This is a genomic window from Serratia sp. JKS296 (genome assembly GCF_900215445.1).
GTDB classification, from domain to species: Bacteria; Pseudomonadota; Gammaproteobacteria; order Enterobacterales; family Enterobacteriaceae; genus Serratia; species Serratia marcescens.
Genome location: NZ_OCMX01000001.1, coordinates 4,781,347 through 4,839,017 on the forward strand (window position 1 = coordinate 4,781,347; position 57,671 = coordinate 4,839,017).

The following is a 57,671-nucleotide window of genomic DNA, read 5'->3' on the forward strand; positions in this document are numbered from 1 at the left end:
CCTTTTTACTACCCTGCCCCCAACAACACGGAGAAAACGGAATGCGGACTCAAGTCAAAGCCCTGCTGACAGGGATCATTCTCGCCACCTCAATGGTCAGCGCCGCGCAGGCGGCGGACAAAGTGGTGATCGCCCACCGCGGCGCCAGCGGCTACCTGCCGGAACACACTCTGCCGGCGAAGGCGATGGCCTACGCGCAAGGCGCCGATTACCTCGAACAAGATCTGGTGATGACCAAAGACAACGAGCTGGTGGTGCTGCACGACCATTACCTCGATCGCGTCACCGACGTCGCCGAACGCTTCCCGGACCGCGCGCGCAAAGACGGCCGTTATTACGCCATCGACTTTACGCTGGCGGAGATCAAATCGCTGAAGTTCACCGAAGGCTTTGAAATCGAAAACGGCAAGAAAGTGCAGGGCTACCCTGGCCGCTTCCCGATGGGCAAATCCGACTTCCGCGTGCACACCTTCCAGGAAGAGATCGAGTTCGTGCAGGGTCTGAACCATTCGACCGGCAAGAACATCGGCATCTACCCTGAAATCAAGGCGCCGTGGTTCCACAAACAGGAAGGCAAAGACATCTCCAGCAAAGTGCTGGCGGTGCTCAAGCAGTACGGCTACACCGGCAAGAACGACAACGTCTACCTGCAGTGCTTCGACGCCAACGAGCTCAAACGCATCAAGAACGAGCTGGAACCGAAGCTGGGCATGGATCTGAAGCTGGTGCAGCTGATCGCCTATAACGACTGGCAGGAAACCTACGAGCAGAAAGCCGACGGCAAGTGGGTGGAATACGACTACGACTGGATGTTCAAACCGGGCGCGATGAAGAAAATCGCTCAGTATGCCGACGGCATCGGGCCGGACTACCACATGCTGGTGGTGGCGGATCAATCCAAGCCGGGCCACATCGTGCTGACCGACATGGTGAAAGAAGCGCACGCCAGCAAGCTGGCGGTGCATCCGTTCACCATCCGCGCCGATGCGCTGCCGAAGTATGTGACCGACGTAAACCAGCTGTATGACGTGATTTACAACCAGGCCGGCGTCGACGGCGTGTTCACCGACTTCCCGGACAAGGGCGTGCAGTTCCTGCAGAAGCAGGGCCAGCACAAGTAATGCCAAGGGCGCCGCAAGGCGCCCTTATTATTTAAAGGTTATTTCAGAGGAACATCTTGCGCAGGTAGTGCGGCACCGCGTTATCGACGTTGGAACCGATCACTTCCAGCTCCGGCAGCATGTCCTTCAGGCGCTGATGCGCGTCGCGCATGATGCAGCCCTTGCCGGCCATCGACAACATCTCCAGATCGTTCATGCCGTCGCCGAAGGCGATGCACTCTTGCAGCGTATAGCCGATGATCTTGGCCACTTCTTCCAGCGCATGCCCTTTCGACACGCCGCCCGCCATGACTTCCAGGCAGGTCGGGAACGAGAAGCTGACGTTGACCCGATCGCCCCAGCGCGCGTTGATGGCGTCTTCCACCTGCAGCAACCGCTCGTGATCTTCACAGGTGAAGTAAACCTTGCAGACGCCGTCGGTTTCCAGCAGGCCCGGCTCAAACAGCTGATATTTGAACACCGACTCCTGGAAGAATTCTTCCTGCTCCGGGCTTTCGCGGTTGGTAAACCAATCGTCGTTACGGTAGACGTTGGTGGTGATATCCGGATCGTCGTGCAGCATGCCGTACAGATCGCGGGCGATATCTCCGTCCAGGTTGTGGCTGAAAATCAGTTCGCCGGCGGTGTTGTGCACCCGTGCGCCGTTGGAAGTGATCATAAAGGCGCTGATCTCCAGGCTGTCGCGGATCTGCGCCACGTCGATATGGTGGCGGCCGGTAGCGAACACGAAATGCACGCCGCGCTGAGTCAGCAACTTCAGCGTTTCTTTAGCGTACGGCGACAGGGTATGGTCGGGAGACAGCAGCGTGCCATCTAAATCGGAAGCGACGACGTGATACATAGCGTTATGTTCTAACCTCTGATGGAGTTGTCGGCGGCAGCGCGCCGCCTAAGTGTTGAGCAAAGAAGCGCAGAATTGCGTTCAGTGCTTCGGCGCGCAGCGCGTCCCGCTCGAACAGGATCTCATGGCGTGCGCCGTTGATAACCCACGGGAGCCCCCCTTCGCAAGGGCGCCCCGCGTCTGACAGAGCCTGACAAAAAGCCTGGTGCGAACGGTTGTCGACTACCCGTTCTTCACCGGCCTGCAAAAGCAACAGCGGCGTGGTGATCTCCCCGGCCTGCGCGATAATCTGCCGGCCGGCGCGGATGCTCTCCCGCACCCAATGGTAGGTCGGCCCGCCCACCTGCAGCTCGGGGTAATCGGCATAATAGCGCAGGCTGCGCCGGTAACGCTCGCGGCTATGGGTCAACACGTTGACCACATAGGGCAACGGACGCCACTGGCCGGTGCCCACCGCGTAATAATCGCGGATCGCCGGGCGGATCTCCGCCCAGTCGAGAATGCGATCGGCCAGCCAACCCGGCATCGGCAACCGGATGCCGAACATCGGCGCGCAAAACGCCGCCGCGTCGAACGCCTGCGGCCGGCGCTGCAGGAACTGCGCCAGGATCGCGCCGCCCATCGAATGCGCCAGCGCGAAGCGCTGCCGATAACCGCGCGATTCGACCTCGCGCAGCCACAGCTGCTCGAAATCGTCCACGTAGTCGGCGAAGTTTACCACATGACCGCGGTGCGTATCCGCCAGTAAACGCCCGGAACGCCCCTGGCCGCGATGATCGACGATCACCACGTCGTAGCCGCAGTGGAACAGATCGTAGGCCACCTCGGGGTATTTCACATAGCTTTCGATGCGGCCGGGGCTGACCACCACCACGCGCTGATGCCGCGCGGAACTGAAGCGCACAAAGCGGATCGGCACGCCGTCCACGCCGCTGAATTCGCCTTCTTCGCGCTGCCGCCAGAAATCCAGCAGCGGCCCGGTGGCGAAGGCAGCGAACTGCGTTTCACGCGTTAACCAGTCATCGGAGCTGAGAGTGAACGAGGTCATCGAGAGCGTTTTCCCTGTGGGGCCGGCGGAAAAATGTGACCGCTGGCACAAGAAATCATACTAGCGTATTGTGATTCAATTCTTACAAAAACGGCGCCGCCTCGGCGCATTGTGGCACAAAACGACACTTTCAGGGAGCCGAAGCACCATGACCTTGGACTGGTGGTTAACCTATCTGCTGACCACGCTTATCCTGAGCCTCTCCCCCGGTTCAGGCGCCATCAATACCATGAGCACCGGCATCAGCCACGGCTATCGCGGCGCCGCCGCGTCGATCGCCGGGCTGCAGGTCGGGTTGAGCGCGCACATCGTGCTGGTGGGCATCGGCCTCGGCGCGCTGATATCGCAATCGCTGCTGGCGTTCGAGCTGCTGAAATGGCTGGGCGCCGCCTACCTGGTGTGGCTCGGCATCCAGCAATGGCGCGCCGCCGGGGCGCTGGATCTGCATGCGCTGGCGGGCAGCATGCCGCGCCGCCGTCTGTTCCGCCGCGCGGTGCTGGTCAACCTGACCAACCCGAAAAGCATCGTGTTCCTCGCCGCGCTGTTCCCGCAGTTCATCTTGCCCAATCAGCCCCAGGCTGAGCAGTATCTGGTGCTCGGCGTCACCACCGTGGTGGTGGATATTCTGGTGATGATCGGTTACGCCACCCTGGCGACGCGCATCGCCGGCTGGCTGAGAACGCCGCGCCAGATGCAGCTGCTCAACCGACTGTTCGGTTCGCTGTTCATTCTGGTGGCGGGGCTGCTGGCGACCGCCCGCAAAGCCTGACAAAAAAGGCCGGGCATCGCTGCTCGGCCTTGGGCATTTCACTGCGGTTAGCGGGTAAATATCAGATGTAACCCGAAGCCGGTAAACAGCACGCCCGCCACACCGTCTATCCACTTGGCCAACCGCTGATAGCCGCGGCGCATCGCCGGCAGCGCAAACACCACCGCCACCAGGCTGAACCAGACGAAGGTCTCGGCGACGATCAGCAAGAACAGCCCCCAGCGCGCTCCGGCGCCGACGCTGTCGCCGACGAACAGCGAGAACACGCTGCCGAAATAGATCACCGCTTTCGGGTTGGACAAATTGGTCAGGAAGCCGCGAATAAAGCTGCGCCCGGCCTTCGGCAACGCCACCTGGGCCTCCGCCGCCGGCTGCGCTTGCTGCGCCCGCGCGGAACGCAGCAGTTGCCACCCCATCCAGCACAGGTAAATGCCGCCGCCAACCATGATGATCTGATGCAACCAGGCCATCTTCTGCAGGATCAGATGCAGCCCCATCAACGCCACGCCGGCCCATACCACGATGCCGAGCGAAATGCCGACCACGCCCATCATCGCCTCGCGGCGCGAGCGGCTGGCGGCGGTTTGCGACACGAAAAAGAAGTCCGGCCCCGGGCTCATCAGCGCAATCAGATGCACCAGCGCCACGGTGAGAAACAGCATCAGCATGATATATCGCCCTCAGTCTTCGTCATTGTCGAGATGGTCGCGGATCATCGCCATAAAGGGCGCGCCGAAACGCTCCAGTTTGCGCTGGCCGACGCCGTTGACGCTCAGCAGATCGCCGGCCTTGATCGGCATCTGTTCGGCCATTTCCAGCAGCGTGGCGTCGTTGAACACCACGTAAGGCGGAATGTTTTCTTCGTCGGCGATCGATTTGCGCAGTTTGCGCAGCTTGGCGAACAGCTTGCGATCGTAATTGCCGCCGTAGGATTTCTGGTTGGCGCTGCTGCGCGACTTCAGGCTCTGAATACGCGGCACCGCCAGCTGCAGCGCCACCTCGCCGCGCAACACCGGACGCGCCGCCTCGGTCAATTGCAGCGCTGAGTGCATGGCGATGTTCTGGGTGATAAAGCCCAGGTGGATCAGCTGACGCAGCACGCTGGTCCAGTGTTCGGTGGTCTGATCGCGGCCGATGCCGTACACCGGCAGCTTGTCGTGACCGTATTCGCGAATGCGCTGGTTGTTGGAGCCGCGCAGCACTTCCACGATGTACCCGAGGCCAAAGCGCTGGCCGACGCGGTACACGCAGGACAGCGCCTTGCGCGCGTCCTCCAGCCCGTCATAGCGCTTGGGCGGATCGAGGCAGATATCGCAGTTGCCGCAGTTCTCGTGTTTGCCTTCGCCGAAGTAGTTGAGCAACACCAGGCGGCGGCAGGTTTGCGCCTCGGCGAACGCCCCCATGGCGTTCAGCTTGTGGCGCTCGATGTCCAGCTGTTGCCCGGCGGGTTTTTCCTCCAGACAGCGGCGCAGCCAGGCCATGTCGGCCGGATCGTACAGCAGGATGGCTTCGGCCGGCAGGCCGTCGCGCCCGGCGCGGCCGGTCTCCTGATAATAGGATTCGATATTGCGCGGGATGTCGAAATGCACCACGAAGCGCACGTTGGGTTTGTTGATGCCCATGCCGAAGGCGACGGTGGCCACCACCACCTGCAGATCGTCACGCTGGAACGCTTCCTGCACCTGGGCGCGGCGCTCGTTGTCCAGCCCGGCGTGGTAGGCGCCGACGCTCAGCCCGCGGCTTTGCAGGCGCGCGGCGGTGTCTTCCACCTTGGCGCGGCTGTTGCAATAGATAATGCCGCTCTTGCCGCGCTGATCCTGCACGAAGCGCCACAGCTGATCGAGCGGTTTGAATTTTTCCACCAGCGTGTAGCGGATGTTCGGCCGGTCGAAGCTGCTGACCTGCACCAGCGGATCCTGCAGCGACAGCAGGCGCACGATATCGCCGCGCGTGGCTTCGTCGGCGGTGGCGGTCAACGCGATCACCGGCATCGCCGGGAAGCGCTGTTTCAGCTGGCCCAGCGCGCGATATTCCGGCCGGAAGTCATGGCCCCACTGCGAGATGCAGTGCGCCTCATCCACCGCCAGCATCGCCGGCGGGCAGTGATCGAGCAGGTTGAGGAAGCTTTCCATCATCAGCCGTTCCGGCGCGATGTACAGCATCTTGATGGTGCCGTTGCGGCAGCCGGCCATGACGTCCAACTGCTCCTCGCGGGTTTGCGTCGAGTTGTAGCAAGCGGCGGAAACGCCGTAGGCCAACAGTTGGTCGACCTGGTCCTTCATCAGCGAGATAAGCGGGGAAACCACCAGGGTCAGGCCGTCCATCACCAGCGCCGGGATTTGGTAGCACAACGACTTGCCGCCGCCGGTCGGCATCACCACCAGGCAATCCTGCCCGCCGATCGCGGCATTGATAATCGTTTGTTGGCCCGGACGGAATTGCTGGTAGCCGAAGGTATCGCGCAATACCTGCTCGGCCAGCAACTCTCTGTTAATCACTGCTGCGGTTGACACACACTTCCCCATTTTTTCATCGGTACACACCCACCGGGTATGATTACATAATATCGTTCAGCATGACACCAACGCCCACCCGTGTCTGCCGGAAGTTGTAGTCGATCAGCGATTCGCCGTAGCCGCTGAACACCTGGGTATAGAATCGCACGTTGCGGGTGATCGGGTAGCTCCAGCCCAGTTCCGCGCCGCCGTAGCCGCTGTTCCAGTTGTAGTGGCTGTCGACGCTGAACACGCTGTCGCCCCAGGCGTAACCGACCTTCAACCGGTAGTATCCCATGTATTTGGTGATGTCCGGGTTGTCGTCGTTGCTCGAGCTCTCCGAGAAACGGAACCAGGGCTTGAGATCCACCTGCCAATTGCCGTTTTGCGCCATCAGCCGCGCATAACCGCGATTCCAGCTGCGCGACGTCGGGTCCGAGCGGCCGTTAGACTGATGGTTAACGCCGATTTCAACATCGCGCAGCGTCCAACCGGCAAAGCGGTAATCGGTCGCCCACCCCACGAACAGTTGCGGCTCGTAGTTGGTCTCGCGGAACGGCGAAGACTCGCCGCGGTTGGACAATTGCCACCAGGAGCGCTGAGTATAAGACGCGCCGAGCACCGAATTGTCGCCGGCAATGCCCCGCCACAGCGGAAACGCCAGGCTAAGCTGGTATTTCACCTCGTCCTTGCGCGCCTTGTCGGCCCAGTTGTACGTCTTGATGGCTTCTTTGTTGATATCGCTGGTGTCGGTGTACAACAGGTAATTGGGATCGTAAGGATACAGCGTGAACGGATTATCGTGCTCCTGCAGCAGGTTGGCGATAATGCTGCCGCGCACCGCCGGCCTATCGTGAATCTGCTGCTCTTTGGCTTCCTCAGCCAATGCCAGCGCCGGCATCAGCAGCGTGGCGGAAACGATCCCTGACAAAATGCGCATAACCTCTCCTCACTCCAACGAAAAAGGGCAAGCCCGGAAAAAATCAGGCCATTTTACACACAAAGGAGGCTTTACCGCAGCGCGGTCCGGTTTTATTGGAATAGTCTGGAAAGCAACAAAGGTTAAGCATAAAATCAACATTCCATTAACCTGGACTGACCAGTTAGCTCCCTTAAAACGCAAAAGAAAAACGGAAACCCGCTATGTCGACCACACCACTGACCCTGGAAGCCGCCCGCCGCAAGATCGGCGAAATTTTTGTCTACCACATGCCGTTCAACCGCGAGCTTGGCCTGGAGCTGCGCCGCTTCGACGATGACTACGTCGAACTGAGCTTCACCAACCAGCGCAAGCTGGTGGGCAACGCCGCACAGGAAATTCTGCACGGCGGCGTGATCGCCGCGGTGCTGGATGTCGCCGCCGGGCTGGCTTGCGCCGGCGGCGTGCTGACGCGCCTGGAACCGCTGATCGAAGAAGAGATCGCCGCCAAACTGTCGCGCATGGGCACCATCGATCTGCGCGTCGACTATCTGCGCCCCGGCCGCGGCGAACACTTCGTCGCCTCCGCCAGCGTGCTGCGCAGCGGCAACAAGGTCGCCGTCGCGCGCGTAGAACTGCATAACCACGACGGCCTGCATATCGCGACCGCCACCGCCACCTATCTGGTCGGCTGATGATTGTGTGCGGTGAGCGACTTCAGTACACTCACCGCATCTTACGTTCCCCACCAGAGTGACGTCATGGACGCAAAGCAAACGCGTCAGGGCATTTTCTTCGCCCTGGCCGCCTATTTTATGTGGGGCATCGCCCCGGCCTATTTCAAACTGATCCAGCAAGTGTCCGCGGACGAGATCCTCACCCACCGGATCATCTGGTCGTTTTTCTTCATGCTGGCGCTGATCTCGCTGGGCCGCAACTGGCCGAAAGTGCGCGCCGCCTGCCAAAACCGCAAACGGCTGCTGTTGCTGGCGGTCACCGCGCTGTTGATCGGCGGCAACTGGCTGCTGTTCATCTGGGCAGTGAACAATCACCATATGCTGGAAGCCAGCCTGGGCTACTTCATCAACCCGCTGGTTAACGTGCTGCTGGGGATGCTGTTTCTCGGCGAACGTTTCCGCCGCATGCAGTGGGTGGCGGTGGCGCTGGCGTTCACCGGGGTGCTGGTGCAGCTCTGGCAGTTCGGTTCGTTGCCGATCATCGGTCTGGGGTTGGCGTTCAGCTTCGCCTTCTACGGCCTGCTGCGCAAAAAAATCGCCATCGACGCGCAGACCGGCATGCTGATTGAAACGCTGTGGCTGCTGCCGGTGGCGGCGGGCTACCTGTTCCTGTTCGCCGATAGCCCCACCAGCCACCTGAGCGCCAACCCGTGGTCGCTGAATCTGCTGCTGGTCGCCGCCGGCATCGTCACCACCGTGCCGCTGCTGTGCTTCACCGCGGCGGCTACCCGGCTGCGCCTGTCGACGCTCGGTTTCTTCCAGTATCTCGGCCCGACGCTGATGTTCCTGCTGGCGGTCACCTTCTACGGCGAGACCATCGGCCAGGACAAGCTGGTGACCTTCGGCTTTATCTGGGCGGCGCTGATCCTGTTCACCCTCGACGCGCTCTATACCCAGCGCAAGCTGCGCTGAGCCCGGCGCCGCCGGGTTACAGCCAGTTCTTGCGCTTGAAGTACAGGTAAGGGGCCAGGCCCGCCAGGATCATCAAGGTGATGGCGCCCGGGTAGCCGAACGACCATTTCAGTTCCGGCATGAATTCAAAGTTCATGCCGTAGCTGGAGGCCACCAGCGTAGGCGGCAGGAACACCACCGACACCACCGAGAAGATCTTGATGATGCGGTTCTGTTCGATATTGATGAAGCCCATCGCCGCCTGCATCAGGAAGTTCACCTTCTGGAACAGCGATTCGTTGTGCGGCAGCAGGGATTCGATGTCGCGCAGCACTTCACGCGCCTGCTCCAGTTGGCCGGTCGGCAAACGCGCCTTGCGCACCAGGAAGTTGAGCGCGCGCTGGGTATCCATCAGACACAAACGCACCTTCCAGCCGATATCTTCCAGCTCCGCCAGCGTCGACAGCGCGGCGTCGTATTCGTCGCCCTGATGCCCTTCCATGATCACCCGGCTGAGCTGTTCCAGATCGCTGTAGATGTTCTCTATCTCGTCCGCCAGCTGTTCAATCTTGGTTTCGAACAAATCCAGCAGCAGTTCGTAGGCGTTGCCTTCGAGCATGGTCTGGTTGCGGGCGCGCATGCGGTACAGGCGAAACGCCGGCAGTTCACGCTCACGCAGGGTATACAGGCGGCCGTCGCGGATGGTGAAGGCCACCGTGGAGTTGCCGGCGTGATCTTCCGCATCTTCGAAGTAGAAGAAGGAGTGGATATGCAGACCGTCTTCGTCTTCGAAGAAACGGGCGGAGGCTTCGATGTCGTCCAGTTCGGGACGCGTCGCCAGGCTTTGTCCCAGCTCATTCTGCACGCGCTCACGCTCGCCCTCTTCCGGCTCGACCAGATCAACCCACAGCGATGACGTGAGATCATCCGAGTCGTCCAGTTCCAGACGGGACAAGCGGCGGTTATCTAATTTAAAAGCGCTCAGCATGTGCCAAAACTCCGTGAAGGTAACGGGTGCGGACAACGCGTTGAAGCACAGAAACAGAGGGGATGCGTATCACCGATTGTTTCAGACCATGAAGAGATCTGACTCATAGCGACGCTTTGCGGGGTCGCCGACAACCACGAAGGCTATCAGCAAAAACGGAGAGCCTTAGAAGTTATACCTGCGGCGCAGGTCAGTGAGCCAGTATCTACTGGGTGTGTCCAAGGCGTCTGTCCTCAATGATAATAGTGCGCGCATGTTACGCCGAGAAGAAAAAGCCTGTCAACACGTTAGGCGGGATAATTGCGCAACAAATCATCACGATGATCAATGGCAGAAATGGCGCTTAAACCGTACTGAAAAAGTCGCGGCGATCGCTTACCGCCACCAAGAATGTTGCTAAGATGACATCACCCTAATGGTACGACAAGCATGCGGATTTAAACGATGAAACAGATTACCGCCCATGAACTGACCGCGATGAGCGAACAGGCCGCCAGCGTGCCCCGCCTGCGCGCGCACCGCACCTTACACGAAGAGCTGAGCGACCCGGTGCAACGCCTGGCGATCGCCATGGAACCCGGCACCTATATCCGCCCGCACCGCCACCCGCAAACCTGGGAGCTGCTGACGCCGCTGCGCGGCCGTTTTGTCGTGCTGCAGTTCAACGATGACGGCGTCGTGACGCAGCGCACCCTGCTCGGCGAAGAAACCAAAGTGCTGGAGATGCCGGCATTTACCTGGCATGCGGTGCTGTCGGTCGATGCCGGCGGCGTGGTGTTCGAAGTGAAGCGGGGTCCGTATCAGGCGCTGACCGAAGAAGACTGCATGCCGTGGGCGCCGCAGGAAGGCGGCGAAGGCACCGAAGCGGTGATGCGCTGGTATGCCACCGCGCAGGTCGGCGATCGCTACCCTCACTGATGATGAACGATTGCAGGGGCTGAAACTCCTGCAAATCGCCCCTCTCTTTATACCGTTTCCAGCCGAGCGTAGGCCGCCACCAGCCACTTGATGCCTTCGCCCGGGAAGGCGATCTGCAGCCGGCTGTGCTCGCCGCTGCCTTCCAGATTGACGATGGTGCCTTCGCCAAACTTGGGATGGCGCACGCGCTGACCCAGCTTGTATCCGGTGTCGTTCTCGCTGATCGGCGTGCCCATGCGGCGGTGATTGACCGGGCGCGATACGCTGGCGCGCAGGCGCACTTCTTCCACGCACTCCTCCGGCAGTTCGCCGATAAAGCGCGACGGCCGATGGTAAACCTCTTTGCCGTACAGACGGCGCGTTTCGGCGTAGGTCAGCGTCAGCTTCTGCATGGCGCGCGTTACGCCCACATAGGCCAGACGGCGCTCCTCCTCCAGACGGCCGCCTTCATCCAGCGACATCTGGCTCGGGAACATGCCTTCTTCCATGCCGACGATAAACACCAGCGGGAACTCCAGCCCTTTGGCCGAGTGCAGGGTCATCAGCTGCACCGCATCCTGATAGGCGTCGGCCTGGCCTTCGCCCGCTTCCAGTGCCGCATGCGACAGGAACGCCTGCAGCGGCATCAGATCCTGATCTTCTTCCTGATAGCTGAACTGGCGCGTCGCCGTCACCAGTTCCTCAAGGTTTTCGATACGCGCCTGCCCCTTTTCGCCCTTTTCCTGCTCATACATGATGAACAACCCGGAATCGCGGATCACCCGGTCGGTCTGCACGTGCAGCGGCATATCGGCGGTTTCATGAGCCAGCGACTCCACCAGCTCGATGAAGCGCTGCAGCGCCGACGCGGCGCGGCCGGCCAGAACCTTGTCCTGCATCAGTTCGCGCGTCGCCTGCCACAACGTCAGTTGGCGATCGCGCGCCGCCTGGCGCACCACGTCGAGGGTGCGGTCGCCGATGCCGCGCGTCGGGGTGTTGACCACGCGCTCGAAGGCCGCGTCGTCGTTGCGGTTGGAGATCAGGCGCAGGTAAGCCAGCGCATCCTTGATTTCCTGACGTTCGAAGAAGCGTTGGCCGCCGTAGATGCGGTACGGCATCGCCGTCTGCAGCAGCGCCTCTTCCAGCACGCGCGACTGGGCGTTGCTGCGGTACAAGATGGCGCAGTCGTTCAGCGCGCCGCCGTTGTCTTGCCAGGTCTTGATGCGGTTGACCACGAAGCGCGCTTCGTCGAGTTCGTTGAAGGCGCAGTAGAGGGAAATCGGCTCGCCTTCGCCGCCTTCGGTCCACAGGTTTTTGCCCATGCGCCCGTCGTTGTTGGCGATCAGGGTGTTGGCCGCTTTCAGGATGTTGCTGGTGGAACGGTAGTTCTGCTCCAGGCGGATGGTTTCCGCGCCGGGGAAATCCTTCAGGAAGCGCTGGATGTTTTCCACCTGCGCGCCGCGCCAGCCGTAGATCGACTGGTCATCGTCGCCGACGATCATCACGTTGCTGTTGCCGCCCGCCAGCAGACGGATCCAGGCGTACTGGATGCTGTTGGTATCCTGGAATTCGTCCACCAGCACGTTGGTGAAACGCTCGCGGTAGTGGTTGAGGATATGCGGCTTGTTCAGCCACAGCTCGTGCGCGCGCAGCAGCAGCTCGGCGAAATCCACCAGCCCCGCGCGATCGCAGGCTTCCTGATAGGCCTGGTAGATGCGCAGCCAGGTGGCCTCCACCGGGTTGTTGTAGGTTTCGACGTGCTGCGGGCGCAGGCCCTCATCTTTCTTGCCGTTGATGTACCACATCGCCTGACGCGGCGGCCACTGCTTCTCGTCGACGTTCAGCGCCTTGATGATGCGCTTGAGCAGCCGCAGCTGGTCGTCGCTGTCGAGGATCTGGAAATCCTGCGGCAGGTTGGCTTCCAGATGATGAGCGCGCAGCAGGCGGTGCGCCAGACCGTGGAAAGTGCCGATCCACATGCCGCCCTGGCTGGTGCCGATCAGATGTTCGATACGGTGACGCATTTCCGCCGCCGCCTTGTTGGTGAAGGTCACCGCCATGATCGAATACGGCGAGCAGTTCTCCACCGACAGCAGCCAGGCGATGCGATGCACCAGCACCCGCGTCTTGCCGCTGCCCGCTCCGGCCAGAACCAACAGGTTGCTGCGCGGCGCCGCCACGGCTTCACGTTGTTTTTCATTCAGGCTGTCGAGCAGATCGGAGACGTCCATAGGCACCACTAATGGTTAAGGGAAAACCCGCCGGTGACGGGTTTTTCACTGGAAATTTATACAGAGTTCTGGCAGGGATTATAACAATGCTGTCAGCGATGCCAACTGCGAAATCTCAATATGCGGCAGCAGGCGGCTGTCGGCGGCCTGCATCAGGCAGCGTTGCCGATCGTTGATCCAACAGGCCTGCAGCCCCGCGCGCAGCGCGCCGGCGACGTCGGTAGTCAGATCGTCGCCCACGTGCAGGATCTGCTCGGGCGCCACGCCCAGCCGTTCGACGGCCAGGTGATACATGTCTTGGTATGGCTTGGCGCGCCCGTCCGGCCCGGAACGCAACACGAACTGGAAGTAGCCGTCCAGGCCGCACTGCGCCGGATCGGCGTTGCCGTTGGTGATCGCCACCAGCGGGTAGCGCGCGGCCAGAGCCTTCAGCGTGGCGTGGGTCGCTTCCGGCACCTCGATGCGGCTGCGCCACAGCGCGAAGTTTTGCATCGCCGCATCGGCCCCGATCGCCGCTTCGGCGTCGCGCAGCCCCTGCCGGCTCAGCGCCAGATGAATGGCGCGCCAGCGCCACTGGGTGACGTCGTGGTAGATCTCCGGATCCTGCTCGCGCAGCTCCTGGCGCAAGCGGTGGAAATCCGCCGACTGGAAGCTGTTCAGGCCGGGATGGTAGCTCTGCAGGAAGGCCACCGACTGCTGCTCGGTTTGCCGGATCACCGGACGGTTGTCATACAGCGTGTCGTCCAGATCGAAAGTCAGCGCCGCCAGCGGGCGCAGCGGGCGATAAAAATGCATCAGGATTTCCCCCGTTTGGCGCGCGGATGCGCGGCATCGTACACGTTCGCCAGATGTTGAAAGTCGAGGTGGGTATAAATTTGCGTGGTGGTCAGGTTGGCGTGGCCGAGCAGCTCCTGCACCGCACGCAGATCGCCGCTCGACTCCAGCATGTGGGTCGCGAAGGAGTGACGCAGTTTGTGCGGGTGAATATGGCTGTTGACGCCCTGTTTCACGCCCCATTCGGCGAAGCGCTTTTGCACGTTGCGCGTCGAGATGCGCCGCCCCTGATTGGACAGGAACATCGCGTCATCTTCCGGCCCGAACAGATCGCGCATCGCCAGCCAGTGTTCCAGCCAGGTGACGGCGGTGCGCCCGATCGGCAGTTTACGCTCTTTGCTGCCTTTCCCCATCACCCACACCTCGCCGGCCGCCATATCGACATGGCGGCAATCCAGCCCCACCAGCTCGGAGAGACGCAGGCCGGCGCCGTACATCACCTCCAGCATGGCGCGATCCCGCACCGCCAGCGGATCGTTGAGATCGATCTCCAGCAGCTGGTTCATTTCATCGACGTCGATATTTTTCGGCAGATGGCGACCGCTGCGCGGCGTGCGGATGCCTTTGGCCGGGTTGGCGTGCAGCACGCCTTGGCTGACCAGCCAGTCGAGGAAACTGCGCAACGAAGAGAGCCGCAGCGCCAGGCTGGCGGACTGCAGGCCGGCGCGTTTGCTGCGCGCCGCCAGCATGCGCACCCGGGCGGCGTCCAGCGCCGCCCAGTCGGTGACGCCGATCTCCTGCGCCATGCGCATCAGCGCCGCCAGCTGGCGTGAATAGCTGAGCTGCGTCAGTGGGCTAAGTTGCCGTTCTACCTTGAGATAACGCAGAAAAGCGTCCACCGGCTGCTGCAGGCTGGGCGCAATCGGCGTCATGCGCGTTCGATCCAGCGTTCCAGCAGTTCCGGCAGCATGCGCGCCAGTTGATTGAGCATCACCGTGCCCATGCCCTGCTGATAGTGTTGCGTATCGCGGCTGCTGAAGATCACCATGCCCAGCTCGCCGTCGTCGCCAAGCATCGACAGCGCCACCGAACCAATCTGGCCGATCTGTTTGGCCTGCGGCAACAGCAGCAGCAGTTCGGGGCCGTTCAGGCCGCCGAGGTAGTGTTGTTCGCTGCCCAGCCGCTGGATGCGGAACGGCTCGAACGCCGAACGCGTCAGCGCCAGATGGGTGAAATCGGAAGGCGCGCCGATATTCCAGCGCTCGGCGAACAGGCGCACCGTGGCGCCGGCCAAACCGAAGCCGCGCGCCCAGCGCTGCAGCCGGTTGAGCATGTCCTGCAAGCTGTCGGCGGTGGCCAAATCGGCCTGCAGGTGCAGCAACCGGGCGAACAGCCCTTCGTTAGCGCTGGCCTGCTCCATCAGCAGCGTGATCTCTTCTTCCAGCCGTTCGATGTGATTGCGCTGGCGGGCCAGATGCCATTCCACCAGCGAAACGGTGCCGCGCACCGGGTGCGGCACGCGCATCTGCTCAACCTGGCGCGCGTTGCGAATAAAGAAATCCGGGTTCTGCAGCAGGTACTGCATCACGGTGTCGTCATCCAGCGCCAGGCCGGCGACGCTCTGTTCTTCTACGCTTTTCATAGATGAATAAATCCGTCATAGACATGGGTTGCCGGACCGGTCATAAACAGCGGGTTGCCCGGCCCTTTCCAGCGAATATGCAGGCTGCCGCCCGGCAGTTCTACATGCACTTCTTCTGACAGCAATTCCTGTTGGATCCCCACCGCCACCGCCGCACAGGCGCCGCTGCCGCAGGCCTGCGTTTCACCGGCGCCGCGCTCATAAACGCGCAGCTTGATGTGATCGCGGCTGACCACCTGCATAAAGCCGATGTTGGCCCGTTCCGGGAAGCGTTCATGCCCTTCCAGCACCGGCCCGAGCAGCTCCACCTTGGCGGTTTTTACGTCGTCCACCTGCAAAACACAATGCGGGTTGCCCATCGACACCACGCCGCACAACACGGTATGTTCCGCCGCGCGCATGATGTAGGTCTTTTCAGCCTTGGCGGCGCGGAACGGCACCGCCTGCGGGTCGAAATTCGGCTCACCCATGTTGACGCACACCAGATCGTCGTCGGTGACGCTGAGCACCATGCGCCCGGTTTGGGTGCTGACGCGGATGTCACGTTTGTTGGTCAGCCCTTTCAGCCGCACGAAACGCGCGAAGCAACGCGCGCCATTGCCGCACTGCGCCACTTCGCTGCCGTCGGCGTTAAAAATTCGGTAGTGAAAATCCAGTTCGGGATCGTAAGGCGGTTCTACCACCAGCATCTGGTCAAAGCCGACGCCCAGGTGCCGATCGGCCAGCCGGCGGATCAGCTCAGGTGAAAAATAGACATTCTGTGTAACGGCATCGACCACCATAAAGTCGTTGCCCAGACCGTGCATTTTGGAGAACTGCATATCATACTCCGCTATCTGGACGCGCTATCCGTCTTGATTTTACGGCGGCGCTCGCCACCGCAAACAGGGTGTTACTGGTCAACCATCGACGGTTTTTGCTGAGAGCCAGACTGCTCCTGCTGGTTCTTTTGCACCTGATCGCCCGTTTGCACCGGCGGCTTGGCCGGTTTCTGGCTGGCGGGATCGGCAGGCGGGAAGTAAAGCGGGCCTTTCAGACCACAGCCGGCGAGGCCGGTAACCAGAACTGCCATCAGCGCATAGCGTAGTTGTTTTTTCATTTGCATTAATGCCTGTAATTCATGCGTCCAAGGTCTCTATAATCGCAGGTGGATCATGAAAAGCAATAGGAATTGAATATGAACGACAGCGAGTTTCACCAGTTGGCCGACCAGCTGATGCTGAATATTGAAGAGACACTGGACGATTTTGACGGCGATGCGGACATCGATTACGAAACCAATGGCGGCGTGATGACGCTGAGCTTCGAAAACGGCACCAAAATCGTCATCAACCGCCAGGAGCCGCTGCACCAGGTGTGGCTCGCCACCAAGGCCGGCGGTTACCACTTCAACTACCGCGACGGCGTTTGGCTATGCGATCGCAGCGGGCAGCCGTTTTATCAGCTGCTCAGCGAAGCGGCCAGCGCGCAGGCCGGCGAGGAACTGCATTTTTCCTGAAGCTAAGCAGGGCTCGGCAACCGAGCCCTTGCGGCGTCAATGCAGCTGGAACTGCTGCTTCAGCGGCTGAGCGGCGCCGTCGGCCACCGTCACGCACAGGCTGGACAGCACGTTGCTGCGGAACGGGATCACCTGCGTGCGCCCGTCGAGCTGCACAATCTGATAGAACTGCGGCAGATTGAAGTTGATGAAGCTGGAGCCGTAAGTGAAGCGATCGTGCGACGAGGAATAGAAGCGGCTAACGTCGCGCACCAGCTCCTCTTTACTGCCCTCGCAGTGGTGATACACCTCAACCCGATTCGACTCATCCAGAATATAGATGTTGAAGCCCTTGTCGTCTGAGGTGTCTTCGAAGAAGAACTGGATGATCCCCTCGCTGGCGAAGCCATCCACCACCGGCGGCAGATGCACCTGATCGGTTTCCACCTTGATAGACAGGCCATGCAGCTTGTTGTTGGAGATGGCGCCGTAAAACTCCACCGCATTCTCCAGCTTTTGCACCGATACGCTCAAGCGCTCGAAGAACAGCCCCCAGGTCTGCCCGGCGACGCGCACCGCCTTGAAGCGGCCGGGTTCCAAACGGGTACTGGACAGGCGCAGCTCGATGCACTCCGACACCAGTTGCTGGATACGGGTGCGGATCAGGCCGCGCAGGTGCTGGCTGTAGCAGAACACTTCCACCGATTCCGGCGGCGCGGCGTCCTGATGCATTTTGCCGAGAATGGTTTTCAGCGCTTCCAGCACCGACTGCTCACCGCTGAAATGCAGGGTGCGCACCTCGTTCCAGGAGTTGCGGTACAGCAGATCGATGCTGCCCACCAGACACTGCTGCTGCTGGCCGAAGCTGAACACGTCCAGCTTGCGGAAATCGAAGTGCACCACCTGATTGCGGAAGGCGGCGGTCGGATCGTTTTCCAGATTGACGATGATCGCCAGATGGCGAATCTCGCACGGGCTGTACAGCGCTTTCGGCGTCGGCGCCGGCAGGCGCAGCGGGAAGTGATGGGAAACGTCGGCCACCAGCTCCTGCAGCTTGGCGGTGTCGCACAGGTTGCCGCTCTTGATGTGCAGGCGGGTCTGCGGCGTCAGCAGGCCGTTGAAATAGGCCCAGGCCACCAGCTTGTTCAGGTAGCGGTTATATTCCAGCGGCTGATGGCTGACGATAGAATCCATGGCCGGCGCCTGATTGTACAGGTACCAGCCGGTGCGGTTGGCGCGGCCAACCGGCACGTGAATAAAGGTTAAATCGTTTTCCGACAGGTCCGGTGAAATCTGCGGGTTCACCAGCGTCACCTTGCCGGGCAGCGCTTCGAACGCCGCATACAGTTTGCGGGTCAGCACGCCGATATCCTGCGGGCTGGCGCTGACGCTGAGGTTGTTGCGGCGAGCGAAACGGATCAGGTTGCGGTAGCTCTGCATCATCGCGTCGAGCAGTTCGTTATGCGCTTCGCGCACCCGCTCGATTTTCCAGTTGGCGCGGTTGTCCAGCATCGCCAGACGCTCTTCGCTCCAGCCCCACTCGCTGACCAGCTGGCTGAGGATCTCGCGCCGCCAGCCGACGCAGGCCTTGGCCAGCGACAGCTTTTCACATACTTTCAGGTAAAAACAGCGGCGGGCCAGATCGAGGCGGGTGGTGTCGTTGATGTCGGTCAGGTAGCGGGTCACGCGCTCAAGCATCATGCAGTAGGCGTCGAGCCCGAAGCTGACGATCTCGCCCTGATGCAGCCGGTGTTTGATGTCCGTCGCCAGCAGTTGGGTATTGGGGTATTCCCAGGAATAGGCTTCCAGCAGCAGGGTCTTCAGCACCGCCTTGTAAGGCGAATCGATGCTCTTATACAGTTGCCACAGGCTGGCGCCAAAGTACTCTTCCGCCGACAGCGAACTCAGGCCGCCGAGATCCAGCCACTCGTTCGGCGTCAGCGCGCCCTGCGCGTACAGCGACAGCACGTATTCATCGTAGTGCGCTTCTTCTTCGCCCGGCACCATGTTCCACAGGATGCGTTTGCCGGCCAGGCGCACCGCGGTGCGATAGAATTCGTCGAGCAACAGGATGTGCTGCGTCGAGCCGCAATCTTCGCCGCCCAGGCTGCCGCTTTCATTATGGCGGAAACGGTTTTCATCGATCAGGAAGAAGCTGACTTCCACCCCCATCGAGGCGGCCCACTTCTCAAGCAGGCTGCATTTTTGCTGCAGGCGGGTGCGTTCTTCGTTGTCCAGCCAGGACTGGTGGCAGACCCAGATGTCGAGATCCGAGCTGCAGCTTTGGCCGATAGACGAGGTGCTGCCCATCGAGTAGACGCCGGTGATCGGCAGCTCGCCGCTGGCCGGTTTGTCAAACGGGCTGCCCCATTTGTCTTCTAAATCGTTCAGGTATTCTTGTTGAGTTTCATCAGGCGTGTAGAGGCAAATGCCGTGGGGAACGTTACCGTTCAGGTAACCCGGCATCAGCGGGTGGTGGTGGTGCAGTAAGGTGGGCAGCAGACTGTATACCCGTTGAAACGCGGGCTTCATAGCCGCCAGGGCGCGATCGACGCGTAGCTGATTGATCGCATCCAGTCTCTGCTTCAATGTCTCGATGTAGAGGTACAAGACGTCTCGCCTGATTATCCCGGTGTTTAGAAAAAAACCCGTATTCCATAAGCGCCGTTAGTGTAAGAAGAATATTTGGCGACTTATTGCTGGAAACGTGATCAATTTAACACCTTGCTGATTGACCGTAAAGGAGGTAACGCTTCACAATTATTGTAGCGCTTCCCTAAACGATTTACCCGCAGTGTTAACTGCCCCAAAGCACATCACACGTCCCTTTGATTCCGTTGTCCTTTTTCCGCCTCCGGCTTCTTGCACTGACAGTATTGGCTCTCAGTGGTAGGATGGATGGCGAAATATAAAAACGGTAACAAGCATGTTAGACAAAATTATTCGAATTGCCACCCGACAAAGCCCGCTTGCACTTTGGCAAGCACATTATGTGCAGCAACGTCTGATGGCCTGCCATCCCGGCCTGCAGGTCGAGTTGGTGCCGATGGTGACGCGCGGCGACGTTATTCTGGATACGCCGCTGGCGAAAGTCGGCGGTAAGGGCCTGTTTGTTAAAGAACTCGAGCTGGCGCTGCTGGAAGGCCGCGCCGACATCGCCGTGCACTCGATGAAAGACGTGCCGGTCGATTTCCCTGCCGGGCTCGGTTTGACCACCATTTGCGAACGCGAAGATCCGCGCGACGCTTTTGTTTCCAATCGTTTCGCCTCGCTCGATCAGCTGCCGCAGGGCAGCGTGGTCGGCACCTCCAGCCTGCGCCGCCAGTGCCAGCTGCGCGAACGCCGCCCGGATCTGATCGTGCGCGACCTGCGCGGCAACGTCGGCACTCGCCTGGCCAAGCTGGACAACGGCGACTACGACGCAATTATTCTGGCGGTGGCCGGCCTGAAGCGCCTGGGGCTGGAGCAACGCATCCGCAGCCCGCTGAGCGCCGAAGAGTGCCTGCCGGCGGTCGGCCAGGGTGCGGTCGGCATTGAATGCCGTCTCGACGACAGCGTCACCCGCGCGCTGCTGGCGCCGCTGAACCATGCGGCCACCGAAACCCGCGTGCGCGCCGAGCGGGCGATGAACACCCGCCTGGAAGGCGGCTGCCAGGTGCCGATCGGCAGCTATGCCGAACTGGATGGCGACAGCCTGTGGCTGCGCGCCCTGGTCGGCGCGCCGGACGGCAGCCAGATGGTGCGCGGCGAACGCCGCGGCCCGGCCGCCGAAGCCGAACGGATGGGCGTTGAGCTGGCGGAAGAGCTGCTGGCGCGCGGCGCGCGCGAGATCCTGCGCGAAGTTTATCAGGGAAATCCGCCGGCATGACGATCCTGGTAACCCGCCCATCGCCTTCGGGAGAGCAGTTAGTGAGCCGGCTGCGCGCACTCGGCCGGGTTGCCTATCATGCGCCGCTGATCGACTTCGCCCCCGGCGGCGATCTGCCGCAGCTGCCGCAGGCGTTGCAACAGTTGAACGCCGGCGATCTGGTGTTCGTGCTGTCGCAGCATTCGGTGAACTATGCCGATTCGGTCATTGGCCGCGCCGGGCTGAGCTGGCCCGCTCACCTGGCTTATTACGCCATCGGCCGCACCACCGGGCTGGCGCTGCACCGCATCAGCAGTTTGCCGGTGGAATACCCGCGCGAACGCGAGATCAGCGAAACGCTGCTGCTGCTGCCGGCGCTGCAAAAGCTGGCGGGCAAACGCGCGTTGATTTTGCGCGGCAACGGCGGCCGCGAACTGTTGGGGTCGACGCTGAGCGAGCGCGGCGCCGACGTCAGCTATTATGAATGCTATCAACGCAGCCCGGTGCACTATGACGGCAGCGAGCAAAGCGCCCACTGGCAGCGCGCCGGTGTGGATACGCTGGTGGTGACCAGCGGTGAAATGTTACAACAGCTCTATACTTTAGTTCCTGATTACTATCGTTCTTCATGGCTGCTGCGTTGCCGCCTGGTAGTAGTGAGCGAACGCCTGGCTACCCTCGCCCGGGATTTGGGCTGGCGTACGATTCGGGTAGCTGACAACGCCGATAATGACGCGCTGATCCGCGCGCTACAATAATCTGACTATGGGATGTGCCACTATGACGGAACAAAATACCCCAGCCGCCCCGGTTGAAGAGCCAACCACCGCGGTTGAGAGCTCCCAGCAGCCAGCCGCTGCCAGCCGCAAAGGCAAGAACACCGGCCCGGTGCTCGGCGCGATCGCTATCGTGCTGGTCATCGCCCTCGGCGCGGGCGGCTATTACCACACGCACAAGCAGGCGCAACAGCTGATCGCCGCCAATCAGGCGCTGCAGCAGCAGCTTGAAGGCGTGAAGCAGAGCCAACAGCAGGAAAGAAATGCGCTGGAAGGCCTGCTGCAGCAACAGGGTAAAACCCTGGACGCCGCCGATCGCGAGCAGGCGAACCTGGCGCGCCAACTGAGCGAGCTGCAGGAAAAAGTGGCGACCATCTCCGGCAGCGACGCCAAAACCTGGCTGCTGGCGCAGGCCGATTTCCTGGTGAAAATGGCCGGCCGCAAGCTGTGGAGCGATCAGGACGTGACCAGCGCCGCCGCGCTGCTGAAAAGCGCCGACGCCAGCCTGGCGGATATGAACGATCCGAGCCTGCTCGATGTGCGCCGCGCCATTACCGAAGACATCAGCACGCTTTCCACGCTGACCCAGGTCGATTACGACGGCATCATCCTCAAGGTCAATCAGCTGTCCAATCAGGTGGATAACCTGCGCCTGGCCGATAACGACACCGACGAAGCGCCGATGGATCAAAACAGCAGCGAGCTCTCCGGCTCGATCGGCGAATGGCGGCAGAACCTGGCCAAGAGCTGGCGCAATTTCATGGCCGACTTCATCACCATCCGCCGTCGCGATACCAGCGCCGAACCGCTGCTGGCCCCGAATCAGGACATCTACCTGCGCGAAAACATCCGTTCGCGCCTGCTGGTGGCCGCACAGGCCATTCCGCGTCACCAGAACGAGACCTACAAGCAGTCGCTGGAAACCGTCTCCACCTGGGTGCGCGCCTATTTCGACACCACCGACCCGGCGACCAAGGCCTTCCTTGAAGAGCTGGACAGCCTGAGCCAACAGTCGATCTCGATGGACGTGCCGGATCAGCTGAAAAGCCAGCCGCTGCTCGAAAAAGTGATGCAGACCCGGGTGCGCAACCTGATGACCCAGTCCCCTGCCGCTCATCAGGAGGGTTAAGCCATGTTACGCGTGCTATTTCTGTTCCTGGTGGTGATCGCCAGCGTGGTGCTCGGGCCGATGTTGGCCGGGCATCAGGGCTATGTGCTGATCCAGACCGATAACTACAATATTGAAACCAGCGTCACCGGCCTGGTGATCATGTTGGTGCTGCTGTTCGTGGTGCTGCTGGCGATCGAGTGGATCCTGCGCCGCATCTTCCGTACTGGCGCCCGCACGCGCGGTTGGTTTATCGGCCGCAAGCGCACCCGCGCGCGCCAGCAAACCAAAGCCGCGCTGATCAAACTGGCGGAAGGCGACTACAAGCAGGTTGAAAAGCTGATGACGCGCAACGCCGACCACGCCGAACAGCCGGTGGTGAACTACCTGCTGGCCGCCGAGGCCGCACAACAACGCGGCGATGACTTCCGCACCAACCAATATCTGGAGCGCGCCGCTGAAGCCGCCGACACCGATCAGCTGCCGGTGGATATCACCCGGGTTCGTATCCAGCTGGCGCAGGGCGAGAACCACGCCGCGCGCCACGGCGTCGATCGCCTGCTGAACCAGGCGCCGCGCCATCCGGAAGTGCTGCGCCTGGCGGAACAAGCCTATCTGCGCACCGGCGCCTACGCGTCGCTGCTGGAAGTGCTGCCGTCGATGCGTAAAATCGAACTCCACAGTGAAGAGCAGTTGCAGGCATTGCAGCAACAGGCTTATATCGGGCTGATGAATCAGGCGATGGCGGACGAAGGCAGCGAAGGCCTGAAGCGCTGGTGGAAAGATCAGAGCCGCAAGACGCGTCACGAGGTGCCGCTGCAAATCGCGATGGTGGAACACCTGATCGAATGCAACGACCACGAACTGGCGCAGGAGATTGTGCTCGACAGCCTGAAGCGCCAATACGACGAGCGTCTGGTGCTATTGCTGCCGCGGCTGAAGTCCGGCAACCCCGAGCAGCTTGAGAAAGCGCTGCGTCAGCAGATGAAACAACACGGCGCGACGCCGCTGTTAAACAGCACGCTGGGGCAACTGCTGATGAAGCACGGCGAGTGGCAGCAAGCGGCCGACGCCTTCCGCGAAGCGCTGAAACAGCGCCCGGATGCTTACGACTACGCCTGGTTGGCCGATACGCTGGAAAAACTGCATCGTTCGGATGAAGCGGCGCAAATGCGACGTGAGGGACTGATGTTGACGCTGAAACAGAACGGCGGCGAATAACGCCCTGCCCAAGTGAGAAAAGCGCGGCTCCAATGCCGCGCTTTTTTTGCCCAGGGTTTTCTGTGGCGCAAAAAAAAAACACTTGCCGTATGGCAAGTGTATAAAGAAGCAATCAGGTCTAGGACAACAGGGGCGGTGCCTCACTCAACGTTTTGCCCTGAGCGTGATGACGGGTTAGTCATCGTTCTCGTGGGCGATAGGCACCCTAAATCGGCTCTGCGTCATTCCCAGGGTTTATGAAGCCTAAGGCGAACATAAGAGGTGGAATGAGCATCTACGCTATAGATATTGCATTTGACGTGCCAACTTTTAGATTGAGCCCGTCTCCAATAGGAAATTTAATTCAATGCATTGAAATATAAATAATTTATACTTCCTCCCCACCCTCCCTGCCTGATACCTCTCCCTGGCATTCCATGCCAGCGGCCGTTATAAGAATGTCGCTTCAAAACGACGGCTTAAGCCAAATCCGGTTTTATCTTTTAAAATCAATAAATTATTTGTCTCAACCTGACGACAGCGCTGGATGGTCATGTCGCTGAAAACCAACACGCTCACAGGCAGGCACAAGATGCCAGCCCTCATGGATGCAAAAAGCCCGCACATTGCTGCGCGGGCCTGCCTTCTCGTCTCGCTTCGCGAGGCTCCTCCTGCGGAGGTACTCATCCTCATAAACGACAGACGAAAAAAAACCTGCTTTAAAAGCAGGTTTTTCGAATGTGGTCGGCGAGAGAGGATTCGAACCTCCGACCCACTGGTCCCAAACCAGTTGCGCTACCAAGCTGCGCTACTCGCCGATTTGTGTTGCTCATACTACCTGATTTATCAGACCGCTGTCCATATAAATCTTATATTTATCAGATATTTTGCGTGGTGCGAAGAGAGGGACTTGAACCCTCACGTCCGTAAGAACACTAACACCTGAAGCTAGCGCGTCTACCAATTCCGCCACCTTCGCACTGTCACAAAATACTGCTAAATCTTCACTTCATCAGGAAGTGGGGTGGCTAATGGGACTCGAACCCACGACAACTGGAATCACAATCCAGGGCTCTACCAACTGAGCTATAGCCACCATTACTACTTCTTCTTACTCACGCGGTAATATTACCACCGCAGCTCCTGCGCACAAACTTAATGGCGCGCCCGACAGGATTCGAACCTGAGACCTCTGCCTCCGGAGGGCAGCGCTCTATCCAGCTGAGCTACGGGCGCGTAGCGCCGTTGCGGGAGGGGATACTACGGATTTACGCCAATCCTGTCTAGTGCTTTTTCGCAGAAATGTTGCGTTTGATTACGCTTTGCTCACTCCTGCGCAGGAAAGCGCACTCCGTAGCCCCTTTTCACCGTTTATTGCCGCGTTTCTACCCGATTTTCAGCCGGATGATGTTTCTTATGCATGCCGAAAGCGAAGTAGCACAGGCTGACGCCCGCTAAGAAAATCGCCCCAACCAGCAGGGAAATTCGCGTATCCGGGTTGATTCCCATGCCGACCAGCACGCAAACCAGAAAAGCGATGGTCAGATAGTTCACATACGGGAACATGATCGACTTAAAACTGTGGTTTTTGATCGCTTCCTTGTGCGCGCGGCGGAAATAGAGCTGGCTGATCAGCACCACGAACCACGGCACCATGCCCGGCAACACGCTGGCGCTGTAGACATAGACGAACACCAGCTCCGGATTAGGGATAATGTAGTTCAGCGCGGAGCCCACCAACAGGCAGCCAATGGTGACGGCGATGCAGTTGACCGGCACGCCGCTGGCGGAAAGCTTGGTCAGCGCCGCCGGCAGTTGGCGATTCTTGGCCAGGGCGTACAGCATGCGGCCGCCGCTGTACATGCCGCTGTTGCAGCCGGAAAGCGCGGCGGTCAGCACCACAAAGTTGATAATGCCGGCGGCGGCGACGATGCCGATCTTGGCGAAGGTCAGCACGAACGGGCTGCCGGTGGTGCCGATGCCGTTCCACGGGAAGATGGTCACGATGACGAAGATCGCGCCGACATAGAAGATCAGGATGCGCCACAGGATATTGTTGATCGCGCGTTTCAACGTCACTTGCGGGTTTTTGGCTTCCCCGGCGGTGATGCCCACCAGCTCAACCCCCTGATAGGACGCCACCACGATGCACAGCGCAAACAGGAAGCCCTTCCAGCCGCCGGCAAAGAAGCCGCCGTGCGCCGTCAGATTGGCGAAACCGATAGGTTCACCGCCGTTGCCGAAACCGAAGAAGATCACCCCCAGCCCCACCAGAATCATCACGATGATGGTGGTGACCTTGATCATGGCGAACCAGAACTCCAGCTCACCGTACAGACGCACCGCCGCCAGGTTGGCCAGCGCCACCATCGCCACGGCGATCAGCGCGGGAACCCACTGCGGTATTTCCGGGAACCAGAACTGCACATACACCCCGATGGCGGTGATCTCCGAAATGCCGACGGCGATCCACATAAACCAGTAGCCCCAGGCGGTCAGGTAGCCGAAATAGGGATTCATGTACTTGTGCGCGTAAACGGCGAACGACCCGGCGACCGGCTCAAGGAACAGCATCTCCCCCATCGAACGCATAATGAAGAATACGAACAGCCCGGCGATGATGTAAGCCAGCAGTACCGACGGCCCCGCCCATTTCAGCGTACTGGCCGATCCCATAAACAGGCCGACACCGATGGTGCCCCCGAGAGCGATAAGCTCGATGTGCCGGGCCTCAAGGCCTCGGTGTAGCCCTTGCGGTTTCTCTTTGTGTGCCATAAATCCTCAATAGTTTTTCTCGGGTTGTGTTTGCCTGCCGGCCGCTGCCGGTCGTTATTGTCATTATTAAAAGAATAAATCATCCCCTGCCGTTCGAGTTGGCATCAACGGGTAGTCGGAGCGAAGTTACCGTGAGAAGAACATCGTTCAGCGCTGTCGCATCAGGCTTCAGCGGCCAGGGATAATTTCCGGGCGGTATCGTTTCGCATTTCGCCGCTATAAGCAAACCGCAATTTAAAACTTTATGGAATAAATGCGGCGGCGTTTAGGGCCGAGGGTTATAGATATGCGGGAGAAACGCGCAAAAGCAGATTATTGGTACAGCAGTCCGGAGCGGAACAGCACTTTCCACCCCGGATGAGGGGTTACATCTTGCCGCTGTAGTAGTAGCCGACAAACTTCAACAGCTTCAACTGTCGGCCGATGCGGCTGGGTTGGCTGAGCAGGCGGTAGAGCCATTCCAGACCGAGGTTCTGCCACACCTTGGGCGCACGCTTCACATGCCCGGTAAAGACGTCGTAGGTGCCGCCCACGCCCATATACAGCGCCTGCGGATACACCTTGCGGCAGTCGCGCATCAGGAGCTCCTGCTTCGGCGATCCCATCGCCACCGTCACGATAGCGGCGCCGCTGGCGCGAATACGCTCGAACAGCGCCTCTCGTTGATCCGGTTTGAAATAGCCGTCCTGGCTGCCCACCAGGTTGACATTCCACTGGCTGCGCAGCTTTTGCTCGGTTTCCGCCAAGACTTCCGGCTTGCCGCCGACCAGGAAGACCGGCGTGCCTTCGCGGCCTGCGCGCTGCATCAAGGCTTCCCACAGATCGGCGCCCGCGACGCGCGACACATCCGCCGCCGGGTATTTGCGGCGGATTGAGCGCACCATGCTGATGCCGTCGGCGTACTTGTACTCCGCTTCATCCAGCAACGCATGCAGCGCCTGGTCCTCTTCCGCCTTCAGGATCTTTTCCGCGTTCATCGCCACCAGCGTGCCCTGTTTGACCCGGCCGCCGTCGAACAGAAAGTCCATGCAATGCGCCATATCGCGAAAGCCCCACAGGCTGAAACCGCGCAGCTCATACTGCGGCACCGAAATCTTTGTTTCCATCGTTCTCATTACCCTTACAAAAGACCGTTGGCCCGAGGCGGAGACGCCAGCGCGCGGGCACGCGTCACTCTGGCCTTGATCAGCCCGGCGGTATCGAACAGCCAATACAGCAACTTCGCCAGCACCAGACAGGCGCCGAAAATAATGCAGAAGAACACCACGCGCGACACGAATGAGTCCACCCCTTCGCGCGCCAACACGATCATGTTGAACACCGCGCCGAAGCAGAATCCTTGCAGGATAGCCGCCTTATAGCGGTTCGGCTCGGTTTTGCCCAGCTCATACAGCCAGTCGAACCACTTGATGATCATGCCCACCAGAATCGCGCCGATCGGGATAAACAGCGCGCCGCCCATCACCACCAGCGAACCGATCAGCGTCGGCGAAATCGCCAGCCCGGAGTGGTTGTTCAGCACTTCCCAGGTGAAATAGTTGGCGGAGTTCAGCACCACGTCCGGCCGGCCCGGCCATAGCCAGGTTGGGATAAAGACGTAGAAATCACGCAAGATCGGCGCCAGGCCCTGGAAATCGATCTTGTCGTAATTTTGCAGCAACAGCGCCAGGTTTTCCCACGGAGAGAAGGTATCGCGGGTCAGATAGAGGAAGGTATAAAACGCTTCCGCGCCGCTGACGTCCAGGCTATAGCGCTTCAACGCCAGCCAGAACATGCCGACCACGCCGAATATGCCCGCCGCCGCCAGCATCCAGAGCGTGATCCAGCCGCGCACGATACCGATAAACAGGAACAGCGCGAAAGCGATGATAATGTTGGCACGGGTGCCGCCGACGATCACGTAGGTCAGAATGCCGAACGCCACCGTCGCCACCAGGAACAAGAACCAGGCGCGCAGATCCTGCCGCAGGAAATAGACCACCAGCATCGCCGGAATGAAGAAGTAGAAGAACCGCTTGAGCGCCACGCCGGACACGTCGCTGGAGAAGATCTGGCTGTAGGAATTGAGCTTGAACAGCAGGAAGCCGTTCTGCATGAAGAAGATGCCCACGGTACCGATCGCCACCAGCGCCAGCAGCACCCAGGTCATATGAGTCTCTACCCGGTTCATGGTAAACAGCGCCGCGCGCGGCTGAGTGCGGCGCTTGCGCAGCCGGGTCTTGTAAGTGACGTAATAGATGGCGTAAAACGCCGTCGCCGACAGCAGGGCGTACAGCAGAAACTCCACCGGCACCACCTCGACGTCAAACTGAAACACCAGCAGGCAGGTTAACGGGAAGCCGAAATAGAACGTCAGCAAATACAGCAGCGAGAAGAAGACGTTGAAGTTAAAGCGCACGCGCCGAAACTCCTGGTAGGTCAGCGTCAGGATAAACGTCAGGCTGACCAGATAGACGACAAACAGGCCGCCGAATTGCGCCAACGTCATGAATGCTCTCCCGCTGCCAACGCCAGGGCTTGCTGCCAGCCGTCAACATAGTTCGGATTGAAGAAGGCGATCGCCTGTTTATCCACCGCCGCCAGCTGACGCTGCGCTTCGCGCACCACCGCCTCGTCGAGCGAGTCGCCGTAGAACAGCACCGGCAGGTGCTGTTCCGACAAATCCTGCCAGAACGGGTTCTGCCGGCTGAGCACGAAAGGCACGCCGAACTGAATCAACAGGCACAGGGTGCCAATCCCCTGCTGGCGATTGAAAATGAAATAGCCGAGATCGCAGGCGCGCAGAATATTGAGGTAGTCCTCAAACGCCACCTGCTGCGTGAGCAGCTGCAGGTTTTTCTCGCCGAACAGCGGCAATCCGGCGGCGCGCACCTGCTCGATGTAAGCATCGTTGTTGGCCGGATAACCCATCGGCAGGATCACGCGCACGTCGGCGCCGAACTGCTGATGAATCGCCTGCAGCGCTTCGATATGCCGATTGCTGCGATCGCCGGAGTTGCCCACCAGAATCGTCATCGGCCCGGCCAGGTTTTTCTCGACGTGAACGTCGGTCAGCGCCGGATCCATGCGGGTCGGGAAGTACAGCAGCGAGGCCGGCACCCGCGCATGGCGCTGCTGGTAGTGAATCACGTCGCCACGGGTAGCAAACACATTCCCTACCCGCCCCTGCGCAATGCGGCGCAGCAGATAGAACAGCCGGAATTTCCAGCTGGCGGCGTCTTCATACAGATCGGCGCCCCAAATATGCCAACTGACCTGACGCGCCTTGATCTTGCCGCTCAGCAGCGCCAGCCACAGCCCCGGGTTGAACTGGCCGTGCAGGAAGAAACGCGTATCGCGATCGGCTTGGGCGCGCGCGATGACCGCCGCCGCCAGGCTTTTCTTATCCGCGTAGGGCTCAATGTTCAGGGCGGGGAAATCTCCCAGTGCCGCCACATCCTTGGCCGCCACCATAAAATGCCGCGTCTGCTCAGCCGGCAGACGCGGCGCCAGCACGTCATTGAAGAAGCGCAGCACCGTCTGGTTATGATGCGGGATATCGGATCCCAGAACGTGAATCAGTGTGGTCATACTCGTCTACGATAAATAAGAAACACGCAGCTACAGAGCGCGAAATACACGATGTAGGTTGCCATATAGGCCTGAGCCGCTCCCAGCGCGCCATGCAGCGGGATCAGCCAGTGCGAGAACAGCGTCAGCAGCAGAAACTGGCTGACTTCCGTCAGGATATAAAAGCGCAGCGACGCTTTGGCGATCACCAAATAGCCGAACACATAGGCCCCGACTTTCAGCACGTCGCCCACCAGCTGCCAGGCAAACAAATCGCGCATGGCGACGAATTTGTCCGAGAACAATAGCCAGATGGCGAAATCACGCAGCAGCCACACCGTAAAGCTCGCCGCCGCTACCGCCGGCAGCACGAATTTCAACGAGCGCACGATCTCCCGCGAGATGGCGCCCTTGTCCGTCAGCCGCGACAGCGTCGGCAGCAGATAGACGGTAAACGAGGCGGTGATGAACTGCAGATAGGCATCGGAAATGCTGCTGACGCCCTGCCAGATCCCCACCTCATCCCAACCGTAATGCGCGGCCAGCAGGTTACGCATCATCACGTAAGCCACCGGCAGCGTCACCGAGGTGATCAACGCCATGAGGGTGAATTTGCCGAGGTTGCCGGCCACGAGTTTGTCCCAACGCGGCGCCAGATAGCGCAGCGGCAACGTTTTGCGCCGCCACAGCATCAGCCCGGCAGGCAACACCACCAACGCCGGCACCAGCGCCAGCCCCGCCAGCGCGCCTTCATAGCCCCCCAGCTTGAAGCACAGGTAATAAGCCACCACGCCAATCAGGCTGCCGCCGATCACCGCCAGCGCATTGCCCATCGCGTCGCGATAGCCTTTCAGCACCGCCATGAACAGGTTGGCGTAGGCGATGCCCATCTGAATGAAAGCGACGGCGCGCACCACGCCGACGTAATCGGCATGCCCGAACAGCCCAATGCTGATCGGTTCGGCGGCGAACAAAAACACCAGCGCCAGCAAGGTCGAAAAGCCCAGCACGATGCTCGACGCGGTGCCGACCGCCAGGCGCAAACGCTGCGGATCCTGATGGTACTCCGCCACGTATTTGGTGATGCCGTTAAAAATGCCCGCGCCGGACAGCACGCCCAGCACGGTAATCAACTGGCGGAAGTTACCCGCCTGCCCCACCCCGCTGGGGCCAAACGCCACCGCCAGCAGTTTCACCACCAACAGCCCCACGCCGATTTTGATCAGCGTGGAGCCGGCAGTCCATATCGATGCTTTTGCCAACGACATATCAGGCAAAGAAGCTCAGGATGGTATTGATTACCGTACGCTGATTGACATCAGACATATTGTAGAACAGCGGCAAGCGCACCAGACGCGCGCTTTCCTGCGTGGTGTAACGATCTTCGCCGGCAAAGCGGCCGAACTGTTCGCCGGCCGGGCACGCGTGCAGCGGGATATAGTGGAACACCGCCATGATTTCGGCTTCCTTCAGGTAGTCGATAAAGGCCGTGCGCTCTTCGATATCACGCAGCTTGATATAGAACATGTGCGCATTGTGCTCACAGTCCGCCGGCACGATCGGCAACTCGATGCGCCCTGACTGCGCCAACGGCAGGAAGCTGTCGTAGTACTTCTGCCACAGAGCCAAACGGCGCTGGTTGATGCGTTCCGCCACTTCCAGCTGGCCCCACAGGTAGGCGGCCTGCAGGTCAGACATCAGATAGCTGGAACCGATATCGCGCCAGGTATATTTGTCCACCTGGCCACGGAAGAACTGACTGCGGTTGGTGCCCTTCTCGCGGATGACTTCCGCCCGATCGATCAGAGCCGGATCGTTCACCAGCGTCGCGCCGCCTTCGCCGCCGGCGGTGTAGTTTTTGGTTTCATGGAAGCTGAAGCAGCCGATATGGCCGATGGTGCCCAATGCCTTGCCTTTGTAGGTCGACATCACGCCCTGCGCGGCGTCTTCCACTACGAACAGGTTATATTTCTTCGCCAGCGCCATGATGGTATCCATCTCGCAGGCGACGCCGGCGTAGTGCACCGGTACGATCGCGCGGGTTTTATCGGTGATCGCCGCTTCGATTTTGGTTTCGTCGATATTCATGGTGTCCGGACGCAGGTCGACGAACACCACTTTGGCGCCGCGCAGCACAAAGGCGTTGGCGGTTGAAACGAAGGTAAAGCTCGGCATGATCACTTCGTCACCCGGCTGGATATCCAGCAGGATGGCGGCCATTTCCAACGACGCGGTGCAGGAAGGCGTCAACAACACTTTCGCGCTGCCGAAACGCTGTTCCATCCACTGCTGGCAGCGACGGGTGAAACCGCCGTCGCCGCACAACTTGCCGCTGCCCATGGCAGCCTGCATATATTCCAGTTCAGTGCCAACAACCGGTGGAGCGTTAAATGGAATCATGTCTACCTCTGTATAACCAATACGCGGTGCTTTCAATCACGGCACCCTGTCGTTGATAGAGTCGTAATGCGGCGATATTGCCTACCTGGGTCGCGACCCGCAGGCGCTGCATCCCTTGCCGTCGACATTCGGCGATCGCCGCCGTCATCAGCCTGGCGCCCACGCCCCGGCCGAATGCGCCGGGGAAAGCCGCTAACAGGCCGATGCGCGTTTCCTGGCCGCCAATGTCACGCAGGCTGACAAAGCCTTCGGGTTGCCCCTGGTTGTTCAGTACCAGCAAACATTGATGATCAAAGGTGCCCAGCACCGCTTTTTCGATCCAGGCCGCATAGAATCGCCCACTATCGGCGCGATCGTACCACGGTGCACGAAACCGGCTGGCGGCGAACACCTCACCGGCGGCAGCCCGCAATGACGGGATATCCTCGGGAACGGCCAGACGCACCGCAGCCGCCGAAGCGACATCGGCCGTCGTGCTTTCAGACGCAACGTTCACTGCCAGGTCCACTTCCCCTTCGACCAGCCGGAATCCCAGCGCCGACAGCGCATCGGCCCACTCCAGGCGGCAAGCGGGGATTTTGGCCTGCACCAACGTATAAGCATCCAAATCAGCCTCGGCCACGGGCGCTGCCGAGCTATCGAAATGTAACTTGGCGCTTTTCAAGTGGAAGAAGTCGCTCTCCCAATTCAGCGGTTCAATACTGGCGTGGACGCGCATGCAATAAATCCAGTAAGTATTTGCCGTAACCGGTTTTGGCCAGCGTCTGAGCCGCGCGTTTCACGCCCTCATCATCCAGCCAGCCATTGCGCCAGGCGATCTCCTCGAGACAGGCGATTTTAAAGCCTTGGCGTTTCTCGACCGTCTGCACGAAACTGCTGGCTTCCAGCAGGCTGTCGTGAGTGCCGGTGTCCAGCCAGGCAAAACCGCGCCCCAACAGCTCGACGGCCAGCTCTCCGCGTTCCAGATACATCTGGTTAATGCTGGTGATTTCCAGCTCGCCGCGCTCAGAAGGCTTCACCTGTTTGGCAAACTCCACCACCTGGCTATCGTAGAAGTACAGGCCGGTCACCGCCCAGTTAGACTTCGGTTTAACCGGTTTTTCTTCGATCGACAGCGCACGGAAGTGGTCGTCAAACTCCACCACGCCAAAGCGCTCGGGATCCATCACCTGATAGCCAAACACGGTCGCACCGGTGGTGCGCGCTGCAACGCTTTTCAGTTTGGGACTGAACCCCTGACCAAAGTAAATATTGTCACCCAATACCAGGCAGCTCGGCTCACCGGCCAAAAATTCTTCGCCGATCAAAAAGGCCTGAGCCAGGCCATCGGGACTTGGCTGTTCGGCATAGCTGAGATTAATGCCGAATGCTTCGCCGCTGCCCAAAAGCCTCTTGAATGAAGGCAGATCTTCCGGCGTGGAGATAATCAGAATGTCTTTGATTCCCGCCAGCATCAGCACCGACAACGGGTAATAGATCATCGGTTTGTCGTAGATCGGCAGCAGTTGCTTGGACACACCACGAGTAATCGGATGCAGACGCGTACCGGAACCGCCAGCCAGAATAATACCTTTCATACGTACTCCAAAACCCGCCGCGCCGCCGCAAAGCGGCGCGGCGTTAGATTAATCTGACAACCCCAAACGCTCGCCGGCATAAGAACCGTCTTGCACCCGGCGCCACCAGGTTTCGTTGTTCAGGTACCAAACCACGGTTTTGCGAAGGCCGCTTTCGAACGTTTCCTGTGGCCGCCAACCCAACTCGCGATCGATTTTGCCGGCGTCGATGGCGTAACGCATATCGTGGCCCGGGCGATCCTTCACGTAAGTGATCAGATCGCGGTAGTTCGCCACGCCCTGCGGCTTGTTCGGCGCCAGTTCTTCCAGCAGATCGCAAATGGTCTGCACCACTTCGATATTCTTGCGCTCGTTATGGCCGCCGATATTGTAAGTTTCGCCTACCACGCCTTCGGTCACCACCTGATAGAGCGCGCGCGCGTGATCCTCGACATACAGCCAGTCGCGCACCTGCGCGCCGTTGCCGTATACCGGCAGCGGTTTGCCGGCTACCGCATTCAGGATCACCAACGGAATCAACTTTTCCGGGAAGTGATAAGGGCCGTAGTTGTTCGAACAGTTGGTCACGAGGGTCGGCAAACCGTAGGTGCGCAACCAGGCACGCACCAGATGATCGCTCGACGCCTTGGAGGCGGAATACGGACTGCTCGGCGCATATGGCGTGGTTTCGGTGAACAGATCGTCGGTGCCGTGCAGGTCGCCGTACACTTCGTCGGTGGAGATATGATGGAAACGGAAAGACTGCTTCTTCTCCGCCGCCAACGGCTGCCAGTAATGGCGCGCCGCTTCCAGCATCGTGTAAGTGCCAACCACGTTGGTCTCGATAAAGGCCGCCGGGCCATCGATAGAGCGATCGACGTGGCTTTCCGCCGCCAGGTGCATCACCACGTCCGGCTGATACCGGGCAAATACCCGATCCAGCTCAGCACGATCGCAGATGTCGACCTGCTCGAAAGCATAGCGCTCGCTCTCGGCCACCACCGCCAGCGACTCGAGGTTACCGGCATAGGTCAGCTTATCCACTACCACCACGCTGTCGCCGGTGGCCTCGATGATGTGCCGCACAACTGCGGAGCCAATGAAACCGGCGCCACCGGTCACCAAGATACGCTTCAACGCCAGACTCCCTTGGTATCCACCACCCAGCTTTGCTTGATCTCTTCCGGCCGGATGGCCTTGAACTGTTGGTGATCGACCAACATCACGATCACATCGGCCTGCTGCAACGCCTCAGCGATTGGCGTCAACGTCACATGGCCCGCCAGCGACTTCGGCAACTGTTCGACGTTCGGCTCCACCGCCAGCGTTTCGCCGACGTGCCATTCGGCGATCAGGTGCGCCACTTCTACCGCCGGGCTTTCACGCAAATCGTCGATATTCGGCTTGAAGGCCAGGCCGAAGCAGGCAATTTTCACCTCGGACGCGCGCTTATCGGTGGCGGCCAGGCAATCGGCCACCGCCGCTTTCACCCGGTCGACCACCCACAGCGGTTTTCCGTCGTTCACCAGGCGTGCGGTGTGGATCAGGCGCGCCTGCTGCGGGTTTTGCGCCACGATAAACCACGGATCGACGGCGATGCAGTGACCGCCTACGCCCGGCCCCGGCTGCAAAATATTCACCCGCGGATGGCGGTTCGCCAAGCGGATCAGTTCCCAGACGTTGATCCCCTGTTCGGCGCAGATCAACGACAATTCGTTGGCAAAGGCGATATTCACGTCGCGGAAGCTGTTTTCCGTCAGCTTGCACATCTCGGCAGTGCGCGAGTTGGTGATCACGCATTCGCCCTCGAGGAAAATCTTGTACAGCGCGCTGGCACGTTCCGAGCACTTCGGCGTCATGCCGCCGATCACGCGGTCGTTTTGAATCAGCTCTACCATCACCTGCCCCGGCAACACGCGCTCCGGGCAGTAGGCGATATTCACGTCCGCCGCTTCGCCCGCTTGCTGCGGGAAGCTGAGATCGCTGCGCGCCTGCGCCAACCATTCCGCCATCTGTTCGGTGGCGCCCACCGGCGAGGTGGATTCGAGGATCACCAGATCGCCTTTTTTCAGCACCGGCGCCAGCGATTTCGCCGCCGCTTCGACATAGGCCAGATCCGGCTCGTGATCGCCCTTGAACGGCGTAGGCACCGCGATCAGGAATGCATCGGCCGCCAGCGGCTTGGTCACCGCCTGCAGGAAACCGCCGTCGACGGCGGCCTTGACCACTTTGTCCAGATCCGGCTCGACGATATGGATCGCGCCGCGGTTAATGGTATCTACCGCATGTTGGTTAACATCTACACCCACCACTTTTTTCTTGCGAGAAGCAAACGCCGCCGCCGTTGGCAAGCCGATATAACCCAGGCCGATAACCGAAATAGTGTCAAAACTCATAGTGTCACCTGATGATTCTTTAAAGCTTCGAGGATACGCTGACAGGCATGCCCGTCGCCGTATGGGTTGTGCGCCCGGCTCATCGCGTGATATTCGCTTTCGTCCGTCAACAGCCGGGTCACCGCTTCAACAATTTTGGCCACATCGGTGCCGACCAGGCGCACCGTGCCCGCATCTACCGCCTCAGGGCGCTCGGTGGTGTCGCGCATCACCAGCACCGGCTTGCCTAACGAGGGCGCCTCTTCCTGAATGCCGCCGGAGTCGGTCAGGATCATGTAAGCGTGGGTCATCAGATAGACAAACGGTAAATAATCCTGCGGCTCGATCAGCATGACGTTGTCGATGCCTTTCAAAATGCGATTCACCGGCTCGCTGACATTCGGATTGAGATGCACCGGGTACACCACCTGCACTTCCGGGTGGCTGCGGGCGATCTCCGCCAGCGCGCTGCAAATCCGCTCAAAACCGCCGCCAAAGCTTTCCCGGCGATGGCCGGTGACCAGAATCAGTTTTTTGTCGGCATCGAGGAACGGGTAACGCTGCGCCAGGCCAGCGCGCAGCGCAGCATCGCTCATCACGCGATCGCGCACCCAGAACAGCGCGTCGATCACCGTATTGCCGGTCACAAAAATACGGTTGTCCGGCAGCAGCTCGCGCAGCAGGTTTTGGCGCGAGTTCTCGGTCGGCGCGAAGTGGAACATCGCCAGATGGCCGGTCAGTTTGCGGTTGGCCTCTTCCGGCCAGGGAGAATACAGATTGCCGGTGCGCAGCCCGGCCTCGACATGCCCGACGGGGATGCGTTGATAGAACGCTGCCAGACTGGTCGCCAGCGTGGTGGTGGTATCGCCGTGCACCAGCACCACGTCCGGTTTGAAGTCTTCCAGCACCCCTTTCAGCCCTTCCAGGATGCGACAGGTGATTTCCGTTAGCCCCTGGCCGGGTTTCATGATGTTCAGGTCGTAATCCGGCGTGATCCCGAACAACCGCAATACCTGATCCAACATCTCACGATGCTGTGCCGTTACGCAGACTCTTGCTTCAAAAGCCTCATCCTGGGCCAGTGCATGTACCAGCGGTGCCATTTTAATGGCTTCAGGCCTGGTGCCGAAAACAGTCAACACTTTCACAGCGAATCTCTTTTGGTCGGTTAATCGCAGGCCCAGCCTGCGAATGGGGCGCTCACGCGCCCTGCATCAGATTATTATATTATTTTTAACTACGCGGCCGACGCGCCAAGGCAACACCCGCGCCAACCAAAGCGCCCATCGCGCCCCACAGAATCAGCCAGAATACCCGGCGCGGGCTGTCGCGTTTTACCGGCTCTTCCGGTGTGCGCAAATAACGGTAGGTCTGGAACTTCTCATCCAACGTCGGGCCAACGTTCAGCGTCGCCAACATTGCGCGGTTCTGATCGTAATCCAGATCGTAGGTCGGGCCGGAGGCCTGCAGACCTTCCAGACGCGCCTGCAGCATTGGCCGGCCCAGCAAGAACAGATCCGAATCCGGCAACTGTTCTGCCGGGGTGTCGGTTTGCGTGCGGCTGATCCCTTGGCTCTCGGCGATTTTCAGCGCCTGCTGCGTGGTGTTCAGCTCGCGCTTGTAAACCGACTCCGCGACCGCTTCCTGGCGCTTGACCTGTGCCTTCATCGAGGTGGTACGAGCGGCCCACGCCCCCTGGATCTCTTCGTTCAGGTGCAGGGCAGCGCGGTGGCTGGCGAAGGTCACGTATTGACGCAGCAGGCGGTTGGCGTCCGCCGCGGTTTCCGCCGTCAGCTTCACGCCGTCGTTCGGGACTTTTTTGTCGTCACGCGGCGTGAACAGGATGTTGTTGATCAGCTCGTCGAGCAGCGCCGCATCGGCGCGGGCATCCCCTTCCTGACGTTGCTTGTAGTAATCACTCTGCAGCCAGAAATCGCGACGCGTATCGTAAGCCGCCAGTTGCATGATGAACTCATTGTACGCTTCATCCGCGATGCTCGGCTGATCGCCGGCCGTCGCCGGCAGCGTGCGCACATCCAGATTACGCAGGAACTGCTGCTGGGAGTAGTAACCGCCCAACGCATTCACCGTGGGTTTGTCTGTGATTGCGGTCGCGCTCCACTCTTGCTTAACCAGATAAGAGACGATCAACGCGACCGCCGCGAACAGCACCGCAATGCCGATAATCCACGGTTTGCCGCGCCACAGGGTGCAGCACAGGCCGCGGATATCGAGTTCGTTATCCACCGCCGGGGTATGCTTGTCAGACGTTGTTTCTGGATTCATCACAGCCAAAAAGCCTCTGGTTAAGATACTTGCTTGTTATCGCTCGAACGCCGCAGGCGACGCTTGATACGCTTAATGTACCGCGCAACCCGCCAGGCGCGCTTGATGCAGTAACCGTACAGGAAGAAAGCAAGCAAGAATAATGCCAACATAACCCACTCTGGGATAAAAGTCAGGCGCTCGCCGATCACGCCAACTGCAGCTAACAACACGGCAGCCAGAGTGATGAGCACAAAAGCCTGCCTTGGCGTAAAACCGGCGCGCATGATCAGATGGTGAATATGTTGACGATCGGGAGAGAAGGGACTCATTCCTTTGCGCAAGCGACGATACATGATCGCTATCATGTCCATCAGCGGAATCGCGATGATCCACAGCGCCGTCACCGGATTGATCGAGCGAGTGGCTCCCTGCGAACTTTGCAGCAGCAACCAAATGGCGGTAAAGCCGATCAGGGTGCTACCGGCATCACCCATAAACACTTTATAGCGGCGGCCGAGGATACCGAGGTTGAGCAAAATATAGGGAACGATGGCAGCGATCATCGCAAAGCACCAGAACGCCAGCTCGTTATGGCCGCTCAGGTACAGCAGCAGGCCCAGCGCACCGAAGGAGACACACGACAACCCACCCAACAAGCCATCAATGCCGTCAACCATATTGAAAGCATTGATAGCCGCCCATACCGCAAACAGCGTCACCAAATAGCCAAAGGGACCCAGTAAGACTTCCCAGTTCCCCAGTACATGGCCAAAGCTGCGCAGATACAAACCGGCGAACACCATCATGGCAATGCCTACCAATGCCTGAACTAACGCTCTGATCTTAACGCTGATATCAAAACGGTCATCCAAGGCACCGATGAACACTAAAATGCCCGCGCAGGTGAGGTAAAGTTCACTGTGTGCAATCTTTTGTTCCGATATAAAGAAAGCGAAACATAGACCGGCATAGACCGCAATACCGCCAACCAACGGAATTAATCCTTGGTGACGTTTACGATAGTTCGGCTTATCAACCAACCCAATGCGTTTCGCTACCTTACGGGCAACAAAGAGGAAAGCTAAGGAGAATAGGAAAACAAATAGAATTTCAGTACTCATAGTGAGTAGGTTCACAATTAACAGATCTCGTAAGAAGATAGGCAGCTTAACATGGGCGACAGGCTATGCCATGAGATCCCGTTGCCTTTCAGTCATTTCTTATGATGCGGGAATTCATTCTCATTCGCCCCAGCACCGCGGCCAATTCCGGCAGTAACATGCCGCATACTCAGATATCGAAAACAAGAAGAATTCTCAATAAGTCGTAGAAACAACTTACTTTTCCATTACCGCTACTTATCGTATCCGCCAAAAGCAAAAAACGCCACGACTAGGCGTGGCGTTCAGCGAATTTTTTAACGAATTATGAGCGTTTCATCATATCGAAGAATTCATCGTTGGTTTTGGTCATCGCCAACTTATTAATGAGGAACTCCATCGCGTCAATCTCACCCATCGGGTGAATGATTTTGCGCAGGATCCACATTTTTTGCAGCTCTTCGGAGGTGGTGAGCAGCTCTTCTTTACGGGTACCGGAACGGTTGTAATCGATCGCAGGGAATACGCGTTTCTCGGCGATTTTACGCGCCAGGTGCAATTCCATGTTGCCAGTGCCTTTAAATTCTTCGTAGATCACTTCGTCCATCTTCGAACCGGTATCAACCAGCGCAGTCGCGATGATGGTCAGGCTGCCGCCCTCTTCCACGTTACGCGCCGCACCGAAGAAACGCTTCGGACGGTGCAAGGCGTTGGCGTCCACACCACCGGTCAGCACCTTGCCAGAGGCCGGTACCACGGTGTTGTAGGCGCGCGCCAGACGGGTGATGGAGTCGAGCAGAATGATCACGTCTTTCTTGTGCTCAACCAGGCGCTTGGCCTTCTCGATCACCATTTCGGCCACTTGCACGTGACGCGAAGCCGGCTCGTCGAAGGTCGAGGCGATCACTTCGCCCTTCACCAGACGCTGCATCTCGGTCACTTCTTCCGGACGTTCGTCGATCAGCAGCACCATCAGCACGCAGTCTGGGTGGTTGTAGGCGATACTCTGCGCGATGTTCTGCAGCAGCATGGTTTTACCGGCTTTCGGCGGTGCCACGATCAGGCCACGTTGGCCGCGGCCAATCGGCGCCGCCAGATCCAGTACGCGCGCCGTCAGGTCTTCGGTCGAGCCGTTGCCGCGCTCCATCCGCAGACGGGAATTGGCGTGCAGCGGCGTCAAGTTCTCGAACAGGATCTTGCTGCGGGCGTTTTCCGGCTTGTCGTAGTTGACTTCGTTGACTTTCAACAGGGCAAAATAGCGCTCGCCTTCTTTTGGCGGACGAATCTTACCGGAAATGGTGTCACCTGTGCGGAGGTTGAAGCGGCGGATTTGGCTAGGGGATACGTAGATGTCGTCGGGACCGGCGAGGTAGGAACTGTCTCCAGAGCGGAGGAAACCGAATCCATCCTGCAATATCTCGAGCACGCCGTCGCCGAAGATATCTTCTCCGCTTTTCGCATGTTGCTTCAGAATGGAGAAGATAATGTCCTGCTTGCGCATGCGGGCAAGGTTTTCCAGCCCCATATTTTCGCCGAGAGTAATCAGCTCAGAAACCGGCGTATTCTTTAATTCGGTAAGATTCATAGTGGTGGGTTCTTAAACTCGGGGTATGTCTCGAACTTGTATCGTGAATGGTATGGCAGCGAAATGCGTGCCTGTTTACTGGACGTTCGATCACCGGGCGCAGAGCCGTCGCGGTAAGAAATGGCTTACATCGGGCGCACGCATTGACGGTTGAAGATCGAAGGTACCTTAAAAATGATTTTTGCAAAACCGTTTGATTGCCAAAACACGGGCTGAGTTCAGTTTACTTTCAACGCCAGTGGTTCGACACAGAGTATAGCTTTAGATTCAAACTCTTTAGATTTAAAACTTCGGGCAAGTTCTATATGCAGTGTGGTTAAACTTAACACGCTTCTTGGCAGGCGTCTAGCGGTGAATTGAACATCACCGCCAGGCGCCTGATACTGGGCTTCCCGCCCGATTACAGATTCGCGTTCAGGAAATCTTTGAGCTGACCTTTGGACAACGCGCCAACCTTGGTCGCGGCCACTTCACCGTTCTTGAACAGCAACAGCGTAGGGATGCCACGGATACCGTACTTAGGCGCGGTAGCCGGGTTCTGATCGATATTCAGCTTGGTGATGGTCAGTTTGCCTTCGAACTCTTCGGCAATCTCATCCAGAATCGGAGCAATCATCTTGCACGGCCCACACCATTCAGCCCAGAAATCGACCAGGATCGGCCCTTCCGCTTTCAGCACGTCAGCTTCGAAGCTGCTGTCAGTCAGGTGAATAATTTTATCGCTCATGTTCTACTCCACAGGATTATGTCTACCTTGTTGGTGTAGCATTAACCAACTCAAGGTGATTTTATTGCACCGCGTTTATTTCAACGGATGTGCTTTCGTAAAGCAATAGTTAGCTGATATTCTACCACACTATGAGCAAAACACACTTGACCGAACAGAAGTTTTCCGACTTCGCCCTGCACCCGTTAGTCCTTGAAGCCCTTGAGAAAAAAGGGTTTCACAATTGCACGCCCATCCAGGCGTTAGCATTGCCGCTCACGCTCTCCGGGCGTGACGTTGCAGGTCAGGCGCAAACCGGTACCGGAAAGACGCTGGCGTTTTTGGCGTCTACTTTTCACTATTTGCTGACCCACCCGGCGAAACAGGATCGCCAGACCAATCAGCCGCGCGCCTTGATCATGGCGCCTACGCGTGAACTGGCGGTGCAAATCCACTCCGATGCGGAAGCCCTCTCCCAGAGCACCGGCCTGAAGCTGGGCCTGGCCTACGGCGGCGACGGCTACGACAAACAGCTGAAAGTGCTGGAAAGCGGCGTGGACATTCTGATTGGCACCACCGGCCGTTTAATCGATTACACCAAACAGAACTATGTCGATCTCGGCGCGATGCAGGTCGTCGTGCTGGATGAAGCCGATCGCATGTACGATCTTGGCTTTATCAAAGACATCCGTTGGCTGTTCCGCCGCATGCCAGCGGCCGATCAACGCCTGAACATGCTGTTCTCCGCTACCCTGTCCTATCGCGTACGCGAACTGGCCTTCGAGCAGATGAACAACGCCGAATATGTTGAAGTGGAACCGGAACAGAAAACCGGCCACCGCATTAAAGAAGAGCTGTTCTACCCGTCCAACGAAGAAAAAATGCGCCTGCTGCAGACGCTGATTGAAGAAGAGTGGCCGGATCGCGCCATCATCTTCGCCAACACCAAGCACCGCTGCGAAGACATCTGGGGCCATCTGGCCGCCGACGGTCACCGCGTGGGCCTGCTGACCGGCGACGTGGCGCAGAAAAAACGCCTGCGCATCCTCGACGACTTCACCAAAGGCAACCTCGATATTCTGGTCGCCACCGACGTCGCCGCGCGCGGTCTGCACATCCCTTCCGTCACGCACGTCTTCAACTACGATCTGCCTGACGACTGCGAAGACTACGTGCACCGCATCGGCCGTACCGGCCGCGCAGGCGCCAGCGGCCACTCCATCAGCCTGGCGTGTGAAGAGTATGCGCTCAACCTGCCGGCGATCGAGACCTATATCGACCACAGCATTCCGGTGAGCAAGTACAACAGCGATGCGCTGCTGACCGATTTGCCGGCGCCGAAGCGCCTGTCGCGCCCGCGCGGCGGCAACGGCCCACGTCGCAACTCCGCGCCTCGTCGCGGCGGCGCGCCGCGCAACAACCGTAAACGTTCGAGCTGATCGCCATGCTCAGTTCCAGCACGCTTTATGCTGCCATCGATCTCGGCTCCAACAGCTTCCACATGTTGGTAGTGCGCGAGGTGGCCGGCAGCATTCAGACTCTGGCGCGGATCAAGCGCAAAGTGCGCCTGGCGGCCGGGCTGGATCAGAACAATCACCTGTCGCATGAGGCCATGCAACGCGGCTGGCAGTGCCTGCGGCTGTTCTCCGAACGCCTGCAGGACATACCGCGCGAGCAGATCCGCGTCGTCGCCACCGCCACGCTGCGTCTGGCGTCCAACGCCGATGAGTTCCTGCAGGCCGCCGAGCAAATCCTCGGCTGCCCGGTACAGGTGATCAGCGGCGAAGAAGAGGCACGGCTGATCTATCACGGCGTCGCGCACACCACCGGCGGGCCGGATCGCCGGCTGGTCGTCGACATCGGCGGCGGCAGCACCGAACTGGTCACCGGCACCGGCGCACAGGCAACGCAGCTGTATAGCCTGTCGATGGGCTGCGTCACCTGGCTGGAACGCTACTTCAGCGATCGCAACCTCGGGCAAGAAAACTTCGAGCGCGCCGAACAGGCCGCGCGCGACATGGTGCGGCCGATCGCACCGCAATTGCGCCAGCAAGGTTGGCAGATCTGCGTCGGCGCTTCCGGCACCGTGCAAGCGCTGCAGGAAATCATGGTGGCGCAGGGCATGGATGAGCGCATCACCCTGCCCAAACTGCGCCAGCTGAAACAGCGCGCCATTCAGTGCGGCAAGCTGGAAGAGCTGGAGATCGAAGGGTTGACGCTGGAGCGCGCGCTGGTGTTCCCGAGCGGCCTGTCCATTCTGTTGGCCATCTTCCAGGAGCTGGGCATCGAGAGCATGATGCTGGCCGGCGGGGCGCTGCGTGAAGGCCTGGTTTACGGCATGCTGCATCTGCCGGTGGAGCAGGATATTCGCATCCGCACCATCCGCAACCTGCAGCGCCGTTACCTGATCGATACCGAGCAGGCCGAGCGCGTCAGCCAGCTCGCCGCCAACTTCTCGCAGCAGGTCGCCAACGAGTGGCAGTTGGATGCGCGATGTCGCGAGCTGTTGCACAGCGCCAGTCTGATTCACGAACTCGGCCTCAGCGTCGATTTCAAGCAGGCGCCGCAACACGCCGCCTACCTGATCCGCCACCTGGACTTACCCGGCTTTACCCCCGCGCAGAAAAAACTGCTGGCCACCCTGCTGCAAAACCAGAGCAACACCCTCGACCTGTCGCTGTTGAACCAGCAAAACGCCCTGCCGCCGCGCACCGCGCAGCGTCTGTGCCGCATTTTGCGCCTGGCGATCATCTTCGCCAGCCGCCGCCGCGACGACACGCTGCCGGCGGTGCGTTTACGCGCCAATCAGGACGATGAACTGACGGTGATCTTGCCGCCGGGTTGGCTGGAGCAGCATCCGCTGCGCGCCGAGGCGCTGGAGCAGGAAAGCCACTGGCAGAGCTACGTCCACTGGACGCTGCGGTTGGAAGAACAACGTTGACATGACAAGGGCGCGATGAGCGCCCTTTCTTTTAATTCCCGCCTTTGGCCTTGGCCAGCTGGGCGCGAATATTGGCCAGATGGCTCTGCCCCTTCTGCATCCGCTCTTGCGGGCTCACCACTTTGCGCTCGGTTTCCCACGCCAAATCGTCCTGCGGCAGCTCCAGCAGGAACCGGCTCGGCTCCGGCCGCACCAGCTCGCCGTACTGACGGCGCTCGCGGCACAGGGTGAAAATCAGCTCTTTTTGCGCGCGGGTGATCCCCACATAGGCCAGACGCCGCTCTTCATCGACATTGTCTTCGTCGATGCTGCTCTGGTGCGGCAGCAGGCCCTCTTCCATGCCCACCAGGAACACATAAGGGAACTCCAGCCCCTTTGAGGCGTGCAGCGTCATCAGCTGTACCTGATCCAGCTCCTCTTCACTTTCGCCGCGTTCCATCATGTCGCGCAGGGTGAAGCGCGTCACGACCTGGGTCAGCGTCATCGGCTCGTCCAGATCGTTGCCTTCCAGCATTTCCGTCATCCAACCGAACAGCGTGTTGACGTTTTTCATCCGCATTTCGGCGGCCTTCGGGCTGGTCGAGGTTTCAAACAGCCAGCTTTCATAATCCACGCCGCGGATCAGATCGCGCACCGCCGCCACCGGCTCACGCTCCGCCTGTTGGGCGATGCCGCCCAACCAGTGGGTGAAGCGCTGGAGCGATTCCAGCCCGCGCCCGGTCAAGTGCTGGCTCAGCCCCAGATCGAAACTGGCGTGGAATAAACTCTTGTTGCGCTGGTTGGCCCACTCGCCGAGCTTCTGCAGCGTCGCCGGGCCGATCTCGCGCTTGGGGGTATTGACGATGCGCAGGAAGGCGCTGTCGTCTTCCGGGTTGGTCAGCACGCGCAGGTAAGCCAGCAGATCCTTGATCTCGGGGCGAGAGAAGAACGACGTACCGCCGGAAATCTTGTACGGGATGCGGTTCTGCATGAGCATCTTTTCAAACACCCGCGACTGGTGGTTGCCGCGGTACAGGATCGCATAGTCGCCGTAATTGGTCTTTTTCACGAAGTGGTGGGCGATCAACTCCCCCACCACCCGCTCGGCTTCGTGATCCTCATTGTTGGCGGTCACCACCTTCAGCTCTTCGCCATACCCCAGTTCAGAAAACAGCCGCTTTTCAAACACGTGCGGGTTATTGGCGATCAGAATGTTGGCCGCCTTCAGAATGCGCTCGCTGGAACGGTAGTTTTGTTCCAGCTTGATCACCTGCAGCGCCGGGAAATCTTCCTTCAGCAGCACCAGGTTCTGCGGCCGCGCGCCGCGCCAGGAGTAGATCGACTGGTCGTCGTCGCCCACCACGGTAAAGCGCGCGCGGTTGCCCACCAGCAGCTTCACCAGCTCGTACTGACTGGTGTTGGTATCCTGGTACTCATCCACCAGCAGATAGCGGATGCGCTGCTGCCAGCGTTCGCGCACCTCTTCGTTGCGTTGCAACAGCAGCGTCGGCAGCAGGATCAAGTCATCGAAGTCCAGCACGTTGCACGCCCGCATATGGGCGTGGTACAGGCCGTAGCAGTGGGCGAACAGCTTGTCGCGCTCCGAGCGCGCCAGCTCCGCCGCGCGCTGGGGATCGATCAGGTCGTTTTTCCAGTTGGAGATGGTCGAAATCAGCTGCGCCACCAGCGTTTTATCGCTTTCCAGCCACTTTTCGGTCAGCTCTTTCAACAGCGCCAGCTGATCCTGGTCGTCGAACAGCGAGAAGTTGGACTTCATGCCCAGCGCCACATATTCCCGCTTGATGATTTCCAGCCCCAGGGTGTGGAAGGTGGAAATCATCAGCCCGCGCGCCTCTTTGCGCCCCAGGGTTTGCGACACGCGCTCTTTCATCTCGCGCGCGGCTTTGTTGGTAAAGGTCACGGCGGCGATGTGCCGCGCCTGATAGCCGCAGTGGTGGATCAGGTGGGCTATCTTGTTGGTGATAACGCGCGTCTTGCCGGAACCGGCACCGGCCAACACCAGGCAGGGCCCGGTAACGAATTCGACGGCTTGTTGTTGGCTGGGGTTTAATCGCATGGTGCTGGCTTGCTCGACTGTAAAACGTGGAAGGGAATTGTAGCAGAAAGCGCCGATGAGATTTAGCGGGTATAATCAGCGCAATTTTCGCATCGACAAAGGCAATACCATGGCAAAAACGGCGTGCGCCCTGCACATTCTGGTAGACAATGAAAAGCTGGCCAACGAGCTGCTGGCCAAGCTGAAGCGCGGCGTCAGCTTCGACACGCTGGCGCGCAAATATTCGAGCTGCCCGTCAAAACGCAACGGCGGCTCGCTGGGCGAATTCAACAAGGGCGCGATGGTGCCTGCGTTCGATAAAGCGGTGTTCAGCATACCGCTGCTCAAACCTTACGGCCCGGTCAAAACCCAGTTCGGTTACCACATCATCAAGGTGCTGTATCGCAACTGAGGGGGCCTGAGCCCCCTGTCGCGATATTACTGCGCGCCGGCGTCCGTCGCCGGCGCAGCCACCGCAGCGTCGGCCGGTTTGGCTTCTTCCGTCACCACCGCCGGCGCCGGCATCATGATGCCGTCATAAGTTTCCTGCAGCTGCTTCATGCTCATTTCCGGCTCGCCTTTCGGCTGCATCAGCACCAGCGTCGCCTCCTGAGACAGCTGCAGCTTCAGCGCCTGATTCAACGTCTCCAGCGTCAGGCTGGACAGGAATTCCTGGCGCAGTTTCTGATACAGCTCCGGCGCAATATCCACCACCCCGCTCTGCTGCGAACGCAGGCGCTGGCTCATCAGCACATCGGTGTCGGTGCGGGCGTAGGTGGCGAACAGCTTGCTCAGCTGATCGTTTTTCTGCGCCAGCAGCGCATCGAATTCCTCTTTCGACAGGCCGTTGTCACGCACGTTGGCCAGCTCGCGGGCGATAAAGCCCAGGCTGCCGTTCAGGTTGTTGTTCGGCGTATCCAGATGGATGGCGCACTGCCCGCGCTGGTACTGCACGCGGCAGTCAAAGCCCAGATGCAGGCTCTTCTGGTCGCTTTTTTCCAGCGTCTGCTGAAGATGCCAGAACAGCGCCTCGCGGGCGAGATCGCCACGCCAGTAACGAAGCAGGCTCTGCGAATCGCGAATCGGGTGCCACGGCGAATCCCACATGATCGACAGCGTATCCTGTTTCACCTGCTCGCTGATCAGGCTCACCGGCTGCTGCGGCAGCGGTGTCAGCGTCGGCATCGGGGCCGGGGTTTCACGTTTGCCTTGCAGCGGCGAGAACGCCTTGTTGATCTGCTCGCCCAGGCTGCGGCTGTCAACCTTGCCGACCACGAACAGCGTCATGGCGTCCGGGGTATACCACTGCTGATAGAATTTCTTCAACTGCTCGAGGTTGACCGGCCGTTTCGCCGGCTGAGCCGGATCGTGCGCCAGCAGCGTCGAACCTTTCAGGCGGTAACGCCACCAGACATCTTGGGTATTGGGCGGGAAAGTGCCGACCGGATTGATGGTGGAATTCATCACCGCGTGCACCGTATGCTCGTCGATCGCCAGTTTGCCGGTGGTGTCCGCCAGCCAGGCCAGCGCTTCTTTCAGCAGGTCGGGCCGGTTGTTCGGCAGGCTGAGGTTATACATGGTGAAATCATACGAGATGATAGCCGGCGGCAGCGGCCGCTCGTTATCCACGCTCTGTTGCCACAGGGCGCGCAGCTGCGGCGCGGTAAAGCTTTCGCTGCGCGTCAACGCCAGCCGCGGCAGCAGGTGGGCGAAACCGGTCTGCTGCGAAGACTCCACCAAAGAGCCGGTATTGACGATCAGCCGCAGTTCCACGCGGTCGCTTGGCCGCTGAGGCGTATCGAGAATCTGCCATGAAAACCCGTTGGCCAGCGCCCCCTGCTGCCAGGCAGGATCGGGTTGTAGTGCTTCAGCCTGCACGCTGCTACTGGCTGCAGCCAATAGCAGCCCACCAACTATAAGATGAATTCTGGTGCCCTGCATGTGAACCCCTACTTAATGACTATCCAATTTCTTATGCAAATGCGTGTATTCCATTCAATGGAATCATAAAAATACGCCCTGAGTTTCACGGTGGGGCGGAAAGCAGAAAGTGTACCATCGTGTTAGACCGCGCGCCTTTGCGGATGTCACTCATTAGAGTGAAAAATAATGGATTGCGGGGTTTTTAATGCAAAAAATCGTTACGAGGCAGGGGAAGAAGCTCACCGGCCGCGGATGCGGCCGGTGATTTACCGCCGATATCAGGCGGAAGGCAGCGTTTTGTCCGCGCCGGTGTTTTTGTTGTTCAGCGTGTCTTTCAGCTGTTTTTCATCCAGCTGGTTACACCATTTTGCCACCACCACGGTCGCCACACCGTTGCCCACCAGGTTGGTCAGCGCGCGGGCTTCCGACATAAAGCGGTCGATGCCGAGGATCAGCGCCAGGCCGGCCAACGGCAGGTGGCCGACGGCGGAGATGGTGGCGGCCAAGACGATAAAGCCGCTGCCGGTCACGCCCGCCGCCCCTTTGGAGGAGAGCAGCAACACCACCAGCAGGGTAATCTGATGCATGATATCCATGTGGGTGTTGGTCGCCTGAGCGATAAACACCGCGGCCATGGTCAGGTAGATAGAGGTGCCGTCCAGGTTGAAGGAGTATCCGGTCGGGATCACCAGACCCACCACCGATTTCTTGCAGCCCAGCTTCTCCATTTTATCCAGCATGCGCGGCAGCGCGGATTCGGACGACGAGGTCCCCAGCACGATCAGCAGCTCTTCTTTGATGTAGTTGACGAATTTGAAGATGCTGAAGCCGTTGGCGCGGGCGATGCTGCCCAACACCACCACCACGAACAGGATGCAGGTGATATAGAAGCACACGATCAGCTGGCCGAGTTGCACCAGGGTGCCGACGCCGTATTTACCGATGGTAAACGCCATGGCGCCGAAGGCCCCCAGCGGCGCCAGGCGCATGATCATGTTGATGATGCCGAAAATCACCCGCGAGAAGCTGTCGATCACGTTGTAGATCAGCTGCCCTTTGTCGCCCAGACGATGCAGGGCGAAGCCGAACAGCACCGCGAACAGCAGCACCTGAAGAATGTTGCCGCTGGCGAACGCGCCGATCACGCTGCCGGGGATGATGTCCAGCAGGAACGGGATGATGCCCTGCTGCTGCGCCTGCTCGGCGTAGACCGCTACCGCTTTGGCGTCCAGCGTGCCGGGATCGACGTTCATGCCGGCGCCCGGTTGCACCAGGTTGACGATCACCAGGCCGATAATCAGCGCGATGGTGCTGACGATTTCAAAATACAGCAGCGCGATGGCGCCGGTGCGCCCTACCGCCTTCATGCTTTCCATGCCGGCGATGCCGGTCACCACGGTGCAGAAGATCACCGGCGCGATGATCATCTTGATCAGTTTGACGAAGCCATCGCCCAGAGGTTTCATCTCGGCGCCGAGGTCAGGGTAGAAATGGCCAAGCAGGATACCCAGCGTGATCGCCGTCAGCACCTGAAAATAGAGGCTCTTAAAGATCGTTGTTTTCATATGAACATCCTATGGGGGGAAGACACGCACCAGGCAGCAGTCTAAAAATCCAGCCTGTTCATCGCTTGCGCGGAAAATAACACCCACTTAACAACATGGAAATAATTTGTTGCACCCACCGTGTGGGGTTGATGTGAATTTAAGAGCTGAAACGCGTCAGTCGGGGTGCAAAGCTGAAAATTGCGTAAGCCTTTGTTTGCACTAACGCAAAAGAGGTAGATAAAGAATGGCGATTTTCGGACGAGGAAAAGTACCGGAAAGGTATCGCGACGCTCACCGCGCCGCGCGGCAAAACTCGGCTTCGAACGCTTCGCGCGGCAGCGGCCGGGCGAACAGGAATCCCTGCCCACTGCGAATGCCGTGCTGCAGCAGCCAGTCGCGCTGTTCGGCGTTTTCCACGCCTTCGGCCATTACCGGCAACGCCAGCACTTCGGAGATCGAACTGACGATGCGCACCATCGCATCGTCGGCCGGCAGCCCCTGAATGAAACTGCGGTCGATCTTAATCAAATCGATCGGCAGGGATTTCAAGCGGTTGAGGTACTCCAGGCTGGAGTAGCCCATGCCGAAGTCGTCCAGCGCGATCGACAGCCCCAGGTCGTGCAGCTCGCGCAGCAGCGCCAGAGCGCGATCGAGATCGTCGATGCGTACCGTCTCGGTGATCTCCAGCAGCAGCTTGCGCGGATCGATCCGATACTGCGCCAGCAGGTTTTTCAGATGCGGGACGAACGCTTCATCCTGCATCTGAATTCCGGAAACGTTAACCGCCAGCGGCAGCGCAATGCCGCGTTGTTGCCAGTCCGCCAGGATGCGGCAAGACTCTTCCAGCACCCAGTTGCCGAGAGGCACGATCACGCCCAGCTCTTCCGCGAGCGGGATAACGTCGGCCGGCAGGGTATAGCTGCCGTCATACTGCTGCCAACGCAGCAGCGCTTCGGCGCCGATCACCTCGTTGGACTGCATGTCGATCTGCGGCTGCAGGAACAGCGTGAAATGCCGCTGCTCGATGCCGTGCAGGATCTCGCTCTCCTGCGTCAGCCGCTTCTGCGTGCGTTCCGTCAGGCTGGGTTCGAAGAACAGGATCTGATTTTTTCCTTCGCGGTGCGCGGACATCATCGCCGAGGTGGCGCTGCGCAGCAGCTGTTCCGCACTCTCCCCCTGATTGAGGTAGTGCGCGATGCCGATGCTGGCGTTGGGCCGCAGCGCCAGACCTTCCAGCGTCAACGGCGCATTGATCTCCGCCATGATGCGCCGCGCCAGCTGCATGGCGTGGAACGGCCGCTCGATACCCTTGGCCAGAATGGCAAATTCGGTATTGCTCAGCTGCGCCAACACGCCGTTTTCGTCGATGCAGCCGCGCAGCTTCTTCGCCAGCGCCAGCAGCAGCGCTTCGCGCATCGCCGGGCTCATCACGCCAGATGCTTCATGCAGCGTCTCGATGCCGATCACCAGCAGGTTAAAACGCTCAGGGCGCAGACTGGAGGCGATATGCTGTTCCAGCAACGCGTTCAGCAATGCAGGATTCGGCAGTTCGGTCACCGGGTGGCGGGTGCTCAGGCGGCTCATGTCGGCATGCGCCTTGGCCAGCGTCTGTTGATTGCGGTTGTAATTGCGCACCAGCAGGCCGAGCTCATCGTCCTGGTGCAGCGCCGGCAGCATCAGCTGGTGATAGGGCGCTTCGTCCTGCGAGATGTTCTCCAGCTCTTTGGCCATCGCGCGCAGCGGATGCACCATCAACCGGTTCATGCACCAGGTGATGGCCACCGACAGGATCAGCGCCAGCAACAGGTAGGTCGACAGCATGGTCGACAAAATGCTGAGGATAAACTGGTACATGCGGAACGAATCGGCTTGCAGCACCAGATAGGCCAGCGGCTGCTGGTTGGCCGGCACCCGTTCCAGCGAATAGAGCGGCACGGAAATTTGGATAGGCAGCTCAAACAACCGGGCGATCAGCGTCGGCACCGGCCGCTCCGGCGGGAAATTGGCGTGCAGCGCCTGAAACTCGTTCGGCAAGACGATATCCGCCCGGCTGAGAATGCCGACCGGCAACAGCGTGTTCAGCACCCTTTTGGCTTCCGGCACGTCCATGCGCAGCACCGCCTCCGCCAGCGGCTGGCGCACGGAGTGGGCGATATTCTCCAGTTGCTGGGCGTAGTCATCCCTGCGCTGCTGCACAAAGTGGAATAACTGGATCACGATAAAGATGCAGATCGTAACCAGCGCCACGCCGGACACTGTCGCCATCTGCTTAATCGTTAACGAACGCCTGACCCGCAAACCTGCTCTCCGTGAAATCGGGCTGAAACAAAAAAGGGGGCTGACTCTCACCCGCCCCCTCGAACCGGGCTGAGTATACTCGATCATCGGCTGTTTTTATCTGGCTATGCCGCAGGCAAAACCAAGAAAATCGCGGGTTTCAGTCTTTTCCTAAAGCGAACAAACGCGACCCGCACACAGGGTAACAAAACTCCCCGGCGTCCGACACTCTGAATCTTTCCCCCTTCCGGCTACTTGAAGTCGGCGTAAGGCGTCAGCGGCTGCGGCGGCAAATCGAGATCCCCTTGCCAGCCGGCCAGGGAATAACGCAGATAAATCAGCGCGTGGCTCGGCGTATAGTCCTTCGCCTGTTGAATGTCGATGCCGGCGCCGAGCGTCCAGTGCGAACTGAGACGGCGTTCGACGATCGCCCGCAGGGTATAACCGACGCCGCTCGAGGAGCTGCCGTCCTCGACGGCGAACTTATCGGGCAACGAATCCGGGATCAGTCCCTGCAGCGGATAACGGCGCTGGCTGTCGGTTTTGGAATGGGACAGTGAAACCGAACCGCCCAGCTCCCACGACCAGTTCTCGGTGCGCTGACGGTAGTTGACCGGCAGCGACAGCGACAGATATTGCTGCGGGCTGTAATAGCCGCCCTGCCCCAGCGAATAGCCGCTCAAATCCTTCTGGTAGTGCCACAGCATGGTATTGAGCCCGACGCTCAGGCGGCGATTGTCTTCGTTGATCAGCTTGTAGTAGTAACCGGCCATCAACCGCTGCCGCTGGTTGTCCGCCACGTTCTTGCCGGTAATCTGATGCGCGCTGAGATCGGCCCAGACGCCGTTCGCCTCGCCGCGATCGTAGCTGGCGCTCAGGCTGACGCCGGTGGCGCGCACGCCGCCCCAGGTGATGCCGGTATTCGGGTCTTTGGCGCCGCCGAACGCCAGCAGCGAGCTGGAAATCGGCCGCCGCGAGGCCGCCAGCGTCCAACCAATGTGGTTCCAGTCGCCGCTGTAGGCCAGGCCGCCGGTCCAGTCGACCACCTCAAAGCCCATCGGCGTCGTGCCGATGTCGGCGGCCCAGCGATCGTTTTTCCAGCCGGCCGCCACGCTGGTGCCGGTGGTTTTCTGGTGTTCATCGCCGCGGCACCCTTGCGTGTTGCAGGTGCCGAAGGTTTCGTAGTACTTGCCGCTGCCGTCGGTCGAGAAGCGGCCGGCATCCAGCTGCACGGTGTCGGTACGCAAGAAGGCGCGCCCGTCATACAGCGGCATGTCCACCTGCAGCATGGTGTCATGCGCGTTGAAGTCGGAAATGCCGCCGGTGCCGCTCGAACGCCAGTAATCGTGATCGAGCGTGACGTTCACGTCTTGCTGTCGATACAGATCCGCGGCGTCGGAGCGGATGCCGCGTTTCAGCCAGTCGTCGCTCGGATTATTGCGCGTCAAATAGGTGTAGCCGTCATTATCCAGCGGCAGCGTCGGCGTGATGCCGCCGGCCACCATCGCCTGGCGGTAATCCTGCTGCGCCCGCTCAGGCTGTTGCTGAGCCCGTTCCAGCCGGGCGGCGTCACGATAAACAAGCGCCTTGGTCTGCCCGGCGGGCTCCGAAGCCGCCGCCGTTTTCAGCCGGCTGAAGAGCGCGTCGGCCTGCTGCGGATCGCCGACCGCGCCCCAGGCGTTGGCGACCCGCCGTTGGCTGTTGAGCGAAGCGTCTTGCGGCTGCGGTTCGGTTTTCAGCCGCTGACGCGCCGCGTCCAGATCCCCCTGCGCCACATAGGCTTCGATCTCGCCCAGCTGCGCATCCGGGTTGTTCGGTTCACGCCGTTTCACCCGCTGATAGTCGTCCAGCGCCGCCGCATACTCCCCGCGCGCCAGCGCCCAGTCGGCGAGCAGCAAATCGATGCGGGTGTCCGCCGGCTGCCGACGCAGATAGGCTTCCGCCGCCGCTTCGTCACCGGCGGCCCGCAGCCGTTCGGCATGCTCGATTACCGCCTGCATTTTCAGCCGCTGCGCCAGTTCGCGCATGTTGTCGTTCCATTGCGCCGCAGGCAGCGTATTGAGCTGCGCCAGCGCCTGCCTGTCGCGATCGCTGCCGGAAAGATAGAGCGCATAGGCGTAGGTCAGTTGCGGATTGGCATGTTGGCGCAGCGCCAGCTGCCGGAACAGAGCGTCCGCCTGCTGCGGCTGCCCGGCCTGACGCAGCGCCTGCGCATAGCGATAGGTCAGCCAGACGTCGTCGGGCGCCATCGGCTGGGCGCGACGATAGATTTCCGCCGCCTGCTGCCACAGCTGCTGTGCCGCCAGCGTCTCCGCCTGCTGCTTCAACATATCGAGCCGCAGTCCGTCGAGGGTGCTGCGCAGCTTGGCCTGTTGGCTGCGCGGCAGGCCGTTGAGGTAGGCCAGCGCTTTTTCCGGCGACTGGCGTTGATAGATATTCACCAGGCCGCGCAGCGCGCTGCCGTTGCCGGGATCGCGCCGCAACGCCTGCTGATAAAACCCTTCCGCCGCGGCGTCATCCTTGCTCGCCACCGCCACATCGCCCAGGCCGATAAACGCATCGCCGTCGCTGTCGTCGAGCTGGCGCGCCTGTTGATATTTCTGCCGAGCCAGCGCGAGATTGCCGGCCTTGAGCGCTTTGTCGCCCTCGTCGATCGCCAGCCAGTAGCCGGTGCTCTTGATCAGACTCTGCCATTTTCCGCTGCCGTAGCCGCTCTTGTCGGCGGCCAGCGCCTGGCGAAACAGCTTCAGCGCCTGCGGGCGGTTGCCGGCGCGCGAGTAGGCCTGGCCGAGCGCGCCCAGCACCTCGGCGTCGTTCGGCGCCGCCGCCAGCGCCTTTTGCAACTCTGGAATGGCTGCCCGGCTGCCGCCTTTATCCACCTGCGCCAGACCGCGCACCCGCGCCTGATAAGCCGGATCGGCCAACAGCTTCTGCTGTCTGGCCAGTTCTTCGCGGGCGCGGGTCGCCTGATCGCCGGTGTCGAATACGCCGAGGAAACGGTTGAGCGCCGATACGCTCTGCGCGCTGACCGGCATCGCTTTGACCTTGTCCAGCCACAGATCGGCGGCGTCGCCGCGCCCGGCCGGATCGGCGGCGATCTTCTGCAGCAGTTCAAAGGCCTGCGCGTCCTGGTTCTGACTGAACAGCATACGCGCCAGCGACATGCGTAGCGCCACATTGCCTGAATATTGCTGATCCAGCGCCTGCAGCTGCTTTAACGCCCTCGCCTCCTGCCCCGGCAAACGCGCCACCAGCCGCCAGTATTCTACCGCCAGATCGAGCGTCGGCGGCTCGCCGTGAAACAGCGCATCGTACTGCGCCTTGGCTTCCGGCAACCGGCCGGCGGTCGCCATCAGGCGCGCCTGCTGCAGCTTTTGCCGGGTTTCCGGCTGGGTCAGCAGCATGTTCATTTGCGCCTGGCGATAGGCGCTGGACTGCGGCGCGAGGGTTTTCAGCTTGTCCAACTGCTGCTGCGCCAGCGCCATGTTGCCCTGCCGCAGCGCCAAACGCATGCGTGCGGCGATCACGTCCGGGTTGTTCGGATCCATCAGCTCGAGCCGGTACAGCGACTGGCGCACCAGATCGTCCTTGTTGCCGGCCTCGCCAATGCGCACCTGTTCCAGCAGCCACTGTTCCGGGGCCACGGCCTCCGCAGCGCGCGCCTGCGGCAGCATCGCCAGGCTCAGCGGAATCAAATTCAGCCAGTTTATTTTGAAGTTGTGCATTGGCCGTCCCACGAGGGTTGCAATTCACCCTGACGATTAAAGCGATAACGTTGTTGATCCCATCCCTGACCGAACAGGGTCAGCGAGGCGCTGAAATAGGCGTCATCACCCGGCGGATGCTCGCTGATGCGCTGCCGCTGCACCGCCAGCGCTTCAGCCTGCGTCGCCAGCATCGGCAGCATAGAAGCGGAGAAACCGATCGGGCCGTCGCCGGTAGTTTTGCCGCTGGCGGTATCGGTTTTCTCCGGCGGAACGCCCTGTTTGGCAGTGAACTGCGCCATCGGCTGGAAGCGTTCAAGCAGCGCCGCCTTGTGTTCATCGTCGTCCGCCAGCATGCCGGCCCACAGATAAACCCGAATGGCGTCGTAGCTGCCGACGTTTGGCTTGACGGTGTCCGGCTGCCAACCGGCGCCGACCCGCCACACCACCCAATCCGGCGAGAAGCCGTGCGGCGCGGTGTCCAGCCACAGTCGCTGATTGATCTCGCGCATCGCACGCCATGGGCCGTTCAGCGCCGCAAAACGCGCCAACAGCTGCGGCGGCAGGTAGCTGGGATTCAGCCGCCAGCGATCTTCCGCCACGAACCCGACTTTGCCCGGCAGCAGCATCAGGCCCAAGCCGGGAATGTCGGCCACTTCCTCGCGGCCGATGCGTTGCAGCAGCAGCGTTCCCAGGGTTTGATAACGCCGGCTTTTCCACAGGCGGCCGGCTTCGAGCAGGTTGTAAGCAATCCACAGGTCGGCGTCCGACGCCGAGTTGGCGTCCAGCACCTTCCACTGCTTATCGTCGCTCTCTCCCCACAGCCAGGCGGGCAAGCGGGCGCTGAGATCGCCCGCCGCCAGATTGTTCTCCGTCCAGGTCAACAACAGGTCGAAGGTCGGCCGGTCGTTGGCCACCAGGGCGAAAAACAGGCCGTAACTCTGTCCCTCGGAGGTGGTGATTTTGTTCGGGCTGCTTGGGTCGATCACCCGCCCCTGCGGGCTGATGTAGAATTGCTTGTACTGTTGCCAACCCGGCCACTCGCAGGCCGCGGCGGCGCTGAAGGCGCACAGCAGCAGCATGCCGAGCGACAGGCGTTGCAGCATCGCGTTCACCGCCGTCAATCCCGATCTTCAGGCGCCAGACGACGCCGGCTGAAGGCCTTCAGG

48 protein-coding genes and 4 tRNA genes (1 of these 52 running past the window's edge) are annotated in these 57,671 nt (G+C 60.1%); 13 read left to right on the top strand and 39 right to left on the bottom strand.

Annotation, left to right across the window (positions count from 1 at the left end; translation table 11 throughout):
* Window positions 1-41: 41 nt before the first annotated feature.
* Window positions 42-1,121 carry a glycerophosphodiester phosphodiesterase gene (gene glpQ, locus CRO23_RS22905; RefSeq protein ID WP_015376272.1) on the top strand — a complete coding sequence of 360 codons (1,080 nt, stop codon included), beginning with the start codon at window positions 42-44 and terminating at the stop codon, window positions 1,119-1,121.
* A gap of 43 nt (window positions 1,122-1,164) precedes the next feature.
* Here the strand turns inward: glpQ and yigL are convergent, their stop codons facing one another.
* Complete coding sequence (gene yigL / locus CRO23_RS22910; RefSeq protein WP_004934290.1) at window positions 1,165-1,962, bottom strand: sugar/pyridoxal phosphate phosphatase YigL; 798 nt, start codon at window positions 1,960-1,962, stop codon at window positions 1,165-1,167.
* 4 nt (window positions 1,963-1,966) lie between these two features.
* Window positions 1,967-3,010 (bottom strand): lysophospholipase L2, encoded by a 1,044-nt coding sequence (gene pldB, locus CRO23_RS22915; protein ID WP_016929485.1) that lies wholly within the window; start codon window positions 3,008-3,010, stop codon window positions 1,967-1,969.
* A gap of 148 nt (window positions 3,011-3,158) precedes the next feature.
* On the opposite strand from pldB, the gene rhtB reads away from it, so the two are divergent.
* Window positions 3,159-3,779 carry a homoserine/homoserine lactone efflux protein gene (gene rhtB / locus CRO23_RS22920; protein ID WP_004934282.1) on the top strand — a complete coding sequence of 207 codons (621 nt, stop codon included), beginning with the start codon at window positions 3,159-3,161 and terminating at the stop codon, window positions 3,777-3,779.
* Between the two features lie 47 nt (window positions 3,780-3,826).
* Here the strand turns inward: rhtB and rhtC are convergent, their stop codons facing one another.
* From rhtC to pldA, 3 genes are read right to left on the bottom strand one after another with little or no spacing between them, the layout of a single operon-like run.
* On the bottom strand, window positions 3,827-4,447 hold the full coding sequence (gene rhtC, locus CRO23_RS22925) for a threonine export protein RhtC (RefSeq protein ID WP_016929486.1): 621 nt from the start codon (window positions 4,445-4,447) through the stop codon (window positions 3,827-3,829).
* A 12-nt stretch (window positions 4,448-4,459) separates the two neighbouring features.
* Window positions 4,460-6,292, bottom strand: coding sequence for an ATP-dependent DNA helicase RecQ (recQ, locus tag CRO23_RS22930; protein WP_028127631.1), 1,833 nt, complete (start codon window positions 6,290-6,292; stop codon window positions 4,460-4,462).
* Between the two features lie 43 nt (window positions 6,293-6,335).
* Window positions 6,336-7,214, bottom strand: a complete 879-nt coding sequence (gene pldA, locus CRO23_RS22935; RefSeq protein WP_016929488.1) for a phospholipase A — start codon at window positions 7,212-7,214, stop codon at window positions 6,336-6,338.
* A 203-nt stretch (window positions 7,215-7,417) separates the two neighbouring features.
* On the opposite strand from pldA, the gene CRO23_RS22940 reads away from it, so the two are divergent.
* The gene (locus tag CRO23_RS22940; RefSeq protein ID WP_016929489.1) at window positions 7,418-7,888 is read left to right on the top strand and encodes a thioesterase family protein; all 471 of its coding nucleotides are present in this window, start codon (window positions 7,418-7,420) and stop codon (window positions 7,886-7,888) included.
* A gap of 66 nt (window positions 7,889-7,954) precedes the next feature.
* The gene (gene rarD / locus CRO23_RS22945) at window positions 7,955-8,842 is read left to right on the top strand and encodes an EamA family transporter RarD (RefSeq protein WP_016929490.1); all 888 of its coding nucleotides are present in this window, start codon (window positions 7,955-7,957) and stop codon (window positions 8,840-8,842) included.
* A gap of 16 nt (window positions 8,843-8,858) precedes the next feature.
* Here rarD and corA read toward each other — a convergent pair whose 3' ends face one another.
* Window positions 8,859-9,809 carry a magnesium/cobalt transporter CorA gene (gene corA, locus CRO23_RS22950; RefSeq protein WP_004934262.1) on the bottom strand — a complete coding sequence of 317 codons (951 nt, stop codon included), beginning with the start codon at window positions 9,807-9,809 and terminating at the stop codon, window positions 8,859-8,861.
* Between the two features lie 444 nt (window positions 9,810-10,253).
* Between corA and CRO23_RS22960 the strand changes: the two genes are divergently transcribed.
* Window positions 10,254-10,727, top strand: coding sequence for a WbuC family cupin fold metalloprotein (locus tag CRO23_RS22960; RefSeq protein WP_016929492.1), 474 nt, complete (start codon window positions 10,254-10,256; stop codon window positions 10,725-10,727).
* Between the two features lie 47 nt (window positions 10,728-10,774).
* Here CRO23_RS22960 and uvrD read toward each other — a convergent pair whose 3' ends face one another.
* From uvrD to lptM, 6 genes are all read right to left on the bottom strand, one after another.
* The gene (gene uvrD / locus CRO23_RS22965; protein WP_025304874.1) at window positions 10,775-12,937 is read right to left on the bottom strand and encodes a DNA helicase II; all 2,163 of its coding nucleotides are present in this window, start codon (window positions 12,935-12,937) and stop codon (window positions 10,775-10,777) included.
* A 78-nt stretch (window positions 12,938-13,015) separates the two neighbouring features.
* The gene (gene yigB, locus CRO23_RS22970) at window positions 13,016-13,732 is read right to left on the bottom strand and encodes a 5-amino-6-(5-phospho-D-ribitylamino)uracil phosphatase YigB (RefSeq protein ID WP_016929494.1); all 717 of its coding nucleotides are present in this window, start codon (window positions 13,730-13,732) and stop codon (window positions 13,016-13,018) included.
* Entirely contained in the window at window positions 13,732-14,643 is a 912-nt protein-coding gene (gene xerC / locus CRO23_RS22975) for a tyrosine recombinase XerC (RefSeq protein ID WP_097102996.1), read from the bottom strand. Before xerC ends, yigB begins: the two co-directional genes overlap by 1 nt.
* The gene (locus tag CRO23_RS22980; protein ID WP_004934247.1) at window positions 14,640-15,353 is read right to left on the bottom strand and encodes a DUF484 domain-containing protein; all 714 of its coding nucleotides are present in this window, start codon (window positions 15,351-15,353) and stop codon (window positions 14,640-14,642) included. The genes xerC and CRO23_RS22980 overlap by 4 nt, the downstream gene beginning before the upstream one ends.
* The gene (gene dapF, locus CRO23_RS22985; protein WP_004934244.1) at window positions 15,350-16,174 is read right to left on the bottom strand and encodes a diaminopimelate epimerase; all 825 of its coding nucleotides are present in this window, start codon (window positions 16,172-16,174) and stop codon (window positions 15,350-15,352) included. Before dapF ends, CRO23_RS22980 begins: the two co-directional genes overlap by 4 nt.
* Before the next feature lie 71 nt (window positions 16,175-16,245).
* Window positions 16,246-16,452 carry an LPS translocon maturation chaperone LptM gene (gene lptM / locus CRO23_RS22990; RefSeq protein ID WP_004934241.1) on the bottom strand — a complete coding sequence of 69 codons (207 nt, stop codon included), beginning with the start codon at window positions 16,450-16,452 and terminating at the stop codon, window positions 16,246-16,248.
* 78 nt (window positions 16,453-16,530) lie between these two features.
* Here lptM and cyaY point away from each other — a divergent pair, with 78 nt between their 5' ends.
* On the top strand, window positions 16,531-16,851 hold the full coding sequence (cyaY, locus tag CRO23_RS22995; RefSeq protein ID WP_004934237.1) for an iron donor protein CyaY: 321 nt from the start codon (window positions 16,531-16,533) through the stop codon (window positions 16,849-16,851).
* Between the two features lie 36 nt (window positions 16,852-16,887).
* Here the strand turns inward: cyaY and CRO23_RS23000 are convergent, their stop codons facing one another.
* Complete coding sequence (locus CRO23_RS23000; protein ID WP_004934235.1) at window positions 16,888-19,440, bottom strand: class I adenylate cyclase; 2,553 nt, start codon at window positions 19,438-19,440, stop codon at window positions 16,888-16,890.
* Window positions 19,441-19,756: 316 nt separating this feature from the next.
* Here CRO23_RS23000 and hemC point away from each other — a divergent pair, with 316 nt between their 5' ends.
* The 4 genes from hemC to hemY are packed head-to-tail and all read left to right on the top strand — an operon-like array spanning window position 19,757 to window position 23,782.
* Window positions 19,757-20,698 carry a hydroxymethylbilane synthase gene (gene hemC, locus CRO23_RS23005; RefSeq protein WP_004934233.1) on the top strand — a complete coding sequence of 314 codons (942 nt, stop codon included), beginning with the start codon at window positions 19,757-19,759 and terminating at the stop codon, window positions 20,696-20,698.
* Entirely contained in the window at window positions 20,695-21,435 is a 741-nt protein-coding gene (gene hemD, locus CRO23_RS23010) for a uroporphyrinogen-III synthase (protein WP_028127629.1), read from the top strand. Before hemC ends, hemD begins: the two co-directional genes overlap by 4 nt.
* A 22-nt stretch (window positions 21,436-21,457) precedes the next feature.
* Entirely contained in the window at window positions 21,458-22,582 is a 1,125-nt protein-coding gene (gene hemX / locus CRO23_RS23015) for a uroporphyrinogen-III C-methyltransferase (RefSeq protein ID WP_097102998.1), read from the top strand.
* A 3-nt stretch (window positions 22,583-22,585) separates the two neighbouring features.
* Window positions 22,586-23,782, top strand: coding sequence for a protoheme IX biogenesis protein HemY (gene hemY, locus CRO23_RS23020; RefSeq protein ID WP_004934228.1), 1,197 nt, complete (start codon window positions 22,586-22,588; stop codon window positions 23,780-23,782).
* Window positions 23,783-24,502: 720 nt separating this feature from the next.
* On the opposite strand, the gene CRO23_RS23025 is transcribed toward hemY, so the two are convergent.
* From CRO23_RS23025 to trxA, 19 genes are all read right to left on the bottom strand, one after another.
* Window positions 24,503-24,579, bottom strand: a tRNA-Pro gene (locus tag CRO23_RS23025).
* 74 nt (window positions 24,580-24,653) lie between these two features.
* Window positions 24,654-24,740: transfer RNA gene (locus CRO23_RS23030), tRNA-Leu, on the bottom strand.
* 41 nt (window positions 24,741-24,781) lie between these two features.
* Window positions 24,782-24,857: transfer RNA gene (locus tag CRO23_RS23035), tRNA-His, on the bottom strand.
* 63 nt (window positions 24,858-24,920) lie between these two features.
* Window positions 24,921-24,997, bottom strand: a tRNA-Arg gene (locus CRO23_RS23040).
* Window positions 24,998-25,132: 135 nt separating this feature from the next.
* Window positions 25,133-26,536 (bottom strand): bifunctional threonine/serine APC transporter ThrP, encoded by a 1,404-nt coding sequence (thrP, locus tag CRO23_RS23045; protein ID WP_097103000.1) that lies wholly within the window; start codon window positions 26,534-26,536, stop codon window positions 25,133-25,135.
* A 365-nt stretch (window positions 26,537-26,901) separates the two neighbouring features.
* Window positions 26,902-27,642: a lipopolysaccharide N-acetylmannosaminouronosyltransferase gene (gene wecG, locus CRO23_RS23050; RefSeq protein WP_048796346.1), complete on the bottom strand. Its 741-nt coding sequence runs from the start codon at window positions 27,640-27,642 to the stop codon at window positions 26,902-26,904.
* Window positions 27,643-27,656: 14 nt separating this feature from the next.
* Window positions 27,657-29,024, bottom strand: a complete 1,368-nt coding sequence (wzyE, locus tag CRO23_RS23055; protein WP_016929500.1) for an ECA oligosaccharide polymerase — start codon at window positions 29,022-29,024, stop codon at window positions 27,657-27,659.
* On the bottom strand, window positions 29,021-30,106 hold the full coding sequence (locus CRO23_RS23060; RefSeq protein WP_097103001.1) for a TDP-N-acetylfucosamine:lipid II N-acetylfucosaminyltransferase: 1,086 nt from the start codon (window positions 30,104-30,106) through the stop codon (window positions 29,021-29,023). The genes wzyE and CRO23_RS23060 overlap by 4 nt, the downstream gene beginning before the upstream one ends.
* The gene (gene wzxE / locus CRO23_RS23065) at window positions 30,103-31,353 is read right to left on the bottom strand and encodes a lipid III flippase WzxE (protein WP_033639018.1); all 1,251 of its coding nucleotides are present in this window, start codon (window positions 31,351-31,353) and stop codon (window positions 30,103-30,105) included. The genes CRO23_RS23060 and wzxE overlap by 4 nt, the downstream gene beginning before the upstream one ends.
* Before the next feature lies 1 nt (window position 31,354).
* Window positions 31,355-32,485 (bottom strand): dTDP-4-amino-4,6-dideoxygalactose transaminase, encoded by a 1,131-nt coding sequence (gene rffA / locus CRO23_RS23070; RefSeq protein ID WP_033634227.1) that lies wholly within the window; start codon window positions 32,483-32,485, stop codon window positions 31,355-31,357.
* On the bottom strand, window positions 32,472-33,203 hold the full coding sequence (gene rffC, locus CRO23_RS23075; RefSeq protein WP_016929504.1) for a dTDP-4-amino-4,6-dideoxy-D-galactose acyltransferase: 732 nt from the start codon (window positions 33,201-33,203) through the stop codon (window positions 32,472-32,474). Before rffC ends, rffA begins: the two co-directional genes overlap by 14 nt.
* Window positions 33,181-34,062, bottom strand: a complete 882-nt coding sequence (gene rfbA, locus CRO23_RS23080) for a glucose-1-phosphate thymidylyltransferase RfbA (RefSeq protein WP_016929505.1) — start codon at window positions 34,060-34,062, stop codon at window positions 33,181-33,183. Before rfbA ends, rffC begins: the two co-directional genes overlap by 23 nt.
* Window positions 34,063-34,110: 48 nt before the next feature.
* Window positions 34,111-35,178: a dTDP-glucose 4,6-dehydratase gene (gene rffG / locus CRO23_RS23085; protein WP_033639020.1), complete on the bottom strand. Its 1,068-nt coding sequence runs from the start codon at window positions 35,176-35,178 to the stop codon at window positions 34,111-34,113.
* On the bottom strand, window positions 35,175-36,437 hold the full coding sequence (gene wecC, locus CRO23_RS23090; RefSeq protein WP_033639021.1) for a UDP-N-acetyl-D-mannosamine dehydrogenase: 1,263 nt from the start codon (window positions 36,435-36,437) through the stop codon (window positions 35,175-35,177). The genes rffG and wecC overlap by 4 nt, the downstream gene beginning before the upstream one ends.
* Window positions 36,434-37,564, bottom strand: a complete 1,131-nt coding sequence (gene wecB, locus CRO23_RS23095; RefSeq protein WP_049300316.1) for a non-hydrolyzing UDP-N-acetylglucosamine 2-epimerase — start codon at window positions 37,562-37,564, stop codon at window positions 36,434-36,436. The genes wecC and wecB overlap by 4 nt, the downstream gene beginning before the upstream one ends.
* Window positions 37,565-37,649: 85 nt before the next feature.
* A complete protein-coding gene (wzzE, locus tag CRO23_RS23100; RefSeq protein WP_016929509.1) occupies window positions 37,650-38,702 on the bottom strand; it encodes an ECA polysaccharide chain length modulation protein in 1,053 nt (350 codons plus the stop codon).
* Between the two features lie 20 nt (window positions 38,703-38,722).
* On the bottom strand, window positions 38,723-39,820 hold the full coding sequence (gene wecA / locus CRO23_RS23105) for a UDP-N-acetylglucosamine--undecaprenyl-phosphate N-acetylglucosaminephosphotransferase (protein ID WP_028127624.1): 1,098 nt from the start codon (window positions 39,818-39,820) through the stop codon (window positions 38,723-38,725).
* Between the two features lie 289 nt (window positions 39,821-40,109).
* A complete protein-coding gene (rho, locus tag CRO23_RS23110) occupies window positions 40,110-41,369 on the bottom strand; it encodes a transcription termination factor Rho (protein ID WP_004934188.1) in 1,260 nt (419 codons plus the stop codon).
* A gap of 400 nt (window positions 41,370-41,769) precedes the next feature.
* Window positions 41,770-42,096 (bottom strand): thioredoxin TrxA, encoded by a 327-nt coding sequence (gene trxA / locus CRO23_RS23115; RefSeq protein WP_004934187.1) that lies wholly within the window; start codon window positions 42,094-42,096, stop codon window positions 41,770-41,772.
* A gap of 131 nt (window positions 42,097-42,227) precedes the next feature.
* On the opposite strand from trxA, the gene rhlB reads away from it, so the two are divergent.
* Window positions 42,228-43,514, top strand: a complete 1,287-nt coding sequence (gene rhlB / locus CRO23_RS23120) for an ATP-dependent RNA helicase RhlB (RefSeq protein WP_015376249.1) — start codon at window positions 42,228-42,230, stop codon at window positions 43,512-43,514.
* A 5-nt stretch (window positions 43,515-43,519) separates the two neighbouring features.
* Window positions 43,520-45,016 carry an exopolyphosphatase gene (ppx, locus tag CRO23_RS23125; protein ID WP_016929512.1) on the top strand — a complete coding sequence of 499 codons (1,497 nt, stop codon included), beginning with the start codon at window positions 43,520-43,522 and terminating at the stop codon, window positions 45,014-45,016.
* Window positions 45,017-45,047: 31 nt separating this feature from the next.
* Here ppx and rep read toward each other — a convergent pair whose 3' ends face one another.
* On the bottom strand, window positions 45,048-47,072 hold the full coding sequence (gene rep / locus CRO23_RS23130; protein WP_004934177.1) for a DNA helicase Rep: 2,025 nt from the start codon (window positions 47,070-47,072) through the stop codon (window positions 45,048-45,050).
* 109 nt (window positions 47,073-47,181) lie between these two features.
* On the opposite strand from rep, the gene ppiC reads away from it, so the two are divergent.
* The gene (gene ppiC / locus CRO23_RS23135; RefSeq protein WP_004934175.1) at window positions 47,182-47,463 is read left to right on the top strand and encodes a peptidylprolyl isomerase PpiC; all 282 of its coding nucleotides are present in this window, start codon (window positions 47,182-47,184) and stop codon (window positions 47,461-47,463) included.
* A 26-nt stretch (window positions 47,464-47,489) separates the two neighbouring features.
* On the opposite strand, the gene CRO23_RS23140 is transcribed toward ppiC, so the two are convergent.
* The 6 genes from CRO23_RS23140 to bcsB all read right to left on the bottom strand — a co-directional run.
* A complete protein-coding gene (locus tag CRO23_RS23140; RefSeq protein WP_028127369.1) occupies window positions 47,490-48,992 on the bottom strand; it encodes a M16 family metallopeptidase in 1,503 nt (500 codons plus the stop codon).
* Window positions 48,993-49,252: 260 nt separating this feature from the next.
* Window positions 49,253-50,539: a dicarboxylate/amino acid:cation symporter gene (locus CRO23_RS23145; RefSeq protein ID WP_016929514.1), complete on the bottom strand. Its 1,287-nt coding sequence runs from the start codon at window positions 50,537-50,539 to the stop codon at window positions 49,253-49,255.
* Between the two features lie 273 nt (window positions 50,540-50,812).
* The gene (gene hmsP, locus CRO23_RS23150) at window positions 50,813-52,819 is read right to left on the bottom strand and encodes a biofilm formation regulator HmsP (RefSeq protein ID WP_028127370.1); all 2,007 of its coding nucleotides are present in this window, start codon (window positions 52,817-52,819) and stop codon (window positions 50,813-50,815) included.
* A gap of 230 nt (window positions 52,820-53,049) precedes the next feature.
* Complete coding sequence (gene bcsC, locus CRO23_RS23155) at window positions 53,050-56,523, bottom strand: cellulose synthase complex outer membrane protein BcsC (protein ID WP_097103003.1); 3,474 nt, start codon at window positions 56,521-56,523, stop codon at window positions 53,050-53,052.
* Window positions 56,505-57,617: a cellulose synthase complex periplasmic endoglucanase BcsZ gene (bcsZ, locus tag CRO23_RS23160; RefSeq protein ID WP_097103150.1), complete on the bottom strand. Its 1,113-nt coding sequence runs from the start codon at window positions 57,615-57,617 to the stop codon at window positions 56,505-56,507. Before bcsZ ends, bcsC begins: the two co-directional genes overlap by 19 nt.
* A 5-nt stretch (window positions 57,618-57,622) precedes the next feature.
* Window positions 57,623-57,671 carry the final stretch of a cellulose biosynthesis cyclic di-GMP-binding regulatory protein BcsB gene (bcsB, locus tag CRO23_RS23165; protein ID WP_097103006.1) on the bottom strand. It continues 2,258 nt past the right edge of the window, so 49 of the gene's 2,307 nt are visible here — the last part of the coding sequence; its start codon lies beyond the right edge, outside the window; its stop codon occupies window positions 57,623-57,625.

Bases quoted from the DNA above. Each gene is read 5' to 3' on its own strand.
- glpQ (WP_015376272.1), top strand. From the start codon at position 42: ATGCGGACTCAAGTCAAAGCCCTGCTGACAGGGATCATTCTCGCCACC.
- yigL (WP_004934290.1), bottom strand. From the start codon at position 1,962: ATGTATCACGTCGTCGCTTCCGATTTAGATGGCACGCTGCTGTCTCCC.
- pldB (WP_016929485.1), bottom strand. From the start codon at position 3,010: ATGACCTCGTTCACTCTCAGCTCCGATGACTGGTTAACGCGTGAAACG.
- rhtB (WP_004934282.1), top strand. From the start codon at position 3,159: ATGACCTTGGACTGGTGGTTAACCTATCTGCTGACCACGCTTATCCTG.
- rhtC (WP_016929486.1), bottom strand. From the start codon at position 4,447: ATGCTGATGCTGTTTCTCACCGTGGCGCTGGTGCATCTGATTGCGCTG.
- pldA (WP_016929488.1), bottom strand. From the start codon at position 7,214: ATGCGCATTTTGTCAGGGATCGTTTCCGCCACGCTGCTGATGCCGGCG.
- CRO23_RS22940 (WP_016929489.1), top strand. From the start codon at position 7,418: ATGTCGACCACACCACTGACCCTGGAAGCCGCCCGCCGCAAGATCGGC.
- rarD (WP_016929490.1), top strand. From the start codon at position 7,955: ATGGACGCAAAGCAAACGCGTCAGGGCATTTTCTTCGCCCTGGCCGCC.
- corA (WP_004934262.1), bottom strand. From the start codon at position 9,809: ATGCTGAGCGCTTTTAAATTAGATAACCGCCGCTTGTCCCGTCTGGAA.
- CRO23_RS22960 (WP_016929492.1), top strand. From the start codon at position 10,254: ATGAAACAGATTACCGCCCATGAACTGACCGCGATGAGCGAACAGGCC.
- uvrD (WP_025304874.1), bottom strand. From the start codon at position 12,937: ATGGACGTCTCCGATCTGCTCGACAGCCTGAATGAAAAACAACGTGAA.
- yigB (WP_016929494.1), bottom strand. From the start codon at position 13,732: ATGCATTTTTATCGCCCGCTGCGCCCGCTGGCGGCGCTGACTTTCGAT.
- xerC (WP_097102996.1), bottom strand. From the start codon at position 14,643: ATGACGCCGATTGCGCCCAGCCTGCAGCAGCCGGTGGACGCTTTTCTG.
- CRO23_RS22980 (WP_004934247.1), bottom strand. From the start codon at position 15,353: ATGAAAAGCGTAGAAGAACAGAGCGTCGCCGGCCTGGCGCTGGATGAC.
- dapF (WP_004934244.1), bottom strand. From the start codon at position 16,174: ATGCAGTTCTCCAAAATGCACGGTCTGGGCAACGACTTTATGGTGGTC.
- lptM (WP_004934241.1), bottom strand. From the start codon at position 16,452: ATGAAAAAACAACTACGCTATGCGCTGATGGCAGTTCTGGTTACCGGC.
- cyaY (WP_004934237.1), top strand. From the start codon at position 16,531: ATGAACGACAGCGAGTTTCACCAGTTGGCCGACCAGCTGATGCTGAAT.
- hemC (WP_004934233.1), top strand. From the start codon at position 19,757: ATGTTAGACAAAATTATTCGAATTGCCACCCGACAAAGCCCGCTTGCA.
- hemD (WP_028127629.1), top strand. From the start codon at position 20,695: ATGACGATCCTGGTAACCCGCCCATCGCCTTCGGGAGAGCAGTTAGTG.
- hemX (WP_097102998.1), top strand. From the start codon at position 21,458: ATGACGGAACAAAATACCCCAGCCGCCCCGGTTGAAGAGCCAACCACC.
- hemY (WP_004934228.1), top strand. From the start codon at position 22,586: ATGTTACGCGTGCTATTTCTGTTCCTGGTGGTGATCGCCAGCGTGGTG.
- thrP (WP_097103000.1), bottom strand. From the start codon at position 26,536: ATGGCACACAAAGAGAAACCGCAAGGGCTACACCGAGGCCTTGAGGCC.
- wecG (WP_048796346.1), bottom strand. From the start codon at position 27,642: ATGGAAACAAAGATTTCGGTGCCGCAGTATGAGCTGCGCGGTTTCAGC.
- wzyE (WP_016929500.1), bottom strand. From the start codon at position 29,024: ATGACGTTGGCGCAATTCGGCGGCCTGTTTGTCGTCTATCTGGTCAGC.
- CRO23_RS23060 (WP_097103001.1), bottom strand. From the start codon at position 30,106: ATGACCACACTGATTCACGTTCTGGGATCCGATATCCCGCATCATAAC.
- wzxE (WP_033639018.1), bottom strand. From the start codon at position 31,353: ATGTCGTTGGCAAAAGCATCGATATGGACTGCCGGCTCCACGCTGATC.
- rffA (WP_033634227.1), bottom strand. From the start codon at position 32,485: ATGATTCCATTTAACGCTCCACCGGTTGTTGGCACTGAACTGGAATAT.
- rffC (WP_016929504.1), bottom strand. From the start codon at position 33,203: ATGCGCGTCCACGCCAGTATTGAACCGCTGAATTGGGAGAGCGACTTC.
- rfbA (WP_016929505.1), bottom strand. From the start codon at position 34,062: ATGAAAGGTATTATTCTGGCTGGCGGTTCCGGTACGCGTCTGCATCCG.
- wecC (WP_033639021.1), bottom strand. From the start codon at position 36,437: ATGAGTTTTGACACTATTTCGGTTATCGGCCTGGGTTATATCGGCTTG.
- wzzE (WP_016929509.1), bottom strand. From the start codon at position 38,702: ATGAATCCAGAAACAACGTCTGACAAGCATACCCCGGCGGTGGATAAC.
- rho (WP_004934188.1), bottom strand. From the start codon at position 41,369: ATGAATCTTACCGAATTAAAGAATACGCCGGTTTCTGAGCTGATTACT.
- trxA (WP_004934187.1), bottom strand. From the start codon at position 42,096: ATGAGCGATAAAATTATTCACCTGACTGACAGCAGCTTCGAAGCTGAC.
- rhlB (WP_015376249.1), top strand. From the start codon at position 42,228: ATGAGCAAAACACACTTGACCGAACAGAAGTTTTCCGACTTCGCCCTG.
- ppx (WP_016929512.1), top strand. From the start codon at position 43,520: ATGCTCAGTTCCAGCACGCTTTATGCTGCCATCGATCTCGGCTCCAAC.
- rep (WP_004934177.1), bottom strand. From the start codon at position 47,072: ATGCGATTAAACCCCAGCCAACAACAAGCCGTCGAATTCGTTACCGGG.
- ppiC (WP_004934175.1), top strand. From the start codon at position 47,182: ATGGCAAAAACGGCGTGCGCCCTGCACATTCTGGTAGACAATGAAAAG.
- CRO23_RS23140 (WP_028127369.1), bottom strand. From the start codon at position 48,992: ATGCAGGGCACCAGAATTCATCTTATAGTTGGTGGGCTGCTATTGGCT.
- CRO23_RS23145 (WP_016929514.1), bottom strand. From the start codon at position 50,539: ATGAAAACAACGATCTTTAAGAGCCTCTATTTTCAGGTGCTGACGGCG.
- bcsC (WP_097103003.1), bottom strand. From the start codon at position 56,523: ATGCACAACTTCAAAATAAACTGGCTGAATTTGATTCCGCTGAGCCTG.